The sequence below is a fragment of the Selenomonas sp. FOBRC9 genome (assembly GCF_000287655.1).
Classification (GTDB): domain Bacteria; phylum Bacillota; class Negativicutes; order Selenomonadales; family Selenomonadaceae; genus Centipeda; species Centipeda artemidis.
The window spans coordinates 1-57,108 of the sequence record NZ_ALJR01000005.1 but is presented as its reverse complement, the minus strand read 5'-3'; the positions used below and the strand labels follow the sequence as shown (position 1 = coordinate 57,108).

Here is a 57,108-nt window from a genome sequence, read left to right as displayed (position 1 = left end):
GAATACGCCCGCGGAAGGCGTACACGAACGTGGGTGATAGGATGCGCATAAAGCCGGCGAGCACAACGAGCGTCACGCGATGCGCATACAGCTCGTTGAGAAGCGCGCCCTCAAACGCCTCCATATCAAAATGTTCTTTGCGGACGACAGCGACGGCGGGAATCCCCTTTTCCCGCGCGCGCTCGAGCGCATAGGCATCCGCCCGATCCGCGATGACGACGGCGATCTCGGCGCGAATGTCCCCGCGTTCAATCGCCTCCATGATGGCGGCGAGGTTTGAGCCGCGCCCCGAGCAAAGCACGCCGATTCGCTCGTTAGGCATCGAATACACCGCCCTTGATCACAACCTCGTGTGCGCCCTCGGTGATACGCCCGATGCGATAGACAGTCTCACCCTCCGCCGTGAGATGTGCAATGATGCGCGCCGCCTCGTCCTCCGACGCAATCAGTACCATGCCGATGCCCATATTGAACGTGCGGTACATCTCCGCCCAATCCACGTTGCCCCACTCCTGCAGCAGGCGGAAAACGGCAGGCATCTCCCACGCCGTGCCGTCGATCTCTGCGCCCATCGTCTCCGGCAGGGCACGCGGGATGTTCTCGTAGAACCCACCGCCCGTGATATGCACCATGCCGTGGATGTCGAACGCACGAATCAACGGCAGGCAGACACACGGGTAAAGACGCGTCGGCGTCAGCAGCTCCTCACCGATGGTTTTGCCAAGCTCCTCAATGTATTCGTCGCCCTTGAAGCCCTTGCGCTCAAAACAGATTTTCCGCACAAGCGAGTATCCGTTCGAATGCACGCCCGAAGAGGGCAGTCCGAGCAGGACGTCCCCCGCCCGGACGCGCGCACTCGTGATGAGCTGCGACCGTTCGACGACACCGACGGAGAATCCTGCGATGTCATATTCTCCCGCAGGATAAAAGCCCGCCATCTCCGCCGTCTCTCCGCCGATCAGCGCACAGCCGGATTCCTTGCAGGCGCGCGCAACGCCCGCAACCACGTCCGCCACCTGCCGCGGAAGGAGCTTGCCGACAGCGAGATAGTCGAGGAAAAAGAGCGGCTCCGCGCCCTGCACGAGGATGTCGTTGACGCACATCGCCACGGCGTCATGTCCGATCGTATCGTGCCGGTCGAGCATGAACGCAAGGCGCAGCTTCGTCCCAACGCCGTCCGTCCCCGAGACAAGCACCGGCTCGCGGTAGTTCTTCGTATTCAGCGCAAACAGACCGCCGAATCCACCGAGATCACCGAGCACCTCGGGACGATAGGTCGCGCGCACGCTCTCCTTGATGAGCGAAACGGACTCGTTGCCCGCATCGATGTCGACGCCCGCGTCGCGGTAGGTCATTTTCTCCATCGGCTCTTAGAGCCCCCTTTCACGCTGTGCAATCCGCCGCCGTTCGAGGATGATCTTATCGTCCTCGTCGAGTTCGGCGTCTTCTTCCGGGACGGGGTAATCGTTGTTAAAGCAGGCATAGCACATATGATCCGGATTCAGTGCCGGAACACACTGACGCAGCCCCTCCAGGGAGATAAAATGCAGCGAATCCGCCCCGATAAAGTCGCGAATCTCCTCCACCGTCTTAGTCGCGGAGATCAGCTCCTTGCGCACGGAGGTATCGATGCCGTAGTAGCAGGGATCTGTGATCGGCGGGCTGCTGATGCAGACGTGAATCTCGCGCGCCCCCGCGTTCCGAAGGAGACGCACGATCTTCCCGCTCGTCGTGCCGCGCACGATGGAGTCATCCACCATGATGACGGATTTACCCGCGACAACGGAGCGCACGGGGCTCAGCTTCAGCTTGACCGCAGCGTCGCGCTGCTGCTGCGTCGGCTGAATGAACGTGCGCGCAATGTAGCGGTTCTTAATCAGTCCTTCGGCGAACGGAATCCCTGCCTCATAGGCAAAGCCCGTCGCCGCCGTCGTGCCGGAATCCGGCACGGAGATCACAACGTCCCCGCGGAACCCGGACTCACGCGCGAGCATTCGTCCCATGGCAAAGCGCGCCGTATGGACACTCTGCCCATCGATGATGGAGTCCGGGCGCGCAAAATAGATGTATTCAAAGATGCAGGTTGCGATATCCTCGCCGTTCGAAAAGCGGAACGAGCGCACGCCCTCGCCGTCGATGACAACCATCTCTCCGGGCGCAATATCGCGCACAAATTCCGCGCCGCTGACCTCGAGCGCACACGTCTCCGAGGCGAGCACCCAGCTCCCCTCGGGCGAGCGGCCGAGACAGAGCGGGCGGAACCCCTGCGGATCGCGCACACCGATGAGCTTATTCTCCGTCATGATCGTGAGACAGAACGCGCCGCGCACGACCTTTACCGCCTCGAGGATGCGCTCCTCGATCGTCCGGCACTGTGAGCGCGCAATGAGATGGACGAATACCTCGGAGTCGATCGTTGTCTGGAAGACCGTTCCCTGATCCTCAAGCTCGCGGCGAATGATCGCGGCATTCGTCAGATCCCCGTTGTGGGCGAGCGCCAACGCCCCACCCGCATAGTTGACGCGCAGCGGCTGCGCATTCGCGGCGAGACTGAACCCCGTCGTCGCATAGCGGACGTGACCGATCGCGATCTTTGCGTTGTCAAGCTGCGGAAGATGCGCGCCGAACACCTCGCTGACGAGCCCCATGCCCTTTTTGACGTCGATCCAATACCCGTCCGTCAGCGCGATGCCCGCACTTTCCTGTCCTCTGTGCTGGAGCGCAAAAAGACCGAGATACGTCATCTCGGCGACCGGTTCCGTCCCGGAATAGACGCCGTAGATGCCGCACTCTTCCTTCCACTTTGGCTCTTTTAGATACATTGTTCTTATGCTTCTCCCGTCAGTCTGTGAAGCATTTCTTTGTAGGCGTCCTCCACGTTCCCAAGGTCACGGCGGAACCGGTCTTTGTCCAATTTTTCCTTCGTGTCGCTGTCCCAGAACCGGCAGTTATCCGGGGAGATCTCGTCCGCGAGAATGATATGCCCCGCCGCATCCTTGCCAAACTCGAGTTTGAAGTCGATGAGGTCGACGCGCTTTGTCTTGAGGAATTTTGTGAGCACATCATTGACCTTCAGTGAGATGCGCTCGATTTCGTCCAGCTCCGCGTCCGTCGCGATCTTCATCGCACGGATGTGATAGCGGTTGAGCATCGGATCGCCGAGATCGTCGTTCTTGTAGCAGTACTCGATGACCGGAAACGGCATCGGTACGCCCTCCTCGAGCCCGAGCCGCTGTGCGAGAGAGCCCGCGGCGACATTCCGGATAATAACCTCAAGGGGGATGATCGTCAGCTTTTTAACCAGCATCTCGCGCTCGCTCGGCATGGAGATATAATGATGCGCAACGCCCTCTTTGGCGAGAAGGTCAAAAAAGAACGCCGTCATCTTATTGTTCATGATGCCCTTATGCGCGATCGTGCCCTTCTTGGCGCCGTTGCCGGCGGTCGCATCGTCCTTATAATAAACGAGGATTTCGTCGGGACGATCCGTCGCATACATAATCTTTGCCTTGCCCTCATAAAGAGCTTCTTTACGCTCCATTATATCCTGCCTTTCATCATTCCCATATACCACACTGAGCCGCTTCCCGCAGACTCCGTATCAGAGCTGTGCCGCCACGCGTGCCGCCTTTGCCTCAATGTCCAGAACCATCTTCTCACGATAGTCCATCAATGCCTCTGCGATGGAGGCATCATGTATGGCCAGAATCTCCGCCGCAAATATCGCGGCGTTCTTTGCCCCGTTCACCGCCATCGACGCAACGGGCACGCCCGAAGGCATCTGAACTGTGCTGAGCAGTGCGTCCATACCGTTCAGCGGCGTTGCATTTACAGGCACGCCGATCACGGGTTTAATCGTATAGCTCGCCACCACCCCCGCAAGATGCGCGGCAGCTCCCGCCGCGATGATAAATGCGGCAAACTCCTTATTGTGATCCGCTTCCATGACGAAATCACGAACCATCGACGGCGTCCGATGTGCCGAAGCGACCTTGACCACCGGTTCAACGCCGAACTGTTTCAGAAGTTCTACCGCAGGCTTTAGGATCGGCCAGTCGGAATCGCTTCCCATAAGGACTGCTACCTTCATTTTATCAACTCCTTCATGCCCTATGATAGCGAGATTTTTCCGGCATGTCAATAACGCAAAAAAAGGCTTCCATACAACAGTGTCTTTTAACCTAAATACATGATTCATGCGCCCAATCGAAAACAAAAAGGACTGCCGCTTTCGCAGCAGTCCTCGAAAATAGACATTCAAGGTTCCGCAACAACATCATGGAGCGGCTCACCGAAGATCAGCGTATCAATGAGGTCGATGAGCTGATTGATTTCCGGTTTTGAGACCTGACCCGATGCGCCTAGGCTCTCGCCCTTGCGCTTCATCTCTTCGCTGATGAGCGAGGAGAAGAGCACGAGCGGTACCTCCCCGAGGCGGTTGTCTTCGCGTACGAGTTTGAGGAGGCGGTGACCGTCCATCTTTGGCATCTCAATATCAGAGATGATAATGCGCACATGGTTCTCAATGGGACCGTTCTTGCGGGAAAGATCCTGCAGGTAATCCCAGGCGTCCTGACCGTTGCCAAAGTCACGGATGAACTTGTAGCCTGCCTCATGGAGCGTTGTGACAAGCAGGTCACGCAGCAGCTTGGAGTCTTCTGCCACAACAACATGTGCTGTGCCGCGCCGGCTCTTTGCATCTTGATTTGCTTCCGTAACAGTTGTGAGCTTCTGATTAATCTCGGGATTGATCTCCGCGATGATCGTCTCGAAGTCAAGCAGGAGAACGATACGATCCTCCATCTTGATGATGCCGACGACACGCGATCCTTCGCCGACATTCGGCGCGGGCTCCATATTCTTCCACGAGATACGGTGAATGCGATAGACACTCCCGACGAGGAAGCCGATGTCATAGTTGTTGATCTCCGTGACGATGATATTCTGCAGTTCATCAGCCGTTTGGAGATTGAGACAGCGTGCCATGTTGACGAGCGGAATTGCCTTGCCGCGCAGTGTAAACAATCCGTCTACATAGGGGTGTGCCTCGGGCATTGCAGTGACCGGAGCGCGGGTGATAACTTCGCGCACTTTGGCGACGTTGATGCCGTAGTTCACCTTCCCTATGCTGAACTCGACGATCTCAAACTCATTCGTCCCTGTCTCAAGCAGGATACCTTTTTTCTCTTCAGTAACCGTATCTGCCATTTATCTCTCTCCCCCATGCTAAACATTGTTTGCTAAGCTCTGTATTCGCCCTTTGGGAAAAAATTCCTGCCTATCCGACGAAAATTTTCTAGGAGTTTTTATTTTCTTCACATAAACACGTCCATCCGCTGCTCTGAAAGATGCGGCCTTCCTTCAAAAGATGCCCCAGTGCACGCTTAAACGCCGCCTTGCTGATGTGGAAGCGATCACGGATCACCTCGGGCGAGGTCGCATCGGTATAAGGCATCTTTCCGTCGTGTGCCGTCAGCAGCGCGAGGATCGCCGCGGCATCCGCCGTCTGCGCCTGCTCCTTCGGCGGACGCAGGGATGCATTCAGTCTGCCGTCCTCGCGCAGGTAGGTCACGCGCACCGTAATGCGCTCGCCGACACGCGGGCGTACGGGAATCTCCTTGTGGTCAATAAAGACGATATAGCGCTCGTCGGTAAAGAGAAATGCGCCCCGCTCTGTGATGTTGTAGACGGATCCCGTCAGCATATCCCCGACGTGCACCCCCTCGGCGGGACGCGATGCGCGCCGCAGCTCGTCCTCTACTTCCATCGTCACAGCGAGACGACCTGATTTATCCGTGTAGAGCTTCGCCCAGACCGTTTCACCGACCTTCGGGCGTCCGCGCATCCCTGCATAGGGCAGGAAGATGCCGCGCTCCGCACCGACATCAAGAAACGCGCCCTCCTTTGTCACATTAATGACGCGCAGCCGTGCAACCTGCCCCTCCGCCATGCGCGGGATCCGCATACTCGCCGTGAGGCGGCGCTTTGGATCAAGGTATAGAAAGACGCGGATACGGTCGCCGATCTTGACGGGAGTCGTCTGCTGCAAGTTATGCAGAAGAATATCGTCGTTCGTGTTCCCGGTCTCAGCATCAAGAAAGAGCCCCTGCTCGCTTTCGCGCACGGCAAGGAGCTCGGCGACCTGACTCGGTCCGTATTTGCCGCGGCGTGGAGGGCGCACGGTGCGCGTTCCCGTTTCGTCCTGCATGAACGTCTATTCCTCGTACGGCGTCAGCTTCGCGTCGCCCCACAAGCGTTCGAGTGCATAGTACTCGCGCGCTTCCTGCTGAAAGACATGCGCCACCGTATCGCCGTAGTCGAGCAGGACCCACTCGCCCTCGCGATAGCCTTCTTTATGGAGGAAGGAGACGCCTGCTTCTTCGAGCTTTTCCTCAATATTGTCCACAATAGCGCGTACCTGCGTCGCCGTATTTGCAGAGCAAATGACGAAATAATCGTTTGTCGACATCAGCCCACGCATATCCATCGTAACGATGTCACGCGCCTTTTTCTCATCCGCCGCCTTGCAGACGGCAATGCATTTTTCCTGCTCGGTCAAATTCTTTCCTCCTACTGCTGTGTTCCCGCCGTCTCTTCCGGAGGGAACAGCTCCTGAATCACTTCGTCCGTCGCGGCACGATCCATGATCCATACCGTATCGTCGTCACGGGATACCGCCCCCGGAAGCATAATCGTGCGCGGGGGATCGGTACTTAGTTTCCGAATGACGTTTCCTATATGTATGGAGTCGAACAACTCCGCGCTCGTCGTCACGTCGCGCTTTAGAATATCGGCAATCTCCGGCACCTTGGGCAGGGTATCCATACGCAGGAGCTTGGCATAGAACGCCTTGATAAAGCGCTGCTGCCGCTGCGTACGCCCCACATCACCGAGTTCATCGCTGCGGTAGCGCAGATAGTTCTCCGCCGCCCGGCCGTCAAGGTTTTGATACCCCGTCCGCATATGGATGGAAAGCCCCGACTCGGGATCGTCATAGTCCATATCATGCGCAATGTAGACGTCAACACCACCGAGCGCATCCACGATCCGCGCAAAAGTGTCGAGGTCGATCACGACATACTGATGAATGGAGATATCAAACATTTGATTGATTGTCCGCACCATGAGCGGTGCACCGCCGACGGCATAGACGTTCGACAGGCGTGTCTCGCCCCGATCCTGTGCCATCGTCACCCACGTATCGCGCGGGATATTGAGCATCCGTACCTTGCCGGTCGCGTTCTCCATACTGACGAGCAGAATCGCGTCCGCGCGCTTTTCCGGCACATAATCCGCATTTACCGCGTCGTCGAGACCAAGTACAAGCACATTCGTATAGCCGTCGAAGCGCACATCCACCGCGCCGCGGTTCTCTTCCTGACGCACGAGATATGCCTCATACATATCGCGCATATCGCGGTATGCCTGCACGCCCCAGCTGATCAGATAGTAGCCCGCAACCGTGATGCCAACGAGCAGTGCAAGCGTAAAAATCAAACGGAAGAACCCGCGTACAAACGCTATGCGGCGGCGGCGTCTCCGCCGGCGGCGGCGTTTCTCTATGTTCTCGCGTGAATTTTCGCTCGCGAGCTGCGCAGCAAGTTCCTCCGCATCATACCCTTGCATTGCTTCCTCCTCTTCCCCTCTGCCGTCAAGCAAACCGAGCCGCTTTCCCCAAAATCAGCTCATTTCGCGCAGTCACCGTATCCGGATGAATCAGCCCCCCTTTTTGTGCGACAAAGAGAATGGAATCCGTCAGTCCGACAAGCATCATCTCGTCAAGCGGTGCTGTCCGCGCAAGTTCGCGCAGTTTTTCCACCTCGGGATAGGCACGCGACGGTTCGATCATATCGGCAAAGTAGACGATTTTATCAAGTGCCGTCATATTTTCCCCACCGACCGTATGACGCCATATTGCCTGTGCAACGGCAGCATCGTCGACGCCGTAGATCTCATAAACGAGATATGCACCGACATAAGCATGGAGCAGAAGAGGCATCGCCGCCTCGATCTTTCCGATGGGGATCCCGCGCCGCCGTGCCTCGGCGGGGAGCTGCGCCGTCTCATACATGCGCCCGCAGTCATGGAGGAGGCCTGCGATGCGTGCCCGCTCCTCGTTCATGCCGAAGCGGCGCGCGAGCGCAGCGGCAGTATCCGCAACGCCGAGCGAATGCAGGTAGCGGCTTGGACTAAGATGCTGCTCGAGCAGTATGCGCATCTCCTCATAGCTTTTTGTCATGGGCACGGTAAAGCCCCCTTTCCTCAATATAGTGCTCAACTGCGCGCGGCACGAGATAGCGGATCGACATCCCCGCCCGAACGCGCATACGAATCATCGTCGAGGAGATCTCCAAATGCGGCGTCGGCACAACCCGGATACGGCTGCGCTGCTCCGGCGAGAACTGCTCTGCAAGGCGGGATTCATCCAGTTCGACCCCCTGACGCGCCGCTGCGATAAACACACAGGAGCGCAGGAGACGTGCCGGCTCATGCCAGTGATAGAGATCGTTCATGGCATCCGCCCCCGTAATGAAGAACAGCTCCGCATCCCCGAGCTGCTCGCTCAGTGCCGCAATGGTATCGACTGTATAGGAAGGTCCTTCTCTTCTCAGCTCAATATCCGACACAGAGAACGCGGGATTCCCCTCAACCGCACACTGCACCATGAGCAGCCGATCCTCAGCGGGGGCTTCTCCCTTATTCTCCTTGTGCGGAGGGCGTGCCGCAGGGATAAAAATGATCTCGTCCAATGCCGCAGACACACGCACAATCTCTGCGGTAATGAGATGCCCCATGTGAATCGGGTCAAATGTTCCGCCCAAGATACCGATTCGTCTGCTCATATCGTCTCACCTCACAGCGGAGAGGGCTATCAGGACAATCAATGTAAGGAGGAAAAAGGTCGCGGCGGCTTCGATATAATCAAAGGTATCGCGGCGTCCCTTCACACTGTGGACATATTGCCGCAGGGTGCGCAAATATCCGATCATGCGGCACATAATCAAGGGATATCGGCGGGACTGCGCACCTGCCCGTCCCCGTAGACAAGATACTTCGTGCTCGTCAGTGCATCAAGCCCCATCGGACCGCGCACATGAAGCTTTTGCGTGCTGATGCCGATCTCCGCTCCAAAGCCAAACTCAAATCCGTCCGTGAACCGCGTCGAAGCGTTGACATAGACCGTCGACGCATCGACCTCGTGCTGAAACCGATGCGCCGCATGTATATCGTTCGTCACAATCGACTCCGAATGCCCCGTATTATAACGGTTGATGTGCGCGATTGCCGCGGCAATATCCGGAACAACGCGCACCGAGAGGATGAGTTCGCCGTATTCCGTCCGCCAGTCCTCTTCGACAGCGGGGACGGCATCGGGCAAAATCGCAAGCGTGCGCGCGCATCCGCGCAGCTCCACGCCGTCTGCACGGAGGACTTCGGCAAGACGCGGCAAAAATGCCGGTGCCGCATCCTCATGCACGAGCAGGGTCTCCGCCGCATTGCAGACGGACGGGCGGGATACCTTTGCATCGCGGACAATACGCAGCGCAGTCGTAAGATCCGCCGCACGATCCACATAAACGTGACAGACGCCCGCCCCCGTCTCAATAACGGGCACTGTGCTGGACTCCACAATGCGGCGAATCAGCCCCGCACCGCCACGCGGGATAATCACATCGAGCAGCCCTGTCAGATGTGTCATCACGTCAACGGCAGCGCGATCCTTCATCGCCAGCAGCTGAACGGCGCCATGCGGAACCCCGGCCGCATATGCGGCACGCGCGAGTACATCCACTACGGCACGGTTCGAACGCAGCGCATCGGAGCCGCCGCGCAGGAGAACCGCATTGCCGGACTTTATGCACAGCCCGACAGCGTCGGACGTCACGTTTGGGCGGGCTTCGTAGATGATGCCGATCACACCGAGCGGGACACGCAGACGCCGAATCTCCAGCCCGTTCGGGCGGCGCACGGAGAAGTCCTCGCGTCCTAATGGATCGGGCAGACCGGCAGTCAGCCGCAGCCCCTCCGCCATCCCCTCAATACGCGCGTCATCGAGGTGCAGACGATCCAAATAGGAGGACTTCATGCCTGCCGCCGCAGCCTCCTCCATATCCGCCGCATTGGCCTGCAAAATCACCGCACGGCAATCCGTCAGCGCCTGTGCCATCGCGCAGAGCGCATCATTGCGAATGCCCGGCGGCAGCGCGGCAAGCGGATAGGACGCCGCCTTTGCCGCTTCCGCCTGTGTGTGAATCTCCTGCTCGATCGTCATAGCCCGCTCCTTACACCATCAGCACCATATTATCCCGATGAATGATCTCCTCATGCACCGCATCCGGTACAAGCGCAGGAAAATCCGATGCCCGGTGCCCCATCAGCCGCGCAATATCCGCCGCACCATAGGCGGCGATGCCGCGCGCAACCTCCTGTCCCTCGGGTGAAAGTACACGCACCGTATCGCCGGCAGAAAACGTGCCGCAGACATCCGTCACACCGACTGCGAGGAGACTAGCGCCGCCGCGCATCGCCCGGAGACATCCGGCATCAACGCGCAGTTCCCCCGCGAGATGCCTGCCAAAAGCGAGCCAGCTCTTGCGCGTGCGCAGATGCGCCTCACGCGCCGGGAACACCGTGCCGATCCGGGCTCCGCTCAGAATCCCGCGGATCATTCCGTCGTCGTCCCCGCGCGCAATGATCATCGTCACGCCCGCATTCTGCGCGATCTTTGCCGCCTCGATTTTCGTCTGCATACCGCCCGTCCCCTGCGCCGATCCGGCACCGCCTGCCAGCCGCTCAATCGCGGGCGTGATCTCCGGAATCTCATCCATCAGCTCTGCCGACGCGTCTGTACGTGGATTCGCCGTATAAACGCCGTCAATGTCCGACAGGATGATCAGGGCATCCGCGTCGACGAGCGCCGCGACCACTGCAGAGAGCGTATCGTTGTCGCCGATCTTGATCTCATCCACGGCAACCGCATCGTTCTCATTGATCACCGGAACAACCCCCATCGCGAGCAGTTCCAAGAGTGCGCGGCGCGCGTGCATATACTGATGATGCCGCGCGGCATTCTCCTTCGTGAGCAGCACCTGCGCCATGGTGCGCCCATACTCATGGAAAAACTTCTCATAAATATGGAGGAGCGCCCCCTGTCCGATCGCGGCGAGCGCCTGACGCGCAGGAACACTCTGCGGACGCTCTTTCATGCCGATGGAGGACATGCCCGCCGCAATCGCGCCCGACGTGACGAGCAGAATATCCTTCCCTTGATTTGCCTCGTCGATCAGCTCTCGGACAAGATGCTCGATGCGGCACAGATTCATCCCGCCCGCAGGATGCGTGAGCGTGCTCGTCCCCACTTTGACGACGATGCGTTTCGCTTCACGCAGACGCACGCGCGTATTCACAGCTCAATCCTCGGTTGATCAAAATTTCGACGGAACAGCAGCCCATTCCTGCCGATGACCTGCACAAGATTTGCATCGGCGCGCTCCGCGAGCATCGTGATCGCATCGACGGGCTCGTCGGGCGCATTTTGCAGGACGCGCACCTTGATGAGCTCGCGCTTCTTGATCGCCTCGCGCGCCGAGGTGACGACCGCAGGGCTCACGCCCTCCTTGCCGATCATCACAACGGCGTCCTCCGTCATGCCGAGGGAGCGCAGTTTACGAGTCTGCTTACTCGTCAGCGAATTGCGCAGCAAATGATTTCCTCCCTTAGTCCTGATAGTCGAACGCCATATCGCCGATATGAACGGTCATGCCCTCTTTGATGCCGCGTGCGCGCAGTTTTTCATCCAGTCCCTTGAGACGCCAGATGTACTGGAACCGCCGCACAGCCTCGTCGTTGTTGAAATTCGTCATCGCGACGAGCTTTTCGAGCGCCTTCCCGGAAACGATGAAATCCCCCGCGTCGTTGCGCGAGATCGTCACCTTCTCATCGTCCTCGGCGTTTTGATCGTAGACAACAACGTCCTCTTCCTCCGTTTCCGGCTCCGGGATATAGGCGTCAAGCCACGCCGCAACGCGATCGATGAGCTCCTGCACGCCCGCGCGCGTCGCCGCGGAGATCTCAAAGAACTCCAGCCCTTCGCGCTCCGCCAGTTCCCGCAGACGCGGCAGATGGTCTGCCGCGGAGGGCAGGTCGATTTTGTTCGCGACGAGGATCTGCGTGCGCCGCGCGATCTTTTCGCTGTAGCGCGCCAGCTCCGCATTGATCTTATGATAGTCCTCGACAGGATCGCGCCCCTCGATGCCCGAGGCATCGACGATGTGCAGGATGAGACGCGTCCGCTCCACATGGCGCAGGAAGTCATGTCCGAGCCCCACGCCGTCTGCCGCGCCCTCGATGAGCCCCGGAATGTCAGCCATGACGAAGCTCTTCTCATAGTCCGTCTGCACGACGCCGAGCACGGGCGTGAGTGTCGTAAAGTGGTAGTCGGCGATCTCCGGGCGCGCCGCCGAACAGGACGCGACGAGACTGGATTTCCCGACGCTCGGATAGCCGACAAGCCCCACGTCCGCGAGCAGCTTCAGCTCGAGGACGAGTTTGCGGCTCTCCCCCGGCTCGCCGAACTCCGCGAACGTCGGCGCACGGTTCGCTGCGTTTGCGAATTTCGCATTCCCGCGTCCGCCGCGCCCGCCGCGGACAATGACCGCCTCCGTATCGATCTCGGCGAGATCGGCGAGCACTTCGCCCGTCGTCTCGTCCGTCACGATCGTACCGGGCGGGACGTTCACATAGAGCGGCGCGGCATTCCTGCCGTACTGATTCTTGTACTCGCCGTTCTCGCCGTTCTTCGCCGTGAATTTCCGATGAAAGCGGAACGAGAGGAGCGTATTCAGATTGCGGTCGGCGCGAAAGACAACATCGCCGCCGCGCCCGCCGTCACCGCCCGAAGGGCCGCCCTTGGGCATGAATTTCTCATGGCGGAACGCGGACTTTCCATGTCCGCCGTCCCCCGCCTTTACCGTGATATGCGCGCGGTCTATAAACTGCATACGTCCCCCTATAGAAAAGAGCCTGCACCCCTCGGTACAGGCATCCGCATATTTAGTGCAAATTAAACAGCGGCCTCCGCAAGCGGATACACACTGATCTGACGCTGATGGCGCCCCTTGCGCTCAAAAGCGACCTTGCCGTCAATCTTCGCAAAGATCGTATCGTCCTTGCCAATGCCGACATTATGTCCCGGATGGAAATGCGTGCCGCGCTGACGAACGAGAATGCTGCCCGCCGTCACATGCGTGCCCGCCTGTTCCTTCACGCCGAGACGCTTCGAATGGCTGTCACGACCGTTGCGCGTCGAGCTTACGCCCTTCTTATGTGCAAAAAGCTGTAAATCAAACGAGAACAATATGTTCACCCCCTAATTTCATGAATTTTTATACCCTTTGGGCTGATCTTCTCAATCTCCGCAAGCCCCATATACATGGTACGCAGGATCGCCTCTGTGCATTCGTCCGGCGGCGCATCGAGCCGCATATCGAGATTCCCGCTCGCTATGTCATAAGTGACGGCGCGATGCAGATGCTCCATTATGCCGAGAAGCGCGGACTGCGTGAGCGCCGATACGCCGGCACAGACAATATCCTGTCCATGCTCCGCCGTTCCGCTGTGTCCTTTGACACGACAGCCCGTGATTTGCCCTCTGTGATTGGTGAAAATATCGACCGCGATCACAAAGATTATGCCTCGATCTTCTCGATGACCACCTTCGTAAACGGCTGACGATGCCCCTGACGCTTGCGGTAGTTCGACTTTGCCTTGTACTTAAAGATCAAAATCTTCTTGCCTTTGCCGTGCGCCGCAACCTTGCCCGTGACCTTTGCCCCGGCAACCGTCGGACGACCGACCTTGACGTCGCTGCCGCTCACAACCGTCAGAACCTCATCAAAAACGACGGCTTCGCCCTCGCCCGCCTCAAGCTTCTCCACGAAAATGGTATCGCCCTCCGCGACCTTGTACTGCTTGCCGCCTGTCTTTACGATTGCATACATGAAAACACCTCCCTATATCGTTACTCGCCGGCTGCGGTTCGAAATTTCCGGTTTGGACATTCCGATTTGAGACCTCGCCGTGCGGTTGGGAACGGGCACATGCCCGAACACGCAGGAATACCTACGTCAAAGCATATTACCATACTCTCTATGCGCTGTCAATAGCGATGCCGCGCGATGCGAAAATATTAACACGCGGTGGTGCTGCACAAAGGCATATAGCGCTTTTTACTTTTCCTCAAGGAGTTGTACCAACTCGTCATAGTCGTGTTTGAGCTGGTCATATTCGTCCATCATCTGCAGGACGGTCAGGGCGGCGATCCGCTTCACATCAAAGCTCCGCACGCGGCGGGACATCTCCTTGATGCGGCGGTCGCCCTCCGCCGCGAGACGCTTGAGACGCGCAGGGTCGTCTGTCTTAAGCTGATAGGACAGCCCGAACATACTGATGTTGACGCGCTGCATCTCTTTTTTTTCCTCTGCCATGGCTCTCACCGCCTTTTATCCGCGCAGCTGCGCATGAAGCTCCTTCTCCGCCGCCTGCAGGATACTCGAAAATGCGGCGTCCACTTCCTCGTCGGTCAGGGTCTTTTCGTCTGATTGAAAATGCAGGCGGAACGCCATACTCTTCTTGCCGGCATCTACTTGCTTCCCCATATAGACGTCGAAGAGTGTGGCGCTGCGGAAATATTTTCCGCCTTTTTTCGCAATGACACGCTCGATCTCCGCCGCTGAGAGCTCCGCATCGACAAGGACGGCAAGATCACGCGTCGCGGCGGGGTATTTGGGCAGCGGCTCTATCGCGCTCTTCTTTTTGCGGTAACGCATGAGCACGGCGGCATCCATCTCAAAGACGCAGACATTCTGCGAGATGCCAAAGTTCTCCGCGACCGTCGGATGGATCTCGCCGAGTACGGCGACAACCTCGCGCCCCTTCTTAAAGAACGCGGTCTTGCCGGGATGCATGGCAAAATGCGTGCCGGGCTCGACGGTGTATTTCTGCACGCCGACCGCCGCGAGGAACCGCTCGGCAACGCCCTTAATGTCATAGAAGTCGACCATCTCGCCGTTCGTGTCCCACGCGAGGGGGCTGCGCCGTCCCGTGAGGAGTCCCGCAACCATGATGCGCTCCTCTGCGAGCTCTGTGACGGGCAGTTCCTTCGGGAAAAAGACGGGCGCGATATCAAAGAGGCGCAGATCCATGTTCTTGCGCGCGATGTTGCGGGCGGCGTTTTCGAGAATGCTCGTGAGCAGCGTCGTGCGAATGAGCGGATACTCGTCCGTCAGCGGGTTCAAAATCGATATCGCCCGGCGCAGCGGACTGTCCGCAGGAACACAGAGGTGATCGAGCGTCTTTTCACTCGTAAAGCTGAACGAGAGTTCTTCGGTCATGCCGAGCGCGGCAAGCGCATTGCGCATTGTATCAACAAAATCCTGCATCTCGCTCTGATGCCCCTGCAGAACTGCGCCCGCCGGCATCCGCGCCGAGATGTTGTCGTAGCCATAGAGGCGCGCTACCTCCTCGGCAATATCCTCCATGAGGGTCACGTCGCCGCGCCACGAAGGGACGGCGACGCGATAGGTCTCGAGTTCCTGTTCCTCCACGCCAAAGCCGAGAGAGCGGAGCGCCGACGCCATCCAGTCGCCGGGGATATTCGCCCCGATGCGCTCAGCGACAGCGCGTGCGCTGAACGTGAACGCGGCCGGTTCTTTCGGTGCGGGATAAACGTCAACGACACCCTCCGCCACTTTGCAGGCACCCATCTCAGCGAGGAGCTGCGCCGCGCGCGTGACGGCGCGCACCGTCCCCGTCTCGTCCACGCCGCGCTCAAAGCGCCCCGAGGACTCGGAGTGCAGCCCGAGCCGGCGCGCCGTACGGCGAATCGAGGCGCTGCGGAACGATGCCGCCTCGAGTATGACCGAGGTCGTCCCCTCGGTGATCTCTGACTCGAGTCCTCCCATGATGCCCGCAAGTCCCGCGGGCTTTTCGCTGTCGGCGATCACGAGCTCGTCTCCCACAGCGACGCGGGAGGAATCGTCGAGCGTGTGCAGCAGCTCGCCCGCCCGCGCGCGGCGCGCCGTCAGTGTATGCCCCGCAACCGCATCATAGTCGTAGGCGTGGAGCGGCTGACCGAGTTCGAGCATGACGAAATTCGTCACGTCCACGACGTTATTGATGGCGCGAATCCCCGCGCCGCGCAGACGCTCCGTCATCCATGCAGGTGAGGGTGCGACCCTAACATCACACAGGACACGCGCGGAAAAGCGGCGGCAAAGTTCCTCCTCCGCAATATTGATGCTTACGAGATCTGCCGCACGCTCGGCAGACGACTCGACCACCGCGATCTGCGGAAGACGAAGCGTTTTTCCCGTCAGCGCCGCCACCTCGCGCGCGATGCCGACGACACTGAAGCAGTCCGCGCGGTTTGCCGTCAGCTCGAATTCAAGCACCACGTCGTCCAGCCCGAGAGCCTGTGCTGCGGGAATTCCGACGGGCGTGTCCGCGGGCAGGATGTAGATGCCGTTGACCTGCTCCTCGGGCAGCCCCGTCGTGTCGATCGCAAGCTCGCCCGCCGAACACATCATACCGTTCGATGGGACGCCGCGCAGCTTGCCCTTGGAGATCTTTTTCCCGCCCGGCAAGACGGCGCCGACAAGCGCAGCTGGAACAATATCCCCCGCCTGTACGTTCTGTGCGCCCGTTACGATTTGCAGAAGCTCTTCTTTACCGATATTCAGCCGGCAGATACGCAGATGATCCGAGTCCGGATGCGGCGTGACCTCTTCGATGTGCGCCGTGATGACCTTCTCGAGCCCCTCGTCGGCGCGTACGATGCGCTCCACGGGGATGCCTGCCATCGTGAGGCGATCCGCGATTTCCTCCGCCGTCTCGTCAATATCCACATAGTCTTTCAGCCATTTGATGGAAACCTGCATTCTTACGCCTCCTTAGAATTGATGCAAAAACCGCACGTCGTTGTCGTAGAACAGGCGCAGGTCGTCCACACCGTACGCGAGCATCGCGATGCGCTCGATGCCCATACCGAACGCAAAGCCGGAGACGACCGCAGGGTCGTAGCCGCTCATGGAGAGGACGTTCGGATGCACCATGCCCGCGCCGAGGATCTCGAGCCAGCCCGTTCCCTTGCACACGCGGCAGCCCGCGCCCCGGCAGGAGGAACAGGAAATATCAACCTCAGTCGACGGCTCTGTGAACGGAAAGAAACTCGGGCGGAAGCGCACCTTTACATCTTTATCAAAGAGCTGATGCAGGCAGAGTTCAAGCATCCCTTTGAGATCGGCAAAGGAGATGCCCTTGTCGATGACGAGTCCCTCAACCTGCGTGAACATCGGCGAATGTGTCGCGTCGTAGGAGTCGCGCCGGTAGACGCGCCCGGGCGCAATCATGCGGATCGGCGCGTTCGGCTCGCTCTTTTGCATCGTGCGCGCCTGCACAGGTGACGTCTGCGAACGGAGCAGGATGTCCTCGGTGATATAGAAAGAATCCTGCATGTCGCGTGCAGGATGATCCTTCGGCAGGTTGAGCGCCTCAAAGTTGAAATAGTCGGTCTCGATCTCGGGGCCTTCCTCGATGGTAAACCCCATGTTGAGGAAAATTTTCTTGATGCGGTTCAGCGTGATCGTCAGCGGATGGAGATGCCCGACCTCGCCCGTACGCCCCGGCAGCGTCACGTCGATGCGCTCGCGTGCCATGCGCTCCTCGAGTTCCCGATACGAGAGTTCCTCGGACTTTGCCGCGAGCAGTTCCTCGAGCTCTTCGCGTGCCTCGTTAACGATCTTGCCGATGCGCGGACGCTCCTCGGCGACGAGGGCGCTCATGCTGCGCAGGAGGGACGTCAGCTCGCCCTTCTTCCCGAGGAATTTTACGCGGATATCGCCCAGTTCTCCGAGCGACGTTGCCTTCTCCGTAATCGCCGTGCGGGCGCGCTCTCTCAGCTCTTTGATCTTTTCGTCCATATCGTCCTCCTGTATCGCACGGAACCGTGGGTATCTCGCATATATGCTCCGTTTTCTATCGCAAAATTATCAAAAAACAGTTTATCATATTCACACGAAAAAATCTACTTTCTTTAGCTCTCTTCATAGGGGCGCACGCGTAGTGTCAAGCCCCTCTCATCGCAGATTTTACGACAGAGCGCGATCTCTTCCGCATCCTCGACCTTTTCGACAACGGTGAGGATGACGTTCGGCACATAGGGCTTGCAGTGCTCGGCGAAGGTGAGCATAGCTTCGAAGGACTGTATGCCAAATTGCGAGCGCGTAAGAGCGAGATAGCGTTCGGCATTCGATGCGTTGAGACTGATGGAGATGGTATCGAGAATCCCCTTGAACCGCTCTGCAAATTCGCATCCGTGCTCCAGTTCCCCGAGCCCGTTGGAGTTGACACGCGTCGACACATCGGGATGCCGATCCTTCACATAGTGCAGGACGTCAAGCACGGTCTCAAGACGCATCAGAGGCTCGCCGAATCCGCAGCAAACGATCTCACCGACATATTCCCACGGCAGCCGCTCCAGTTCGGAAAGGATTTCCCCCGTACTCGGATCATGCTCCACCCAGAGGGAGGATTCTTTCGCCATCTCCTTCATGCTGCGCAGGCAAAATACGCAGTCACAATTACAGTCGTTTGTGATGTTGACATAGATACTGCGCTTCCCTGTCGGCTGCTCACGCAGGCTCTCCTCTATAGGAAGATAACGCCCTCCCCGATGCGTTGCATAGACGATCATAATATACTCCTAAAACGATACACAGAAATGAGAAAGGAATCGGACGCGCCGCGCGGCGTATCCGATCCCACGATATTTATTAAGTTTGAAAGGCATTACTTGCCGGGTTCGCCCACGATACGAGGGCTTCCTCCATGACAACGGTAGGCGCGAAAATCCCGCGTCACATTGTAAGTTCCGCGAGGTACTCCTCAAAAGGAAGCCCCCAATTCCACGGCAAATTTAACTCCTCCGCATACGTCAGACAATGCCCGATGAAGTCTGCCGCGCGGCGTGCGCCCGTCTCGAGGGGGATGCCGCGCACGAGTGATGCCGCGATGATTGCGGCGAACGCGTCGCCTGATCCCGAGCGGTCGCGGCCGATCTTCTCGTTGTCAAAGGAACGCCCTTTACCAGATTCATAGAGATATGTTTTGATCCGCTCCCCCGCGTGCAGTCCCGTGATAACGACGTCGCGCGGTCCCATCGCTGCAATGTCCGCCGCCATGCGATAGAGTGTCTCGTCATCCGTCCGCCCCTCTGCGGGATATGGGATCCCGAGCAGTTGACATGCCTCCGTAAGGTTCGGCGTCACGACGTCCGCATACGGGATGAGCCGCCGCATTTTCACGCAAAGCGCGGGCGTATAGGAGGAATAGAGCTTGCCGTTGTCCCCCATGACGGGATCGACGACGAGAATCGTCTCCCGCCCCTTGAACCGTGCGATACACTCAAGCACGACGTCAATCTGCGCCTCCGATCCGAGGAACCCCGTCAAAATGGCATCAAAGGTCAGCCCGTTCTCCTGCCAATTCTCCATATAGGGGCGCATACGCTCGGTATAGTCGTCGAGATAGTGATGCGGGAATCCCGTGTGCACGGAGAGAATCGCCGTCGGCAGAGGACATGCCTGCACGCGCATCGCGGAAATAACGGGGAGCTGCACTGTGACCGAGCAGCGTCCAAATCCCGTGACGTCGTTGATGAGGGCGATTCGCTTCTGCCCTGCCATCAGCGGTTGTCCACGCGTTCCGGGACGCGGTCATGCTGCGATAGACGCTCCCATGCGAGCGCTTCGTATTTCGTCCCTGGGATGCCATAGTTCGCATACGGATCAATGGAGATACCGCCGCGCGGGAGGAATTTGCCCTGCACTTCGATGTACTTCGGTGCCATGATCGCGATGAGATCGCGCATGATAACGTTCACAACATCCTCGTGAAAATCCCCGTGATTGCGGAAGCTGACAAGGTAAAGCTTCAGCGATTTGCTTTCCACCATGCGCTCGGCGGGCATGTAAGAGATGTAAATCGTCCCGTAGTCCGGCTGCCCGGTGATGGGACAGAGCGTCGTGAACTCGGGGCAGTTGAACCGCACCCAGTAATCATGATCCGTATGTTTATTCGCAAAGGTTTCCAGCACCTCGGGCGTATAGTCGTAGCCGTAGTCGGTACGCTGCTCACCAAGCAGTGTCAAACCTTCCTGTGTCTTTTCTCTTGCCATTACAACCCCAAGAACTTTTTCTCAAACGCCTCCTGCGGCTCCGGACGTCCGAAGAGATACCCTTGTATCGTATCCGTCTTGCAGATCTTTACGAGACAGTCGTACTCCTCGGGACGCTCCACGCCCTCGATGCAGGTCGTCATGCCGATGCTGTGACAGAGATCCACCGTATACTCGACGAGTTTCTGATCAAAGTGGTTTTCCAGAATCCGAATGACGAATGCACGGTCGATCTTTACGATGTCGCAGTTGAGATTTTTCAGTGAAGCGAGCGAGGAATACCCTGTTCCGAAATCGTCCATCGCCACCTTGATACCGTGACTGCGAAACGCGTCAAACCGCGCGTTGACAAATTTCATATCGCCGACAATCTTGCTCTCAGTCAACTCGAGAACAACGGAATCGGGCGGCATATCGTGCCGCTTCAGACAGTCGTCAATGAATTCGAGGAAGGATAGATCCTTAATCTGCTCATAGCTCATATTGACGCTCATGCTGAAATTTGGAATGCTCCGCCGCCATTCCTTGCACGTACGCAGCGCCTGTTCAAAGATCCAACGGCCTACAGGTACGATGGTCTTTGTTTCCTCAAGAATCTTGATGAACTCCATCGGCGCAACCATGCGGCCCTTGCTGTTCTTCCAGCGGAGCAGCGTCTCCGCACCGACGATATGCCGGTCGTCTCCCGCCACCTGCGGCTGGAAGTAAAGCTCAAAGTTCCGGCAGCCCGCCTTGACATCCTGAAGGATCTGCTCCTGTATCGTCAGGGAGCGCAGCCAGCGGTTATAGACTTCCTTTGAGAACGCACTGAGCCGGTTCTTCCCGCCCGACTTTGCAGCGTCGAGCGCCGCCTGCGCGTATTTGTGCAGGATGAGCGGATCGCGCGCGGACTGCGGATAGAACACCATGCCCGCAGAGACAGTCACGATGTACTGCCGCCCGTCGTAGACCTGTGGATGTGCAAACTCGCGCTGCACACGGATAAAGAACTCCGTCAGCATCTCCTCGTCCGCATCGGGGTAAATGAGTCCGAACTCATCACCGTCGAGGCGATAAAGGGAGAGTCCGCGCGGAATATTTTGCAGAATACGCTCCGAGATCTGACGCAGGATAATATCGCCGACCTCGTGGTTGAACGCTTCGTTGACCGTGCGGAAATTATCAACGCCCATAACGAGGAGACCCCCGCCCCCGCCGGTCTCGCGTGCCGTACGAAGTGCCGCCGTCAGATCCTCGACGAACTGATAGCGGTTGAGAAGCCCCGTTACGGAGTCTGCAGAGTTGCGCCGTGCGAGCTGACTGATCGTTCCGGCAAAGAGATTCGGCGTGCCGTCTTTCGCAAGACCAATCTTTCCTTTGAGACGCAGCCACGAGAGATTCCCCTTTGCGTCGCGCATACGGAAATCAAGCTGCCGCTCCCTGCCTTCGGTCAGGCTGTTCACCGAGGCAAAGAGCGAAGCGAGAGGCTTACGATCCTGCATATAAACAAAGGGCCCAAGAACTCCGCTGATATTCTCGAGCGTCTCCGCGGGGAGATCGTATGCCCGCACAAAACTAGGTGAGGCAAGGAAAATGCCCTCCACCGGATCCATCATAAATGCGTAGTCAGAGGTCGTATTTTTCATCAAATCGTAGATGAATTTATGCTCTTTAAGCACGGGGCTCAACGTGATCCTCTTCTTCCCGCTCATAAATCCTGCCTCGCTTTTCTATCCCGAACCGATACCCATAGTTATTTCTCATTATTATATTACGGATCGCCGCTTCATGCAACCGTTCAACAGTATATCCCCTTGCCGGATATTAATAAAAGTATATAATTAAGCCTTTTTTCCTAAAAAGTTTTACAAAAACCTTGAAAAAAATGTATTCTCTGATATGATGGAAACAACGGAACATAAAATCGTATTCTAAGGGAGGCTCACTTATGGGTATTATTGAATTGACGGAGGAGACATTTGATGCCGAGGTTTTGCAGGACAAGAAATTTGTGATCGTCGATTTTTGGGCGTCGTGGTGTACGCCCTGCCGGATGCTGGCGCCGATCTTGGAGGAAATTGCAGATGAGTACCCGAATATTAAGGTCTGCAAGCTGAATGTGGACGACGCTCCGAATATCGCCGAAAGATACGGTATCATGAGTCTCCCTGCCCTCCTATTTTTTGATTCCGGAGAGATTATAAACGAATCCATCGGTCTTGTCTCGAGAGAAAGGGTGCTTTCCTTCCTGCCCAAATAATCCCCATACGATACGCCCCCCAATTGACGCATACAACAAAAAGGGGCTGTAACGAAATAGTGTTTTTACACAATTTCGTTGTAGCTCCTTTTTCTATATGAAGTAAGAAACACAATATGTAGTGTATTTACCAAATACTAAACGCAACAAAACAGGTATCTGAATGTGATACCTGTTTTGTTGTGGGCATTTCGTTACAGCCCCTATATCTTTATTCAACAAATATGCGCTGGCGAACACACTCATAAAGAATCACCGCAGCCGCAGCAGAGACGTTCAGCGATTCCACCGGTCCAAACATGGGGACATAGACACGCCGCGCACGTGCAAGAATCGCAGACGACACACCGTTCGCTTCATTCCCAAATACAACGGCGGTCGTTTTGGTGAAATCCGTATGAATATGTTCCTGCGCCATGTCATCACATGCGGCAGCGTAAAGGTTCAGCGACCGCTCTTGCGCCCACTGCAAAAAATCTTTTTCTTCGACGCCCTGAGCAACATTCAAATAAAAAAGGCCGCCCATCGCCGCGCGCACAACTTTATTATTGTAAATATCCGCGCAGCCGCGCAGGAGGACAATTCCACTTGCCCCGGCAGCAACGGCCGTGCGCAGAATCGTTCCGACATTTCCCGGATCCTGCACGCGATCAAGAACGACATAAAGAGGATGAGGCTCATTAGAACACGGCCGCATAAACCTCTTCAACGGTGTTCCCGGATCACGTTCTGCAATGAGAAGAACCCCCTGCGGCGTATCGGTATCCGAGAGCGCGGCACATAGTTCATCTGAAATAAGATAGACAGGCGTCCTCCGCTCACACAATTTCTCGACGAGCTGTGCGGCAGCCAGGCTTTCACCGCCGCGATCGGTAAAGAACGCAAAGCGTATGCGCCACTCGGACTGCATTATTGATTCGGCAAGGCGCAGCCCCTCCACCGCGAAGAGCCCTTCTTTTTTCGCTCGCTTCGGCATATGCACAACAGCGTGGGCAAGGCGTACAAGCCTGTTGGATTTGCTTGTGATGCGTTCAAGTTTTTTCATGTTAAAAAAGCGTCCGATGAATCTATCGACTCATCGAACGCACTCCCGTCTTATTGATTTTCCTTCGCCACGGCGACGAGCTGCGTAAATGCAGCCGCATCTGCAACGGCAAGATCGGCGAGCATCTTGCGGTTGACCTCGACGCCTGCCTTCGTCAGGCCTGCGATCAGACGGCTGTACGATATGCCGTTCGCACGTGCAGCGGCATTGATACGCGCGATCCAGAGACGTCGGAACGTTCCCTTCTTCGCACGGCGGTCGCGGCGGGCGTAATAGAGCGCCTTCATGACTGTCTCATTGGCCTTCTTAAACTGCTTGCTGCGTGCGCCGCGGTAGCCCTTGGCGAGCTTTAGGATCTTTTTATGACGACGATGCGCTGTGACACCGCTCTTTACTCTTGGCATTGCGATTCCTCCTGTTTCCTACCCATCAGACTTGGGTTTTCATATATGCCCCAATTATGCGTAGGGGAGCATCTTGCGGATACGCTTGTAATCCGACGTATCGGCGAGCGCAGCTTTGCGCAGATTGCGCTTGCGCTTCGGGGACTTCTTCTCGAGAATGTGCCTCTTGTATGCCTTGTTGCGGCGGAACTCGCCGCTCCCCGTGGCGGTAAAGCGCTTTGCAGCTGCGCGGCGCGTCTTAATTTTTGGCATCGTCGTTTCCTCCTTTATCTTCCTGCTTCGCGGGCTTTGACACCTTGGCGGGCTTCTGCGCCTTCGGGGAGAGAATCATGGTCATGTTCTTCCCCTCCAGCTTTGCCCCGCGCTCGATGCTCACGAGGTCTCCCATCCGCTCGGAGACGCGATCCAGAACCACGCGCCCGAGTTCCGGATGGGAGAGCTCTCTTCCGCGAAACATGATCGTCACTTTGACCTTGTTGCCCTCTTCGACGAAGCGAAGCGCATTTTTCAGCTTCACATTGAAATCATGCTCGTCGATGTTCGGACGGAGCTTGACCTCTTTGATGCTGATGGTCTTTTGCTTCTTTTTCGCTTCTTTCTCGCGTTTCTGCTGCTCATAGCGGAATTTCCCAAAGTCCATGATGCGGCAGACGGGCGGTCTTGCGTTGGGCGCAACCTCGACCAAATCAAGATGTTGTTCCTCCGCCATGCGAAGTGCCTCGATCGTCGGCATAATGCCGAGCTGTTCCCCCGCCGCACCGGTGACACGCACCTCGCGGATTCGGATTTCCTCATTGATTCGCAAAGATTCCCTGCTTATGGCAAGAACACCTCCTGTTTTGGATGCACCGCAGTGCCATCCGGCAATAGAAAAGGGCGGCATAAAGCCACCCTAAAAAGTTCCATATCGACCCGCCGGACATCTTTGCCCGCAGGTGAGAAGCGGTGGCTTCTGCTTTCAACAAAAGGCATGTTATCACAATTTACCGTTGTTGTCAATACTCGGGCGAGCGCTCGGCGATCTTTTTCTCTACAAACGCGATGAAGTCGTCCGCGGACATGACCGTGCTGTCCTTCTCGCCGTACTTGCGCAGGGCGACGGTACCGGATTCCTGCTCCTGATCGCCGACGACGAGCGTGTAGGGCGTCTTTTTGACCTGACTCTCGCGAATCTTATACCCCGTCTTTTCGTTGCGGTTATCCACTTCTACGCGGATGCCGCGGTCGAACATGCGCTTGCGCAGCTCTTCTGCGTACTCTGCATGGCGCTCGGTGATGGGCAGGATGCGTACCTGCACGGGCGTCATCCACACGGGGAACGCCCCCGCGAAGTTCTCGATGAGGATACCGATGAACCGCTCAATCGAGCCGTAGACGACGCGATGCAGCATGACGGGGCGGTGTTTCTCCCCGTCCTCACCGACATAGGTCAGGTCAAATTTCTCCGGCAGGCTCATGTCGAGCTGGATCGTGCCGCACTGCCATGTACGACCGATCGAGTCGCGCAGGTGGAAGTCGATCTTCGGCCCGTAGAACGCGCCGTCGCCCTCGTTGACGATGTAATCGAGACCGCGGTTCTCGAGCGCTTTTTGCAGACCACTTGTCGCCAGCTCCCACATCTCGTCCGAACCCATCGAGTCGTCGGGGCGCGTGGAGAGCTCCGCCTTGTACGAAAGCCCGAACGTGCGGTAGACCTCGTCAAAGAGGTCGATCGTGTGCTGAATCTCGCCCTCGATCTGCTCCGGCGTGACGAAGAGATGCGCGTCGTCCTGCGTGAAGTTCCGCACGCGGAAGAGTCCGTGCAGTGCACCGGAGAGCTCATGCCGATGGACGAGACCGAGTTCGGCGAGCCGCAGCGGCAAGTCGCGGTAGCTGTGGAGCTGCGAGCGATAGACGAGCATACAGCCGGGGCAGTTCATCGGCTTGATCGCATAGTCCTCTTCGTCGATTTGCGTCGTATACATATTTTCGCGATAGTGGAACCAGTGACCGGACGTCTCCCACAGTTTACGGCTGAGAATGACCGGCGTGCTGATTTCACTGTACCCGTAGCGGCGATGCACTTCGCGCCAGTAGTTCAGGAGTTCATTGCGCAGGATCATGCCGTTCGGATGAAAGAACGGGAATCCGGGTCCCTCTTCATGCAGGCTAAAGAGATCGAGCTCGCGCCCAAGTTTCCGATGGTCGCGCTTTTCCGCTTCCTCAAGCATATGGAGGTACGCGTCGAGTTCTTCCTGCTTTTCGAACGCCGTTCCGTAGATGCGCTGGAGCATCTTATTCTTCTCGCTGCCGCGCCAGTACGCGCCCGCGATGCTCTGGAGCCTCAACGCCTTGACCTTGCCCGTTGAGAGGACGTGAGGCCCTGCGCACAGATCGGTGAACTCCCCCTGCGTATAGGTCGAGATCGTCACGTCCTCGGGCAGATCCTCGATCAGCTCGACCTTATAGTTCTCGCCCTTCTCCCTGAAGTAGGCGATCGCTTCGCTGCGCGGAATCTCGCGACGTTCGAGCTTGAGATTCTCCTTGACGATCTTCTTCATTTCCTTTTCGATGTCGCGCAGATCGGCATCCGTAAGCCGATGCTCCATGTCAAAGTCATAGTAGAAGCCGTTCTCGATCGCAGGACCGATCGCGAGCTGCACATGCGCATCTTTATAGAGACGCTTCACCGCCTGCGCCATGATGTGCGAGCAGGTATGGCGCAGGGCAAGTCGGCCGCCCGCATCCTCAAAGGTGAGTACCTGAAACGCCGCGTCCTTCGTCGCGGGCGTCATGAGATCGACCGTTTTGCCGTCGAGGCTTGCCGCCAGTGCTTTTTTCGCGAGCGAATTGCTCATCTGTTTCACGACGTCCAGTAATGTCGTTCCGTGCTCCACCTCGCGAACAGATCCATCCGGCAGTGTCAGCTTTACCATAGAACGCTCTCCTCCCAATATGCATACAAGAAAAGCCCTGCCCCGTGGGATAGGAAATCCTATCCCGCTAGGGACAAGGCCGTTATAATTCCACCCTATTTGGTAACGCCATTATAAGACGCATACGCGGGTGTGTCAAGGGATTTATGCTCCGCCATTGCCTGCAGCTGCTCGGGCGGATCAATCATCGGAATGCGCAGACGGCGTCCTGCATAGAGCGCGGCATCGGGCGGCAGCCCATTGATCTCGATGATGGCTTCCTCGAGCTCCCGCGCCATGCTCTCCTTTGTCGTGTACTTGCGTGCAATCGTCCAGACGCTGTCGCCTCTCTCCACCGAGATCTCCATGAACTCTGACGAGCGCAGATAGGGATTCGTCAGATGAAGCGACGATACGACCATCCATATGAGTGTAAAAAGGCTGAGTGTAAGACCGATGCGTTTCATAGATATCCCTCCGTCCGGATTATTTTCGCATATATATTCCCAAAACTTTTGTTCGGATATAATATATCACAGAAAACCTGTTCGGTCAATAGTTTTAGGAACATATTTTTCGCGTTTTTTTGTTCGTGAAACATGTTTTTGAAAAATAAAAAGAGCGGCTGCAAAAACGCCTTTCACGTCAATGCTGTCGCTCTATGATATTTCAGTACGTGTACTCTGCCGCAGCTTTATGCTCTTTTACAGGTGCAGCATTCTCGGGACGCCGCTCTTTCGCCGTTGCAAGCATGAGCTTGATGCGGTTGAGCTGGTTGACCTCGCTCGAGCCTGCGTCGCAGTCGATCGCGGTGATGTTCGCGCCGTGATAGGCTTTGCGCAGGTCGTGCATGACGCCCTTGCCCGTGATGTGGTTCGGCAGGCAGCCGAACGGCTGGAGGCAGATGACGTTCGGGACGCCCTCTTCGATGAGCTTGACCATCTCGCCCGTGAGGAACCATCCCTCACCCGCCATGTTGCCGAGACTGACATGGCGCGCGGCAAGCTCGGCGGTGTGGTCGATGGACTGCGGCGGGCGGAAGTGGCGGCTCGATTCGAGTGCTTTGCGCATGGGGGCACGGAAGAACTCGATGACCTTGATGAACATGCGTCCGAAGAGCCTATCCTTGTACGAGCCCGCGAGCAGTTTGTGCTGCGCGATGGGGTCGTACGCGGAGTAGAGGAAGAAGTCGATGAAATCGGGCATGATGACCTCCGCGCCCTCGTTCATGAGTACGGTCTCGATGTCGTTGTTCGCAACGGGGTGGTACTTGACGAGGATTTCGCCGACGATGCCGACCTTTGGCTTCCAAAGATTTTCGTCGATGGGGATATGGTCGAAGTCGCGCACGATGTCCTTCACCGTGCGGCGGAACTTAAAGATATTGCCGTGCTCGAGTTCGTCCTTAGCGCGCGCCATCCATTTGTCAAATGCCGCCTGCGTCGCGCCTTTGACGCGCTCGTACGGCATCATGCGGTTGCGAACATTCATCAGGAGATCGCCGTAGACGGCTGCCTTCACCGCGTCGACCATCATCTCGCGGCTGAACGAGAACGAATCGGTCTCCTCCGGGAGTCCGCGCACGGCAAAGACGGCGACGTTCGGGAATCCCGCGTCGCGCAGCGCCTTGCGCAGGACGCCGAGGTAGTTCGTCGCGCGGCATGCACCGCAGGTCTGAAAGAGCGCGATGCTCGTGTGGTCGGCATCGCACATCCCCGCCTTGAGCGCGGAGATGAGCTGTCCGATGACGACGATCGCGGGATAGCACATGTCGTTGTGGACGTAGCGCAGTCCCATGTCGATCGCCGCTTTGTCCGGCATCGGCGGGATGACGACGTTGTAGCCGTGCTTGCGCATGGTCGTTTGGAACAGGTTGAAATGGATCGGCGCCATCTGCGGGGCGAGGATGGTGTGCGTCTTTTTGCAGTCCTCGGTAAAGCGCGGACGCTCGATGACGGGCGCCTCGTGGTAAACGGGCGTCTCGCGGCGTGCGAGCGCGGCGATGAGCGAGCGCAGACGAATCCGCGCCGCGCCGAGGTTCGACACCTCGTCGAGCTTGATCATCGTGTAGATGCGCTCGTGCGACTCGAGAATTTCGCGCACCTCGCTCGTGGTGAGGGCGTCGAGTCCGCAGCCGAACGAACTGAGCTGGATGAGCGTGACGTTCGGATGCTCCGCGACGAACTGCGCCGCATGGTAGAGACGCGCGTGGTAGCTCCACTGGTTGACGACCTGCAGACGGCGTTTTTGCACGGGGATATGGTAGACCGCGTCCTCGGAGAGGATGGGAAGTTTGTACGACTGTATCATCTCGGGGATGCCGTGGTTGATCTCGGGATCGACATGATAGGGACGCCCCGCAAGGAGAATCGCATGCTCGCCCGTCTTCTCGATGCGGTCGAGGATCTGCTGTCCGTAATCGCGCACATCCTGCCGGTACTGCGCGATCTCGGCGTAGCCCGCGTCCACGGCGGCGGCGATCTCCTTCTTGCCGATGCCCTCGATCTTGCCGAACTCCTCCGTCAGACGCTCGATCATGCGCTTGCGGTCGTTGATCGGGAGGAACGGCTGGAGGAAGCGAATATTCTTCTCGCGCAGGATGTCCATGTTACCGCGGATGTTCTCGGCGTAGGACGCGACGATCGGACAGTTGAAATTGTTCGCTCCGCTGCCGGGCTTGTCGTCCATATTGTGCGGCTCGCAGGGGTAGAATATCGTCGTGACGCCCTTTTCGACGAGGTCGACGATGTGCCCATGCGCGAGCTTCGCGGGATAGCAGAGCGAGTCCGACGGGATCGTCGCCATGCCCTTATAAAAGAGCTGGGGTGAGGATTTCCCGGAGAGAACGACGCCGTAGCCGAGCGTGTCAAAGAACGTGAACCAAAACGGATAGTCCTCGTACATGTTGAGCGTGCGAGGAATGCCGATCTTGCCGCGGCGCGGGTCTGCAGGCGATTTGTAATGCTTGAACACGCGGCGGTACTTGAACTTGTAGATGTTCGGCGCGTCCTCCTCGTGTTTTTCGCCGCCGATGCCGCGCTCGCAGCGGTTGCCCGTGAAGTAGCGCTCGCCGTTCGGGAACTGCTGCATGGTGATGAGGCATTTATTCCCGCATTTGCCGCAGCGGTAAGAGCTCGTCTTGGTCTCGAAATTCCCGAGCTGCTCCGCGCCGAGCAGCGTCGACGTCTCTGTCCCCGTCTCGAGCGCGAGAATCGCCGCGCCGTATGCGCCCATCAGTCCCGCGATGTCGGGGCGGATGACGTCCTTGCCGAGGATGTTTTCTAGGGAGCGCAGAACGGCGTCGTTGTAGAACGTGCCGCCCTGCACGACGATCTTGTCGCCGAGGGTCGATACGTCCTTGAGCTGCATGACCTTAAAGAGCGCATTCTTAACGACCGAAAGAGCAATGCCCGCCGAGATGTCGGCGACCTCCGCGCCCTCCTTCTGCGCCTGTTTGACCTTTGAGTTCATAAAGACGGTGCAGCGCGTGCCGAGATCCACGGGAGCTTTAGCATCAATCGCCTTTGCCGCGAACTCGCCGGGCGTCAGATGCAGTCCCTCGGCGAAATTTTGAATAAAGGAGCCGCACCCCGCCGAGCACGCTTCGTTCAGCGTGATGTTGCCGACGCTGCCGTCCTGCACGAAGAAGCACTTCATATCCTGACCGCCGATGTCGAGCACGAAGCTGACATCGGGGCAGAACTCCTGCGCCGCGCGCAGATGGGCAAAGGTCTCGACCTCGCCGCCGTCCGCGTGGAGCGCCGCCTTGACGATCGCCTCGCCGTAGCCCGTCGTCATTGCCCCCGCAATATGCGCACCCTCGGGCATAACGGCGTAAAACTCGCGCAGGGCGCTGATGACCGATTGGAGCGGCGAGCCGTGATTGCTGCCGTAGGACGTGTAGAGGAGCTGCTTGTCGCTGCCGATCGCGACGAGCTTCGTCGTCGTCGAGCCTGCATCGATGCCGATGCAGATCGCGCCGCGGTAGTCCGCAAGCTCCGCGCGTTTTACCTTGTCGCGGTCATGTCGCGCCTTGAACGCGGCGTAGTCCGCCGCATCGCGGAACAGTGTAAAGTCCGCTGTCCGCGTCTCGGCTGCCGCCGCCTCTTCCGCACGCGCAATACACTCCTGCATCTCCCGCATATCAATCGCCCGGGCATCATCCGAGAGCGCCGCGCCGACCGCGACGAAATAATTGCCGTAATCCACATCGACGACGTGATCCGCGTCGAGTTTCAATGTCTCGATAAAGCGTCTTTTCAGTTCGGGGAGAAAGTGCAGAGGTCCGCCGAGGAATGCGACATTGCCGTCGATGGGGCGTCCCTGCGCGAGGTTGCCGATGGTCTGGTTGACGACCGCTTGGAAGATGGAGAGTGCAATGTCCGCTTTCTCCGCGCCGTCATTCATGAGCGCCTGTATGTCAGTCTTGGCGAATACGCCGCAGCGCGAAGCGATGGCGTAGACGCGCTTGCCCTTCTCGGCGAGTGCGTTCAGCCCGATGGGATCGGTCGAGAGGAGCGACGCCATGTGATCGATGAACGATCCCGTGCCGCCCGCGCAGACACCGTTCATGCGCTGCTCCGGCGCGTCGCCGAAATAGGTAATCTTCGCATCTTCGCCGCCGAGCTCCACTGCGGTCGTCGTCTCGGGGATGAGACGGCGCACTGCCGAGGCACACGCGACGACTTCCTGCACGAACGGCAGTCCGATACGCTGTGCGATGCCCATGCCCGCCGAGCCGGTCAGCGCGAACGAGAATTTCGACGTGCCGACGATCTCCTTGAGCTGCGTGAGGTTTTCCTGTAGGGCTCTGCCGATCTCCGAGAAGTGGCGCGCGTAGTTCTTGTAGAGGATCTCATGCTCCTCGCCCAGCACGACCAGCTTGATCGTCGTCGATCCGACGTCCACCCCAACACGAAATGGGGATTCCAATGTAACACCACCTGTCATATCCATACTAAGTACAGTGTATTACTATCACTTAATATATATTAAATAGGAAAGCCCTTTTTAGGCTTCCCTATTTTAACGTATTTGTCAGAACTATGCAAGTGTATGAGACACATCCTCACATACAAGATATTGATATTTTTATGCAATTAATACATATATGGAGGGTATACAAGAACATTAGCATGAAAAAAGCCCGCAGTGCATCGGTGCGGCGGGCGTCTCCGTTTGTCTGGATGTAGTTATGCGGTCGGCAGCGGTACGATTGAGAGGGTTTTCCCGAGCGGCACGAGCACTTTTAACAGCGTGTCGATCTGCGGGCTGGTATATCCCCGTTCCATGCGCGCGATGACGGCTGCCGGACGCCGCTGAGCTCTTTGAGTTTCTTTTGACTGATTCCTTTCTCTTCTCTTGCTTTGATCAGTTCGCCGATGAGCGCAACACGCAGATTGCTTTCCGCTATTTCTTGCGGCGTCAAAATGGAATCCATATACGCCAATACATCTCCGCCGTTGGCAGCTTCGCCGCGTTCTAACGCGTCTTGATAGTTCGCTTTTGCCTGTGCTATCGCTTCGGCGTACTCTTTACTCATTTTCATTATTTTTCCTTAGATGCTGTACGATGAACCGACTTCTTTTTCCTTGCGCGCATGTATCAATTCGAGTATCCGAGCAACGCGCAAATCAGAGACGGCTCGTTCTTCCGGCGAAAAAAGCTGCTCTCTCACATCTTCCCACGATGCGCCGATCGCCTCATCGCCACGCTCTTTGATGTCTCTTAATGCTTCTTTTGCTTTTTCGATCTCGGCACGATATTGTTCAGTCATTTTCATGGTTTTATCCCTTTAGATTTGATACGGTGCGGCGAGTTTTTTGAAGTAGGTGCGCGCCTTTTGCATGGTGCGGATGATGGGTTCCATGAGCTGCGGGTGGCGAACGACGGTGCGGATGATCGCCTTGCGCAGCTGCCGGTACTCGGCGTCGAAGTCGCGCATGACGTCCTCCATCTCCGCTTCGACGGAGACGGCGGCGCTCTGCGAGGGGATGAGGATGGCGCTGCGCCCTGAGATCGTTACGGCATCGCCGAGGAAGGGCGCATAGACCTCGAGCCCTAGTTCCTCGTTGATGCGTTCGCGCAGCGCTTCCTGCGCGTGTCCCTCGCCGTGCACGAGGAACACCTTCGCCGGGCGCGGCGCGGTGAGCGCGCGCATCCAGTCGACGATCTGCTCCGCATCCGCGTGCGCAGAGAATCCGTCGAGCATCTTGATCTGCGCCTTGACCGCGATCTCCTCGCCGAGGACGCGCACGCGCTTGATGCCGTCGACGAGCCGCCGCCCGAGGCTCCCCTCCGCCTGATAGCCGACGAAGAGCACGGTCGATTCGGGACGCCATAGATTGTGTTTCAAATGATGCAGGACGCGCCCCGCATCCGCCATCCCGGAGGCCGAGAGGATAATCGCCGAGCCTTCGGCGGAGTTCAGCGCGCGCGAGTCCGCGGCGGACTCGGCGATGCGCACCTGAGGGAACGCGGGAATCTTGCCGTTTTTCCCAAAAAACGCGATTGACTCCTCGTCAAAGTCCTCGTAGTTGCTTAGAAATACGCGCGTCGCCTGTATCGCGAGCGGGCTGTCGATGATGATGGGGATGTCGCCGTCGAGCCGTCCCGCCTTCCAGAGACGGTAAAAATAATAGAGCAGTGTCTGCGTTCTGCCGACGGCAAAGGACGGGATGATGACGTTGCCGCCGCGATCCATCGTGTCGCGGATGACCTCGAGGAGCGCCGTTTCCTTATCGTAGTCGCGGTGTACGCGGTCGCCGTAGGTGGACTCGACGAGCAGGAAATCTGCGCCCGCGATCGGCTCGGGATCGCGCAGGATGGGTTGATTGGGCTGACCGAGATCGCCCGAAAATACGATTTTCGTCTGCTGTTCGTTCTCCGTCACGGTCATCTCGAGAATCGCAGAGCCGAGGATATGCCCCGCATCGTAATATTTCAGATGCAGGTCGTCTACGTTCAACATGCCGTGATACGGCACGGGTTCGAAGTGCTCGAGCGCGGCAAAGGCATCCGCCTGCGTGTAGAGCGGCATGACCGGCGCCTCGCTGCGGCGTGCGTTCTTGCGGTTCATGATCTCCGTGTCGCTCTCTTGGATGTGCGCCGAATCCGGGAGCATGATGCGCACGAGGTCGCAGGTCGCCTTGGTCGCGTAGATTTTCCCGCGAAATCCCTCGCGTACGAGCTGTGGGATGCGCCCGCAGTGGTCGATGTGCGCGTGCGTCAAAAAGACCGCCTCGATCTCCGCAGGGTTGAACGGGAACGGCTCATAGTTCATCTCGCGCAGACGGCGCGTCCCCTGATACATGCCGCAGTCCACAAGATATTTGCGATCGCCCGTATGGAGCAGATAGCACGATCCCGTGACAACGTGCGCCGCCCCTAGAAATTCCAGCCGCATATGGATGCTCCCTTCGCTTTGATTCCGCCTTCGTCTTGTCTTATAACATTCGAAATCAAATGAAAAAATCCTGCCGTTCCGCAGGATTTTGTAGACAGTTCCCCGCCCGCCTGTTACACTGAATGCAGGACGAACCGGAGACGAAAAGGAGGATACCTGATGAAAAAGATCGGATTTATCGGCCTCGGGCTGATGGGCGCGCCCATGGCGGGGCATCTCATGGATGCGGGCTACGAGCTGAGCGTCTACAACCGTACGAAATCAAAGGCGGACGCGCTCGTCGCGCGCGGCGCGCGTTACTGCGATACGCCGGGCGCGTGCGCGAAGGGACAGGACGTGGTCATCACGATTGTCGGCTACCCCGCCGATGTCGAGGAACTATACCTCGGTGCGGACGGTATTCTCGACAATCTCGCGCCGGGGGCGTACACCGCGGACATGACGACCTCCTCCCCCACGCTCGCCGCGCGCATCTACGAGGAGGCGAAAAACCGCGGCATCTATGCGCTCGACGCCCCCGTCACGGGCGGCGATATGGGCGCGCGCGCCGGCACGCTGAACATCCTCGTCGGCGGAGACGAAGACGCGTTCAACGCGATGCGCCCCGTCTTTGCCGCGATGGGGTCGAACATCATCTACGAGGGCGCGGCGGGTGCGGGACAAAAGACCAAGGCGGCGAACCAGATCGCCATTGCGGGTGCGCTGGCGGGCGCATGCGAAGCGTTTGCCTATGCGAAAACAATGGGACTGGACGTCGAAAAGGTCTTTGCCTCCATCTCGGGCGGCGCGGCGGCGAGTTTTCAGATGTCCCATATGGTGCGCATGGCGCTCGACGGCAATTTTGACCCCGGCTTTATGCTCAAACACTTCATCAAAGATATGAATATCGGCGTGGAGACGGGGAGCGCCCGCGGTCTCACGCTTCCCGTTCTAAGGCAAGTACTCGAAGAGGCCCGCACCCTCGAGGACAAAGGGCTCGGCGCGGAAGGAACGCAGAGTCTCCTGAAATACTACGAGAAATAAACTGCCGTACCTATGATCTTGCTGCGCGCCACGTGCGTACAAGTTCATCCGCGGCGGCGAAGGGATGCGCGACGGATGCCACGGCGCTGACGACGAAGAATCCCTCGACGCCCGCAGCGCGCAGAGCGGGCAGATCGCCTGCCTTGACCCCGCCGCCCACGACGACGGGCAGGGGGCTCACGCGGTGCAGCTCGGAGAGTTCCGTGAGGCTGCGCGTCACGATATGCCCCGCCGCATCCCGCCCCGCATCGGGTTTCGTCGCCGTCGGGTGCAGCGGCCCCGCGCCGAAGTAGTCGATGCAGGAGGTATCGCACGCGCGCACGTAGTCAATGAGCGCAGACATCCGCGCGGAGAGGCCGACGACGGCATCCTCGCCCAAATATTTCCGGCATATCTCGGGCGGAATGTCGCTCTGTCCGACATGGACGCCGTCCACCTTTATCCCCGCGTCCCGCGCGGCAAGCGCAACGTCGAGACGGTCGTTGACGACGAGCGCGACCCGCTCGGACTTTTCCTGTGCCGCGATAATCTCAGCCGCCGCACGCGTAAGGTCAATGAGCTCCCGCGCCTCGGCCGTTTTGGACCGAATCTGAACGAAGGTAAAGTCCGCCCGCACGGCCTCCGCGATCACGCGCGCAACGGGGCACCCGTTCGTATTCTCCGGGCCGATCACGAGGTACGCGGACAGATCGAATTTTTTTCGCATGGACATATACGTTCTCCTCAAAAACAAGGAGCTGTTGCACGAACGTGTGTAACAGCTCCTTTTCATATGGTTGGAAATCACGGTAGAGCGCAAAAATCCATCTCACGCCTCAGTAGTTCTGCACAACCTGCTGAAAGAACGACTGCGGATGTTCGCAGACCGGACACTTCATCGGCGCCTGCGGGCTCTCGCAGACATAGCCGCAGTTCAGGCACTGCCAGATGATCTTTTCATCGCGCTTGAACACGCGTCCCTCCTCGACATTTTCGAGAAGGATCCGATAGCGCGTATCGTGCCTCTGCTCAATCTTGCCGACCGCGTCGAAGAGACGGGCGATCTTGTCGAACCCCTCTTCACGCGCCACGCGTGCGAACTCTGGATACATACTCGTCCACTCTTCGTTCTCTCCCGCGGCCGCGGCGGCAAGGTTCGCCTTCGTATCGCCGATACCGGCGACAAGCTTGAACCAAATCTTGGCGTGCGCCTTCTCGTTGACCGCCGTCTCGTTGAAGATGTCCGAAATCTGAACGTAACCGTCCTTCTTCGCCTGCGACGCGTAGTACAGGTACTTCGTATGCGCCTGCGACTCGCCGGCAAACGCCGCCCAAAGATTTTTCTCCGTCTGTGACCCCTTCAGCTCCATGATGAACTCTCCTTTACTAAAATATATACACAAAAAACATATGGATACCGGCAAATATCTACCGACAGTCGCCTTGCTCAGGGGCGCGTAAAATGCGGTATTATTTTGCCAGGATATCGGCGATCTCGTCGATGTTCTTCTTGCCGAAGTGCAGCTCCTCCCCCACGATCATGCAGGGAACGCTCATAACGCTGTACTGCTCCTTGAGTTCCGGGAAATACCGGATATCGTAGATGTCCGCACGGACGTTACCGCGCAGAGAGGCGATGCGCTGCACTGCCGCGACCACATCGGGACACATCGTGCAGGACAGCGACATCAGAACCTTCACATCGATAGATTTCGTGATGCGCGCGATCTTTTCCTGCGTCTCGGGGCGCAGTTCCTGTCCCGGTCCCGCGACATTGTAGAGCGCGAGGATGAACGAGTTGAACTCGTGCCCGCCCGGCACCGCGTGGAACGTGATGCCGCTCGACGTGCCGTCCGCGCGCAGGAACTCAACGCCCGGTTCGCCTATGGCATCCTGCTTCGCCTCATAGGTCACTTTGTCCGTCAGCCCCGCGAACTCCTCCATAAAGCCGCGCAGCTCCGCCGAGAGATCGCCGCCGTCGTAGTGACCGACGACCTTCACGGGGGCGGCGAATTTCTCGAACACCGCAGCGAGCTGCTCACGGATCTCCGCGGAGATGAAATTCGTCTCGTTCCCCTCCGCCGCATCTTTTTCGATCGAGTTCTTGCGCTGTTCAAGGCGCGCCGTATCGACCTCGGGACGCGAGAACGCGGGCAGATGCAGGCGGTCATGCAGCGCCGCCGCATGACGCTCCGCCGCGACCGCGCTGACCGCACCGTCGGAGACCGCCGTCACGACTTGGCGCAGCTCTTTGATGCAGACGTCGCCCGCCGCGAATACGCCTTTGACATTCGTCTCCTGCCGCTCATCCGTGATGATGTAGCCCTGTTCATTCAGTGCGACGAGATTGCGGAACAGCGCTGTGTTCGGCACATACCCCGCAAAGACAAAGACACCGAACGTCTCGCCGGCGCGCGGCGTGAAGCGCTCCGTCTCCCCCGTCACATCGTTGCGGATATCGGCATAGGAGAGCATCGTCTCGCCGCCGACGGCATCGACGACGGTGTTGAACCGCACGCTGATGTTGTCATACTTCGCGAGCGCGTCCACCGCCGTCTGCGGCGCGCGGAACTTGTCTCCGCGCACGAGGATCGTGACCGATCTGCCGTAGCGCGAGAGGAACATGCTCTCCTCCACCGCCGACATGCCGCCGCCGACAACGAAGATGTCCATCCCGGTGAAAAACTCCGCGTCGCAGGTCGCACAGTACGCGACGCCGCGCCCTTGGAACTGCTTTTCTCCCGCAAATCCGACCTTGCGCGGGTTCGCGCCCGTGGCGAGGATCACACTCAGCGCCTCGATCGTGCCCGCAGTCGTCTCGACCTCCTTGACGTCTTGGTCGAGCTTCAGCCCGATGACCTCGGCGGACAGGAACTCCGCGCCGAATCCGCGCGCCTGCTGTTCCATCTGCGCGGCGAGCTCCGCGCCGCTGATCTTCCCGAGTCCCGGATAGTTGACGACATCGGCGGTGATGGTGATCTGCCCGCCCGTTTTTTCTTTCTCGACGACGAGCACCTTGCATTTGGCACGCGCGAGGTAGATTGCGGCGGAGAGTCCCGCAGGGCCGCCGCCGACGATGACCGCATCATACATTTTGTCCATCCGTACACCCCTGTCTTTTCATAGAAAAAAAGCACTTTACGAGCGCCCTCGCAAAGTGCCCTATATAGCATCTTAGAGTTTGCCGACGAGATCGAAGCTCGGCTTCAGCGTCTTTTCGCCCGGCTTCCAGCGTGCGGGGCAAACCTCATCGCCGTGCGCGGCGACGAACTGGAGCGCCTGCACCTTGCGGAGAAGCTCTGCGGCGTTGCGTCCAACGTTGCCTGCGCTGACCTCGTAGGAAACGATCTTGCCCTCGGGGTTCACGACGAACGTGCCGCGCTCGGAACGACCGTCCTCTTCGATGTAGACGTCGAAGTCGCGTGCGAGCTTCGCCGTCGGATCCGCGAGCATCGGATAGGTGAGCTTGCCGACGAGCTCGGAGCTCTCATGCCATGCCTTGTGAACGAAGTGCGAATCGCAGGAGACGCCGAAGATCTCGCAGCCGAGCTTCTGGAACTCCGCGTACTGCTCCTGCAGATCCGCAAGCTCCGTCGGGCACACGAACGTGAAGTCCGCCGGATAGAAGAAGAACACGCTCCACTTGCCCTTGAGGTCTGCCTTCGTGTACTGCTTGAACTCGCCCTGTGCGGCGCCTTCCTTCTTCTGGAACGCGTCTACCTTAAAATCGCTGATTTCCTTATTGATCTGAGACATTGAACATCCTCCTTTTGTGCTGAACCAACCGCGCCGATGCCGACCGATTGGGTATGTCCTTTTGTTGGAATTATCATAGCACCACAGACGTATCCTGTCAACTAATATTTTCACCTTTTTAATAATTATTTTTGTTTATATCTACATATAGATAAATTGTCCCGTTCCGCGCTCACTGTTCCCAGCTCGCGTCGAGCTTCCAGCTCACGGGATGGCAGGCGCTGCATTTCTTCGCCGACTGTTTGTGATGCATACTGTGGCAGTCCATGCATTGCTGCGGGTTCTCGTTCCCGGCGAGATGGACGGGATCGTGCGGGTTCTCCTTGCCGTAGTGCGCGGTCGTGCGCTTTACCGCTTCGAAATCATGACAGGAAAGACACTGCTCGTTCTTGAAGCCGTACTTCGGCATGGGGTTCTCATAGTTGCCCGTGACGAAAAGCCAGCCCTCCTTCATCTGCTGCGCAAGCGTCGGCTTATGGCAGTCGTGGCAGGTCACGCCCATATCCGCATGCGCCTTCGCAAGATAGCCGTCGTGTGTGAAGCTGTCGTATTCGGGCTGCATGTTATGGCAGGTCGCGCAAAAGGCGGGCTTTGCGCTCACCGCCGAGAGCAGTGCGAGACTGCCGAATCCTGCCGCCGCAGCGCATATGACGAGGAGCAAGAGCACGCGCGGACGTTTGAGTTTGGATAGGAATCGCATCATACTCCCTCCTCAAAGTTTGCCGACGACGTTGCCGACGAGCCGCCCGTACACGAGGGCAAAGGCGTGACTGACACCCGCCGTCACGACGGGATAGTCCCCGACGAACCGCCCGCCCTGTGTGTTGCCGACGGCGTACAGCCCCGGAATGCCGTGATAACCCCTGTCGAGTACGTTGCCGTCCTCCGGGTTCACCGTCAGTCCGCCCATATTGACGAGGAGCGCGCCGCCGAGCATCTTTCCTGCATAGAACGGCGGCTTTTCAATCGGGAAGAGCCGCTTTGATGCTTTGCCGAAGTCCGTGTCGAGATGCGCATGTGCGAGCGCGTTGTAGCGCGCGATCTCCGAGAGGATCGTGCGCTGTACGGCGGGCCGCTCGGGCGCAAGCGCGGCGGCAAGCTCCTCGATCGTATCCGCGCGCACGAGCCCGGGCGTTTTCTCTACATCCTCCACGGAGGTATAGGATGTTCGTCCGATCGCCCATTGGCAGTCGGGCGGGAGCTTCGGATTTTCCGCGGCGGGGACGCAGTGGTTCACACTGCCGTGCGATACGCCCATCGCGCCGAGCTGCTTCGGAAAATTCGCATCGAATATCTGCCACGCATAATCGCCGCGCTGCCGATAGATGGCGCAGGAGAGCTGCTGTCCGCCGATGTCCTCGTTGACGAACCGCTTCCCGTCGTCGTTCAGCAGCAGGTAGGCGTCCACGCCAAGCGGCCCGCCGAGCGTGTGAATCATGGGCGCGTGAGGTCCGTCCTCGATTTTTCCGCCGACCCACGCCGCCATTTTGTGCCCGTCGCCCGTATTCGTGGGGCTGTCCCACGCGTCGCGGTTCGGAAACACATTGAGATAATCGACCGCCCACGGCACAAAATACGACATCATCTCCTTGTTGTTGCCGTAGTCTCCCGTCGCGAGGACGACCGCCTTGCGCGCCGTACATTTGACAAATTTTCCGTGAATGTCCTCGCCGACGACCGCCGTGACGCGCCCGTCCCCGTCCTCACGGATGAGTTTTTGCGCGCGCGTCGCAAAGATGAATTTGCACCCCTGCGCAAGGCATTTCTCATAGACGAGCGTGAGGAGCGGTTCCTGACTCGGCAGGAGCGTCATGACCGTCGGATAGGTCGGGCTGTTCTCCTCGGCGCGGTTATATCCCTCGGGCAGCGGATAGTGCATCATCATGAGGTTGATCTTCGTGCGGTCTAGCTCCGTGTCGGTCCCCTTCATCAGATGAACGGCGGGCGCGAGGTCAAGCATCCAGTCAAAATCCGCGCCGCTGTGATCCGCCCAGTATTTCCACATGCGCTGATCCGAGCGATAGCCCATCTGCTTCATATTCTCGAGAATCGCTTCGTTCTTGTCGAACGTGATGCCGAGTTCCCGCTGATAGCGGTTGCCGATCGTGCCGTACTGCCCGCTGCGGCACTGCCATGTGCTCGCCCGTTCCATGACGAGAACCGACGCGCCGTGTTCCGATGCCGCACGCGCGGCGGTCAGGCCGGCAAGTCCCGCGCCGACGATTACCACATCGGCGACGCGTTCCTCGGCGATCTTTCCATCCGGAATCTCGGGAGCCGTGCCGAGCCATGCGGGCGGAGGAGGCGGCGCCGCCGGAGGCGAAGGCGGGATCAATCGATCGTTCGGATTTTCCCCACATCCCGCGAGCAGGGCGGGCGCAGCGACAAAACCACCAAAGGCAAGCGCGCTCCCCTTGAGAAAATTCCTGCGGCTGAGCGTGCCGTTCTTTTCACTGCCCATCGTATCCGCTCCTTTCAGGTTCTGTTATTCTCTATTATAGGATTGCGGGCGCATAAACTCAACCGTATTCTTCCATATTTTTTATTTATCGACCAGTTCTTTTTTGTTGTAACGTGCGCAAAAAAGAGCTGTAACGAACGTGTCAAAAACACAATTTCGTTACAGCCCCTGCAAAAGTCTTATACTTAGAGGTTCCGCGAAAGCTCCTCAATGCTGTTTGACATCGCCTTCGCCTCTTCGACGGATGCGCTGATCTCCTTCATATTCGATGCTTGATTGTCGATCAGGCGGCTGATCGAGTTGATCTTATCGACGATGTTGTTCGTCGCCGTCTGCATCGACCCGAGGGCTTCCACGATCTTCGTCGTCGCGTCGCGGCTGCTGTCCGCGAGCTTGCGTACCTCCTCGGCGACGACGGCAAAGCCGCGCCCCGCCTCGCCTGCGCGCGCCGCCTCGATGGACGCGTTGAGCGCTAGGAGATTCGTCTGCTTGGAGATGTTCATGATGAGTTCCGTCATCTTGAGCGTGTTCTCCGTCTGCCCGCAGGCATCCTCGGCTGCCTGTGTGATCTCCTCTTGGACGCCCGAGAGCTCGACGGTCTGCTCCGTCGTCTCGCTCACACTGCCCGTAATACCGTCGATGGATGCGTAGAGACTGCTCAGCATCGTGCCCAGTTCTTTATAGAACTGCTCTTTCTTCTGCGTGCTCTGTTCCAGCGATTCCTTATTCTTTTTGTCCGCGTCGATATCGACAAAGACGCCGATGATCTCCTCGGGGTGCCCGTTCTTATCGCGCACGACGTTGCCGGACGCATGGTACCAGCGATAGCTGCCGTCATGCACTTTGAGCCGATAGTCCACGTCGTACGGTGTTTGCCCGCTCAGATCCTTGATGCATTTCGTAAACGAGCTGATCGTGTGATCCACATCCTCCGGATGCAGACGCGAGCTCCATGACTCCACCTTGTTCGGAAAATCTGATTCTCCTTTGAACCCGACCATGCGGCGGAACTCGTCCGACCATATGGCATACGCGATGCTGAAGTCCGCATTGATCTTCATGTACCACATGCCCGAGTGCACCGCTTCGTTCACCGTACGCAGCCGAAACCGCTGATACTCCAGCTCCTCGTTGACACACCCGATCAATTCGTTCAGCTCCGCCGCATAAGGCGTACCGCCGGATATCTTCTCGAACAGCTCATTCTTCTCATGTCCCGCAACAAGGCGATCAATCGCTGCAGAGAGCCCGTCGCCGCCGATCTCCGGCGCCGTCTCCGCATTCTTTCCTACCATTCTTATCCCTCCATACGACAAAAGTCTCATCCCATTCTCTCAGAGATTGTACCATAGAACACCATATATGAAAAGGCTCTTTATAATACAATTAATATTTTATCACACAGTCATCACCGGATCGCCGCCGTCTGCGCCGCGAGTTTTTCCTCCCAGTCCGTCGTATCCGTGGGGATAAACTCATGGACAAGCCAGTGCGGGCGCACGCGGTCGATAATCTCTCGCGCACGCGGTGTATGGAGCGGCGCGTGCCGGTCGATGCGCAGCACATAGTCGATGGACTCCTGCGGCGTCGGGTGCTCCGGCATCTCGCCGCGCCGCGCCGCCTCTTGCACAGTGCGCGCATACGCCCCCGAGAGCGATTGATGCAGGTGCAGCCCACGGATGCGTTCGGCTAGCTCCTTGTCATATCGTGCAAGCCCCTCGATCGTATCGAGCACATAGTCGACGCCCTCCTCCTCCGTGCGCAGATCCCAGTTCGTATTCATGAGATGCCCCGTGTCGAGCATAAAGCCCGTGTGCTCATGCGGCGTCTCCTCGATGAGACGCGCGGCAAGCACGGGATCGCGAAAGGTCAGCCCCGGCCACCAGAGATTTTCATAGAGCAGCATACAGTCCTGCGGCAGCGCCGAGACGAGCTCGCGCACAACCTCGATCGTCCCCTCGACGACATCCCTGTCGTCGTAGAAAAAATTGCGCGAAAAGATCTCGCCCTGCCCCGTGTGCGCAACGTGAAAGACGGCGTACTCCGCCCCGCACGCTCCCGCGACGCGGAAGTTATCACGAAAGCGCGTCAGCCACTCCTCGCGCGAGTCACCGAAGATGCAGCGCACCTGCTCGGGTGAATAGTCGCGTGCAAGGAGCTCTGCATTGCCGTGCCAAAAATGCATCCAAGAGGGGTAAAACCACAGATGAACGCCGCGCACGATGCGTCGGGGAAAAAGCCCTGTGTCCTTTGGATCGCAGACCATGAACTCAATGCCGTCAAGCCCGTAGCACTGCAAAAGAGACTCCACGCCCTGCGGCGTTCCGCCCGGCAGATTGCAGATGTCGCAGTCCGCACTTGAAACATTGATGAGCTGCACCATTTCGATTCTCCCTTAAATCGTTTCGCAGCGTCTATCCCTTTAGAACCTGTAGCTGTAACTCAGCAGATAATTGATAGACGCCGTATAATAAACTGTTCCGCTGTGCATCGTCGTATCCTTGCGGTCGAGCACATTGTCAATCCGCAGACTGATCTCACTGTGATCGTCCGGAGCATAGCTTGTGTTCCACGTCGTGAGCAGATAAGGCTTTGCCGCATAGGAACGCTGTGCCGACGGTGACTGCACGCGCGAGGCGAGATAGGACGCCGTGATTGCGGAGTTCCATTTCCCTTTTTGATAGTGTATGCCGCCCGTAAGCTGAATCTTGCCAAACGCGCGATCCCACCCGCCCGCAACAGCCGTGCTGTTCGTCTCCGGGTTCTGCCACGTCAGTCCCCAGTTGTAGGAAAATCCGTGCGTCCCCCTAATATCCGCGGAGAGCTCCACACCCGTATTGCGGAAATCCTCATTCGTGTATTGATATTCGGTTCTTCCCGTATTCACCTTTGCCGTGATATTATCCTTGACGTTCATATGGAAGAATGCGGCTTTCCATATGTGTCCGCCGTGCGATTTCTTCCAGCCGATTTCGTAATTAACCCCCGTCTGCGGACGCAGATTGGATGCAGGCAGCTGCCGCCCATTCTCCCCGTACATCTGCGCGAAGGTTGGCATGACGAACGATTGACTGATGTTCAAATAGAGACTGCTCTCGGCGTTCAGTTTATGCAGCCACTGTCCCGACGCGCTGAGATTGTGGAAATTCTGCCGCTTCGCCGCGCCCGTTGTCCACGTCTCGCGCAGACCGAAGATCCCCGTATTGCGCTCGTCAAAGCGCTGCTCCCACTGACCGAAAATCCCCCAATTGTTGCGGGAATATCGGTCGTCCTTATTACTCGCGACCGTCGGGAGCGCGGCATAATATTCATGCTCGAAGTCGACACCGAGGATCGCCGTCGCCTTAGCATTGACCTTCCATGTCCGCTGAAGATCCAGCCCGTAGGTCATATTTTTCTCGCGCGAATCGTAGAACCCGTCCGGCGTGCGCGCGCCGCCCCTTCCGTTAAAGTACACCGATCCCGCAAATTCCATCGTACTTGTATTAAAGTACAGACTTCCTTTCCAATCCGCATCATGGTAGTTGAGCTGGGTGACGTACTGCCTCGTCTCGTATTTGCGGTTATTATACGGCTCCCCAATCGTCAGTGGGATGCTGCCCGCATGACGCGCCGTCACATAGCGTTGGTAACGCGCGGAGGATTCATAGAGATTGAACAGGAAATCCAAATGCGGGTTGATATGATAGCCGATGCCGAGATTTTTCTTCTCTACATCATGAATGTCCGTCCGTGTTTCTCCCTTGAAGCGCGTCTGAGCAACATTCGTATAGGTCAGCCCGTTTTGATGCCCCCACTTATCGCAGTTATAATACACGCTGAAGCGGTCATCCCCGACGCTCATGCCGGCACTGCGCTGTCCATAGCTGCCGAATCCTGCATGAACCTCGTTCTGCACGTGCTGCTTCGTGATGATATTGACCACGCCGCTGACCGCTTCACTGCCGTAGAGCACGGAGCCGCCGCCCTTCACAACCTCAATGCGCTCGATAGCAGATGCCGGAATCGCATCGAGATTATATTTTCCGCGCCACGAGATCGGATTGCCGTTCACGAGTACAAGCGCGCCGCCCTTTGCACCGCGCAGATTCACCTCGTTCGTCATGGTTCCCATCGACGCGCCGTTTGGACCAAAGGATTTGTAGGTAAATCCATTGACCTGTGCAAGCGCATCGGACACATGTGCCGCTCCGCTCGCCTTGATCTCATCCGCTGTGATGACCGTCGTCGCCGCCGGAACATCCACATCGTTCTTCTCGCTTCGAGTCGCCGTCACAACGACGTCCCCCAACGTGTAGGTGTCCATGCCCTGCGCATCATCCGCTGCCGATGCAGCATAGGCGTGATGACCGGACGCGAGCAGTGCGCCGCAAACCAGGCGCGCAAGAATTTTCCCCTTTTCCATTTTCATAAAAACATCTTCTTTCCATTGAAACAAGAATACAGCGCTGCGCCGCAATCCCCGGAAGCGGCACAGTTATGAGCTTTATTGATTTTCAAGAAGATAGAGATAGTCGCCGTAGCCCTCCGCCTCCATGTCCTCCTTCGGGATAAAGCGCAGGGAAGCGCTGTTGATGCAGTAGCGCAGGCCGCCGCTCGCCTGCGGGCCGTCGTCAAAGACATGCCCGAGATGCGCGCCGCTGCCCGCCGCCGTGACCTCCGTGCGCACCATACCGAACGAGCGATCCTCATGCTCCGCGATGAGCGCATCGTCGATGGGGCGCGAGAACGCCGGCCATCCGCAGCCCGAGTCATATTTGTCCGTCGAGACAAAGAGCGGCTCGCCCGTCGTGATGTCGCAGTAGATGCCCGCGCGGAACTCGTGATCGTATTCGTTGCGGAACGGCGGCTCGGTCGCCTTTTCCTGCGTCACCGCGTACTGCATATCCGTCAGCTTTTCCTTCAGCTCCGCATCCGACGGCTTTTCATAGGTGCGGCTCGGATGCTGTGCCGTCTGCTTCTCTGCGGCGGCTTTCTCCGCGGCTGCGCGCTTTTCACGCATCTCCGCGATCTTTGCGGGCGAGATGTGGCAGTAGCCGTTCGGGTTCTTCGTGAGGTATTCCTGATGCCCCTCCTCCGCGCGGTAAAAATTCACAATCGGGCCCATCTCAACGGCGATCGGCTTGCCAATGCGTTTTTGCAGCGCGTCCAGCGATGCGCGGATCGTGCGCTCGTCCGCCGTCTCGCTCCCGTCCGCGTTCGGCACATAGTAAATCCCCGAACGGTACTGCCGCCCGACGTCGTTGCCCTGCCGATCCTGCGTCGTCGGGTCAATCGAGTCATAGAACACATTCAGCAGTTCATCGAGCGATACAATACGCGGATCGTAGACGACATGCACCGTCTCCGCATGTCCGCTGCCGCTGCATACCTCCTCATAGGTCGGGTTCGCGGTCTTGCCGTTCGCATAGCCGCTCTCGGCGGAGACGACACCGTACACGAGACTCGTATAGAGCTCCGTCCCCCAAAAGCATCCCCCCGCGAGATAGATCTCCGCCTGCCCGTCCTTCGGCTGATTTTTCTGTACGATGCCGCGCGGCATCTCCGCAGATGCCTTCGACGACGCGCCCGGCGCGCCGCAGCCGCCGAGACAAAAGACGAGTCCAAGTGCGCAGACGAGACGCATTCCCTTGATATTCATATGGATACTCCTTTCGAGACGTTCGTTCATATTTCGATTTATACTTCAATTTCCTCTGCCGGCCGCAGCGCCCACTCGATCGGCGTCTCACCCGCGCGTACGAGGAAATCGTTCACGCGCGAGAACGGGCGGCTGCCGAAGAATCCGCGGTGTGCCGAGAGCGGGCTCGGATGCGGCGACTCGACGATGAAATGCGCGGGATTCGTGATGAGCGCGCGTTTGCGCCGCGCGGGATTGCCCCACAGGATGAACGCGAGCGGACGCTCCCGCGCACCGAGCAGACGGATGATGTGATCCGTGAACTGCTCCCACCCATACCCCTGATGCGACGCCGCCGCATGGGCACGGACGGTGAGCACGGTGTTGAGGAGGAGCACGCCGCGGCGCGCCCACGGGATAAGACAGCCGTGGTTCGGCGGCGCGATGCCGAGATCATCCTGCAGTTCCTTGTAGATGTTGAGCAGAGACGGCGGCGGTGCGACGCCAACCTGCACGGAGAACGAGAGCCCGTGCGCCTGCCCGTCGCCGTGATAGGGATCCTGTCCAAGGATGACAACCTTCGTATCGGCAAAACTCGTATAGTGCATCGCATTGAAAATCGCATACATATCGGGATAAACGCGCCGCGTTCGATATTCCTGGATGAGAAACGCGCGCAGCTCGCTGTAATACGGCTGTGCCATCTCCGGTGCAAGCAGCTCCTGCCAGTCGTTTTGAAAAATTGCTTTTGCCATCGCATTCTTCCTAGATTCTGTTGTAAATTTCAAAGATACAGTCTTTTCCTGCGCACGCCGCCGTCCGTGCAAAATCCGTGAGCGGCGGCAGAAAGGTATCCGCGCCGTATCTGCCCATGAGACGCGTCACATGCGCGCGATGCACATACGGCAGGAGCACGCGGTAACATTCCTCCCCGCCAATCGCAAAGATGCGGCGCGCCGCATCGGAATCTAGCCGCCCGAGCAGATGCCAAAGCGCCGCGAGGTCGTGTACGATATGAAAGCCGTCCGCGCGGTCAAGCGTCCGCGAGAGCACGATGTTCTCCCGTCCTGCGAGCGGCTGCTTGCCCGGCAGGCTCTTCATCGTGCGCCGCCCCATGATGACGATGCCCCCGATCGTCTCCGCACGGAAATGCGCCATATCCTCGGCGCAGGACGTCAGCAATCCACCCGCGCGCCCGATGCCCATATCCTCATCCACCGCCGCAATGAGTTCGAGCGGATAGTGTGCGGCGAGCTCCGGCGCGCGCACAATGCCGGACGTATCAACTGCCGCACACCACGCCGTCACCATCTTTCCGTGCACGACAAGGTGCGGCGCGATCTCCGCAAGCGGCACGAGCACAAAGGCGCGCTCACAGAGATAGGGATGCGGCAGTATAAGCTCTTCCCCCGCCGTCTCCACGCCGTCGATATGCAGGATATCAAGGTCGATCGTACGTGCACCCCAATGCTCGCGCCGCACCCTGCCGAGTGCGTGCTCTATATTCTGCAGCGCTGCAAGCAGATCCTGCGGCGTCGTGTCAAACTCGATGCAGGCCGCAGCATTGAGAAACGGCGGCTGATCCGTCTTTCCCCACGGCGGCGTCTCGTAGAACGCCGATACCTCCGCAAGCCGCATCCGAGGATGCGCGGCGATGCGGCGCAGAGCCTCCCGCATCGTCTCGCCGCGGTCGCCGAGATTTGCCCCGAGCCCGACGTATGCCGTCCGCATCGTCATTGTCCCCTGCGGCGCACAATATCGACGCCCACATCGGCGAATACGCCGCCGATCGGTGCGTCCGGCTTGTGCACGGTCACGCGCACGGCGCGTACGCACGGGAACACATCGAGAGCGCGCACCGCGATCTCCTCGGCGACGGCTTCGATGAGGCGTTTCGGCGCGCCCTCCACAACGGCGCGCACGATCTCATAGAGCTCCGCGTAGTTCGCCGTCGCGTCAAGGTCGTCCCGCGCCCCCGCCTCGTGCAAATCGATCAGCAGCTCCGCATCCACGACAAAGCGCTGCGGGTTCTCGCGTTCATGCGGGAGCACGCCGTGACATGCCGAGAATGCCATGCCGCGCAAAAAAATTCGATCCATATTACGCCCTCAGTATCGCATCCGTCATCCGGCACATGCGCACGATCGGCTTCACATCATGCACGCGCACGATGGACGCGCCGCGCATGATGCCGAGCACGCACGCCGCGCCCGTCGCCTCCATGCGCTCCTCTACAGGCAGATCAAGCGCCGCTCCGATAAAGCTCTTGCGGCTCGCGCCGAGGAGCAGAGGATAGTCCGCCCCGTCATAGGAAATCAGCTCGTCCATACGCCGCATCACATGCATATTCGCCGCGGGCGTCTTGCCAAAGCCGATGCCGGGATCGAGGATAATGTTCTCCCTAGACAGCCCCGCCGCATCCGCAATTTCCATGGAGACTGTAAAAAATTCCCGCATCGCCGCGATGATATCCCTGTCGTATTCCGTGCCGTTTTGATTGTGCATGACGACGACGGGCGCGTTCGCCGCTGCCGCCGCGCGCGCCATTTCGCCCGGCTCTTCGGCGTATTGCAGACCCCAAATATCGTTGAGGATGTGCGCCCCTGCCGCGAGTGCCGCACGCGCCGTCTCCGCCTTGAACGTGTCGACAGAGACGGGCACGGGGCATTCCCGTAGGACGGCTTCGAGCAGCGGCATCAGTCGCTCCATCTCCTCGGCAGCACTCATCGGCACAAATCCGGGACGGCTCGATTCCGCGCCGACGTCGACGATGTCCGCGCCGTCCTGCACCATCTCCTCCATATGCCGGAGCGCGCGCTCCCGCGTGTTCCACCGCCCACCGTCCGAGAACGAGTCGGGCGTCACGTTCAAAATGCCCATGACGAGCGTGCGCGCGCCGAGGGTCAGGTTCTTTCCGTCACGAAAACGATAGATTCTCTTTGCCGTCATTCATGTACTCCCAGCATCTTCCACGCGGCGGCTGTCTCCGCCGCATCCGACCGGAACGCGCCGCGGTATTCCGCCGTGACCGTCTGCGTCCCGTGTGCGCGTTCCCCGCGCATCATCATGCAGAGCTGCTGCGCGCGAATGACGACGAGCACGCCCGACGCCCCGAGACCGCGCATAATCTCATCCGCAATCTGCGCCGTCAGCCGCTCCTGCAGCTGCGGGCGCGCCGCATAGAGCGCGGAGAGCTGCGCAAAGATGCCGAACCCCGCCACACGCCCGTCCTGCGGACGGTAGACAATATCGACCGTCCCGAAGAACGGCAGCAGATGATGCTCGCACATAGAGTAAAATGGAATATCCCGCACAGCGACGAGCCCTGCCGTATCCTCGATCATCGTCTCTTCCCATAGCGCCGCGGGATCGTTCCGCAGCCCCGCAAAGAGCTCCGCGTACAGCTCTGCTGTCCGCGCGGGCGTCTCCTCCATCCCACAGGACGCCGCAGAAACGCCCAGCGCCGCAAGGAACTCCCGCATCGCCGCCGCCGCACGCCGGAGATCGGGCGCTCCGCCCCGGGTCTTCTCTGTCATCAATTCATGCTCCTTTGATTCCCACCACACCGCTCACAGCCGCATCTTAAAGTCCTCATAGCCGAAGGAGCGCACGATCTCCCACGCGCCCGACGAATCGACGGCAACGATGTACGGGAGCGGCATCCCGTTGAACGTGTTGTTCTTCACCATCGTGTAAATCGCCATATCGCCGAACACGACGCGGTCGCCCGGCGCGAGCGGCGCGTCAAACGAATACGTCCCGATCGTGTCGCCCGCGAGACAGGTCGGCCCCGCGAGCGTATAGGTATGCGCCTTCTCCCCCGCCTCGCCCGCGCCGACGACGGGCGGGCGGTAGGGCATCTCGATCACGTCGGGCATATGGCAGGCGGCGGACGTATTGAGGATCACGTTGCCGTCCGCGCGCACATCGAGCACGGACGCCGCGAGATACCCCGCATTCAGCGCGACTGCCTCGCCCGGCTCGAGGTAAACGGCGACGTCGTAGGTCTCCTGCACATGACGAATCAACTCTTCCAGCAGTGCGACGTCGTAGTCCGCGCGCGTGATGTGATGTCCGCCGCCAAAATTCAGCCATTTCAGCCCGTGCAGATATTTCCCGAACTTCTCCTCCACCGCCGCGAGCGTCACGGCGAGCGCATCCGCCCCCTGCTCGCAGAGTGTGTGAAAGTGCAGACCGTCGATCCCCTCGGGCAGGGTCTCCGGGAACTCCGCGATCTTCACGCCGAGGCGCGAGCCGGGCGCGCACGGATCGTAGATCGCGTGCTCCTGCGTCGAGCGCTCCGGGTTGATGCGGATGCCGCAGGATGCCCCCTGCGCGCGTGCCGCCGCGCCGAACCGCTCCCACTGGGAAAAGGAGTTCAAGACGATGTGATCGCAGATCGCCGCGAGCGCGGTGATCTCCTCCGCCTCGTAGGCGGGCTTAAAGACGTGGTTTTCCTTGCCCATCTCCTCCTGCGAGAGACGCGCCTCGTAGATGCCGCTCGCCGTCGTCCCCGCAAGGTAACGCCCGATGAGCGGATAGTAGTAGTACATCGAGAAGCATTTTTGCGCGAGCAGCACCTTTGCCCCCGTGCGCTCTGCGACGCCCGAGAGGATTTCGAGATTGTGCGTCAGCAGCTCCTCATAGACGAGATAGGAGGGCGTCGGAACGGCATCCCACTCGGTGCGCCGCTCCCCGCACTGCGCTGCCATCAGTCCACGAGGACAGGATTGCGGTTCTCCTGCCACGGCAGACCCCACCGGTTCAGCGCGTCCATGAACGGATCGGGGTCGAACTCCTCGACGTTGTAGACGCCCGGCTTTCTCCATTTGCCCGTCATGACCATCATCGCGCCGATCATCGCGGGCACGCCCGTCGTGTAGGCGACCGCCTGCGAGCCAACCTCCTTGTAGCATTCCTCGTGGTCGCAGACGTTATAGAGGTAGTAATTTTTCTCTTTTCCGTCCTTCTTCCCGCGGAAGATACAGCCGATGTTCGTCTTGCCCTTTGTCCGCGGGCCGAGACTCGCGGGATCGGGGAGCACCGCCTTGAGGAATTGGAGCGGAATGATCTTGTGTCCCTCGAAGTCGATCGGCTCGATCGACGTCATGCCGACGTTCTCCAGACAGCGCAGATGCGTCAGATAGCTCTCGCCGAACGTCATAAAGAACCGGATGCGGCGAATGCCCTTGATATTTTTCCCGAGGGATTCGAGTTCCTCATGATGGAGCAGATACATGTCCTTCTTCCCGACCTCGGCGAAGTCGTAGACGCGCTTGATCTCCATCGGCTTCGTCTCGACCCATTTTCCGTTCTCCCAGTAGCTGCCGTTCGCGGAGACCTCGCGGATGTTGATCTCGGGGTTAAAATTCGTCGCAAATGGATAACCGTGGTCGCCGCCGTTGCAGTCGAGGATATCGATGTAGTTGATCTCGTCAAACTCGTGCTTCAGTGCGTACGCGCTGAATACGCCCGTTACGCCCGGGTCAAAGCCCGACCCGAGCAATGCGGTCAGCCCCGCGTCGCGGAACCGGTCACGGTACGCCCACTGCCAGCTGTATTCGAACTTCGCCGTGTCCTCCGGCTCATAGTTCGCCGTGTCCACATAATGCACGCCCGCCGCAAGGCACGCGTCCATAATGTGCAGATCTTGATAAGGAAGCGCGAGATTGAGCACGACCTCCGGCTGAAACTCGCGAATGAGCGCGGTGAGCGCCGCAACGTCGTCCGCATCGACCGCCGCCGTTTGGATTTTCGTTTTGCCGCCGTCCAGTTTCGCCTTCAGCGCATCGCATTTCGACTTCGTACGCGACGCGATGAGGATCTCCTCGAACACCTCCGGGTTTTGGCAGCATTTATGCACGGCGACGCTCGCCACACCGCCTGCGCCGATGATCATTGCTTTTCCCATGAAACCGCCTCCTTTGTATATCCCCTATCATACAACAGCAAACGGGGCACTGCAAGTGCAATGCCCCGTTTTTGAAAACTCCATGGGATTAGAGTTTGAACTTCTTTGTTTCCTCGGCAAGCTCTTCGGCGAGGTTCGAGAGACGCCGCGTCGACGCCGCGATCTCCTCCATGGAAGCCGACTGCTCCTCGGTCGCCGCAGAGACGTTCTGTGCGTTGTCCGCATTCGCCGTGCTGACCTTTTGGATCTCTTCGACCTGTGCGCGCACCGTCTGCGTCTCGCCCTCCATCTGCTGGATACCCGCCGTGATGCTCTGTACCCCGTCACCGAGATCTTGAATCGCATCATAGATGGACTGGAACACCCCGTCCGCTGTCTGTACGGACTCGAGCCCGCGCGCGACGTCTGCGCTTCCGCTCTTTCCTGCCTCCATCGCACGATCCATGTCGCCCTGGATGGACTGCATCGTCTGGGAGATCTTCTTCGAGAACTCGCCTGACTCCTCGGCAAGCTTGCGGACTTCCTCAGCAACGACCGCGAAGCCGCGTCCGTGCTCGCCCGCGCGCGCCGCTTCGATCGCGGCGTTCAGTGCGAGCAGGTTTGTCTGCTCCGCGATGCCCGCAATGACGTCGACACTGCGGCTGATCTCCTCGGAGCTGCGTCCGAGCGCCGTGATCGCGCCCTCAATGGTCTCCGATCCCGTCTTGATCTGGTGCATATAGTTGACAACTTCATCGATGGAGCGACGCCCTTCATTGACACGGTCGACGGTATCGCTCGTCACCTGAGCCACAGACTCTGCACGCTTGGACATCTCCGCCGCATGATTCGAGATCGCCGCCGCGGCCTCAGCTACGGAGCGAGATGCCTCCGACTGACGCTCGACACCTTCCGCAATTTCCGTGATAGACACAGCAACGTGGTTCGACGCCTCCGCCGACTGCTGGGATGCATCCGTCAACGCCCCGGCCGATTCGGAGAGATCGCCCGCATTCGCCTGAATGCCCTTGATGAGTTTGTTGAGTGTCCGACCCATTTGGATGAACCCGTCGGAGAGCTTCCCCATCTCGTCTTGGGACGTAATGGTCTTCGGTATCTCACGCAGATCGCCGCTGTTCAGAATCTCGCAGACGCGGACAATGCGCTTGATGCCTTCCGCAAAATTATGAGAGATGAAGAAGATGATCGCCGAAATGGCAAGAAGCATCACGATGGTCAGCCCCGCAAGGATCAGAAGAAGATGATGTGCGCTTGCGAGGATCTCGTTGTCCGACGCCTCGGACATGATGACCCAGCGACGCCCCTCGAGATGTACCGGAACGAGAATGCCCGTCATCTCCTCACCGGATTCACGCTCATAGTGTGCCGTCGCGGGCGCATCCTTATCGAGGGCTTCCTTGAACGCCGTCACAAGGCTCGGCGAAATCTTCACACTCGATACTTCCTTGCTGAAGTCAAGCTTGCCGACCTGCTGCTGCTCGTTCGGATGGATGATGACGAGTCCCGACTCATCCGCAACAACAAGCTGTCCCGTCTTGTACGTCGCCATCGATGCAAGCTTCTCGTCGAAGTTCGAAAGTCCGACCGTTCCCGCAATGATGCCCTTGAGCACACCGTTGTCCTTCACCGGAACCGCAATGACCACAACGACCTTCCCCGTAATCGACGAGATGACAGGCTCTGAAATAACGGTCTTCTGCGTCTGTACCGCCCTCTTAAAATACTCGCGATCCGCACGGTTGAGGACGTTATTGTCCACATCGAACCCGGTGCCGTCGAGATTGATGTAGCCTATGTTCGAGAATACATCCGTATCCCTCTTGAGCTCCTGCATCTTCGCGAGCTTTGTGGCGTCATCCCCATGGATCATGGAGTCATCACGCGCCATTGCCTCCAGCTGCACCTCGTTCATGCCGAAAACACGCTGCACCTCGAGCGCCGCCTGCTTGCCGATGCCTTTGCCGATCGTTGCGGCATTCTCGTCAAGCATGCCGCTCGACATCTTATAGCTCACGCCAAAGAATACGAGAAAACCGATCAATACGACCGGCAGGACGAAGGCGAGAAACTTCGTCCGAATAGACTTAAATTGCATTTTCCCTCTCTCCTCAAAAATTATCATAACACGTCCATTTATATACGACTGTTAAGATGCATCGTATCACATTTTATCAGCATTAACAAGATGCATCGTAATTAAATCATGAATATATAATGGTAATAAACATTCAAATTCTTCTTTGAACATAGAAAAAAGGCGGTATACACCGCCTCCTCTGTATCGCTGTATAAATTACAGTTTGAACACCTTTGTTTCTCCGGCAAGCTGATCCGCGAGGTTCGAGAGCGTCCGCGTCTCTGCCGAGATCTCTTCCATCGATGCCGACTGCTCCTGCGCCGCGCCCGAAACGGACTGCACGCTGCTCGCGTTTGACATACTGACCTCCTGCACGGAGACAATCTGCTCGCGTACCGTCTGCGCCTCGCTGTCCATTTGGCGAATGCCGTCGGTAATGCCCTTCACGCCCGCATCGAGCTGCTGAATCGCAGCCGAAATCGACTGGAATACTTCATCCGCCGTCTGCACCGAGGTCAGACCGTTGCTGACGTATTCGCCGCCGCGCCTGCCTGCCTCAATGGCGCGCTCCATATCGGCCTGCACGGACTGCATCGTCTGCGAGATCTTCTTGGAGAATTCGCCCGACTCTTCGGCGAGCTTGCGGACTTCCTCGGCGACGACTGCGAATCCGCGCCCGTGCTCACCCGCACGCGCCGCTTCGATGGCCGCATTGAGCGCGAGCAGGTTTGTCTGCTCCGCAATGCCCGCGATGACGTCAACGCTGTGGCTGATCTCCTCAGAGCTCTTTCCAAGCGCCGTAATTGCGGCCTCGACCGTCTCCGATCCGGTCTTAATCTGCTGCATGTAGTTGACAACTTTGTCAATCGAGTGACGCCCTTCGCGGACGCGTTCGATGGTATTGTTCGTGACCGTCGCAACTTCCTCTGCACGCTCCGACATCGTCGCCGTATGTGCTGAAATCGCTGTCGCCGCGTTCGTCACCGAGACCGCCGACTCATGCTGCTTCTCCGCACCCGCCGCAATCTCCGTGATGGTGTCCGCCACCTGCGTCGATGCATCCGCCGACTGCTGCGACGCGTACGATACTGCTTCCGCCGACTTAGAGAGCTCAAGGGCATGCGCCTGGACATTGCTGATGAGGTGATGCAGAGTTCTGCGCATCTTGATGAAGCCGTCGGAGAGCTGTCCCAACTCGTCCTCCGATGTGATTGTCTTCGGTTTGTCGCGCAGATCGCCGTCGTTCAGGAGATCGCACGCACGAACGACCTTTTTAATATTGACGGCAAAGCTGTTCGTCATCAGGAATACGATACCCGACACGAGAAGAAGCATCACGAGCGTCAGCCCTGCGAGAATGCCGAGGAGACTGTTTGCTTCCTCACGAACCTCACGCGTCGCCACCTCGCCGATCACGACCCAGCGGCGGCCGTCAAGCTGCACCGGTACGAGCATTGCCGTTAGATCCTCGCCGTTCCCATCCACATAGTGAACAACGGTCGAATCGTTCTTGTCGAGGACATTCTTAAATCCCGCGACGAGCGGAGCTCCATTCGGCTTATCGGGAATTTCCTTGCTGAGATCAAGTTTGCCGACCTGTGACTCATCTGTGGGATCCATAATAACAACGCCGGATTCGTCTACAATCATCATATGTCCTGTACGGTGAACGAAGAGAGCCTTGAGGTCGTCGTTGAAAGTCGAGAGCTTCACCGTTCCGGTCACGATCCCCACAACAGCGCCGTTCTCCTTCACAGGAACAGCAATAACCACGGCAACCTTTCCTGTGCTTCCCGATATGAGGGGCTCTGAGATTACTGTCTGCTGTGTTTGCATGACTTTTTTGAAATAATCCCGACCGGAGCGCTCAATCTGTTCGCCTTCAACACTAAAGCCTTTCCCTGTCACATCAAGATAAGAGACTACGGAGAATACCTGCGTATTCTGCTTCACTTCCTGCATCTTGGCAATTTTCGCAGCGTCATCCCCATGCAGAAACGCATCGTCGTATGACATCTCTTCCAAATGTGCTTTGTTGCTTTCAAAAACCCGCCGCACCTC

Annotated in this window: 56 protein-coding genes (1 of these 56 only partly in view); 2 read left to right on the top strand and 54 right to left on the bottom strand. The window is 58.3% G+C overall.

Annotation, left to right across the window (positions count from 1 at the left end; all coding sequences use genetic code 11):
• The 25 genes from purN to HMPREF1147_RS01905 all read right to left on the bottom strand — a co-directional run.
• A protein-coding gene (gene purN, locus HMPREF1147_RS02025) for a phosphoribosylglycinamide formyltransferase (RefSeq protein WP_009657502.1) crosses the window boundary here: on the bottom strand, positions 1-322 show its 5' portion. It extends 311 nt beyond the left edge of the window; the window shows 322 of its 633 coding nt (coding positions 1-322); the start codon lies at positions 320-322; its stop codon lies beyond the left edge, outside the window.
• Positions 315-1,364: a phosphoribosylformylglycinamidine cyclo-ligase gene (gene purM / locus HMPREF1147_RS02020; RefSeq protein WP_009657478.1), complete on the bottom strand. Its 1,050-nt coding sequence runs from the start codon at positions 1,362-1,364 to the stop codon at positions 315-317. Before purM ends, purN begins: the two co-directional genes overlap by 8 nt.
• A gap of 6 nt (positions 1,365-1,370) precedes the next feature.
• The gene (gene purF / locus HMPREF1147_RS02015; RefSeq protein WP_009657498.1) at positions 1,371-2,822 is read right to left on the bottom strand and encodes an amidophosphoribosyltransferase; all 1,452 of its coding nucleotides are present in this window, start codon (positions 2,820-2,822) and stop codon (positions 1,371-1,373) included.
• 5 nt (positions 2,823-2,827) lie between these two features.
• Positions 2,828-3,541: a phosphoribosylaminoimidazolesuccinocarboxamide synthase gene (purC, locus tag HMPREF1147_RS02010; protein WP_026762349.1), complete on the bottom strand. Its 714-nt coding sequence runs from the start codon at positions 3,539-3,541 to the stop codon at positions 2,828-2,830.
• Between the two features lie 60 nt (positions 3,542-3,601).
• The gene (purE, locus tag HMPREF1147_RS02005; RefSeq protein WP_009657497.1) at positions 3,602-4,090 is read right to left on the bottom strand and encodes a 5-(carboxyamino)imidazole ribonucleotide mutase; all 489 of its coding nucleotides are present in this window, start codon (positions 4,088-4,090) and stop codon (positions 3,602-3,604) included.
• A gap of 167 nt (positions 4,091-4,257) precedes the next feature.
• Positions 4,258-5,208 (bottom strand): chemotaxis protein, encoded by a 951-nt coding sequence (locus HMPREF1147_RS02000; protein WP_009348981.1) that lies wholly within the window; start codon positions 5,206-5,208, stop codon positions 4,258-4,260.
• An 88-nt stretch (positions 5,209-5,296) separates the two neighbouring features.
• Positions 5,297-6,208 carry a S1 RNA-binding domain-containing protein gene (locus HMPREF1147_RS01995; protein WP_009657494.1) on the bottom strand — a complete coding sequence of 304 codons (912 nt, stop codon included), beginning with the start codon at positions 6,206-6,208 and terminating at the stop codon, positions 5,297-5,299.
• A gap of 6 nt (positions 6,209-6,214) precedes the next feature.
• Positions 6,215-6,559: a ribosome silencing factor gene (gene rsfS / locus HMPREF1147_RS01990; protein WP_009657505.1), complete on the bottom strand. Its 345-nt coding sequence runs from the start codon at positions 6,557-6,559 to the stop codon at positions 6,215-6,217.
• Positions 6,560-6,570: 11 nt separating this feature from the next.
• The gene (locus tag HMPREF1147_RS01985) at positions 6,571-7,626 is read right to left on the bottom strand and encodes an LCP family protein (protein WP_009657469.1); all 1,056 of its coding nucleotides are present in this window, start codon (positions 7,624-7,626) and stop codon (positions 6,571-6,573) included.
• A gap of 25 nt (positions 7,627-7,651) precedes the next feature.
• Entirely contained in the window at positions 7,652-8,239 is a 588-nt protein-coding gene (gene yqeK, locus HMPREF1147_RS01980; protein ID WP_037351017.1) for a bis(5'-nucleosyl)-tetraphosphatase (symmetrical) YqeK, read from the bottom strand.
• On the bottom strand, positions 8,223-8,843 hold the full coding sequence (nadD, locus tag HMPREF1147_RS01975) for a nicotinate-nucleotide adenylyltransferase (protein ID WP_009657459.1): 621 nt from the start codon (positions 8,841-8,843) through the stop codon (positions 8,223-8,225). The genes yqeK and nadD overlap by 17 nt, the downstream gene beginning before the upstream one ends.
• Positions 8,844-9,001: 158 nt before the next feature.
• On the bottom strand, positions 9,002-10,273 hold the full coding sequence (locus tag HMPREF1147_RS01970; RefSeq protein WP_009657496.1) for a glutamate-5-semialdehyde dehydrogenase: 1,272 nt from the start codon (positions 10,271-10,273) through the stop codon (positions 9,002-9,004).
• 10 nt (positions 10,274-10,283) lie between these two features.
• Positions 10,284-11,408: a glutamate 5-kinase gene (gene proB / locus HMPREF1147_RS01965; protein WP_009657464.1), complete on the bottom strand. Its 1,125-nt coding sequence runs from the start codon at positions 11,406-11,408 to the stop codon at positions 10,284-10,286.
• Positions 11,405-11,704: a YhbY family RNA-binding protein gene (locus tag HMPREF1147_RS01960; protein ID WP_009657479.1), complete on the bottom strand. Its 300-nt coding sequence runs from the start codon at positions 11,702-11,704 to the stop codon at positions 11,405-11,407. The genes proB and HMPREF1147_RS01960 overlap by 4 nt, the downstream gene beginning before the upstream one ends.
• Before the next feature lie 13 nt (positions 11,705-11,717).
• Entirely contained in the window at positions 11,718-13,001 is a 1,284-nt protein-coding gene (gene obgE, locus HMPREF1147_RS01955; protein ID WP_009657453.1) for a GTPase ObgE, read from the bottom strand.
• Positions 13,002-13,063: 62 nt separating this feature from the next.
• Positions 13,064-13,366: a 50S ribosomal protein L27 gene (gene rpmA / locus HMPREF1147_RS01950; RefSeq protein WP_009348992.1), complete on the bottom strand. Its 303-nt coding sequence runs from the start codon at positions 13,364-13,366 to the stop codon at positions 13,064-13,066.
• On the bottom strand, positions 13,363-13,683 hold the full coding sequence (locus tag HMPREF1147_RS01945) for a ribosomal-processing cysteine protease Prp (RefSeq protein WP_009348993.1): 321 nt from the start codon (positions 13,681-13,683) through the stop codon (positions 13,363-13,365). Before HMPREF1147_RS01945 ends, rpmA begins: the two co-directional genes overlap by 4 nt.
• A 5-nt stretch (positions 13,684-13,688) precedes the next feature.
• A complete protein-coding gene (gene rplU / locus HMPREF1147_RS01940) occupies positions 13,689-14,000 on the bottom strand; it encodes a 50S ribosomal protein L21 (protein WP_009657485.1) in 312 nt (103 codons plus the stop codon).
• Between the two features lie 228 nt (positions 14,001-14,228).
• Positions 14,229-14,486 carry a cell division protein ZapA gene (locus tag HMPREF1147_RS01935; RefSeq protein WP_009348995.1) on the bottom strand — a complete coding sequence of 86 codons (258 nt, stop codon included), beginning with the start codon at positions 14,484-14,486 and terminating at the stop codon, positions 14,229-14,231.
• 15 nt (positions 14,487-14,501) lie between these two features.
• The gene (pheT, locus tag HMPREF1147_RS01930) at positions 14,502-16,937 is read right to left on the bottom strand and encodes a phenylalanine--tRNA ligase subunit beta (RefSeq protein ID WP_009657456.1); all 2,436 of its coding nucleotides are present in this window, start codon (positions 16,935-16,937) and stop codon (positions 14,502-14,504) included.
• Between the two features lie 12 nt (positions 16,938-16,949).
• Positions 16,950-17,978 (bottom strand): phenylalanine--tRNA ligase subunit alpha, encoded by a 1,029-nt coding sequence (gene pheS, locus HMPREF1147_RS01925; protein ID WP_009657490.1) that lies wholly within the window; start codon positions 17,976-17,978, stop codon positions 16,950-16,952.
• 113 nt (positions 17,979-18,091) lie between these two features.
• Positions 18,092-18,751, bottom strand: a complete 660-nt coding sequence (locus tag HMPREF1147_RS01920) for a TatD family nuclease-associated radical SAM protein (protein WP_009348998.1) — start codon at positions 18,749-18,751, stop codon at positions 18,092-18,094.
• Positions 18,752-18,914: 163 nt separating this feature from the next.
• Positions 18,915-19,742, bottom strand: coding sequence for a pyridoxamine kinase (locus HMPREF1147_RS01915; protein WP_009657499.1), 828 nt, complete (start codon positions 19,740-19,742; stop codon positions 18,915-18,917).
• Positions 19,742-20,233, bottom strand: a complete 492-nt coding sequence (gene queF / locus HMPREF1147_RS01910; RefSeq protein WP_009657491.1) for a preQ(1) synthase — start codon at positions 20,231-20,233, stop codon at positions 19,742-19,744. The genes HMPREF1147_RS01915 and queF overlap by 1 nt, the downstream gene beginning before the upstream one ends.
• Positions 20,233-21,924 carry a bifunctional diguanylate cyclase/phosphodiesterase gene (locus tag HMPREF1147_RS01905; protein WP_009657472.1) on the bottom strand — a complete coding sequence of 564 codons (1,692 nt, stop codon included), beginning with the start codon at positions 21,922-21,924 and terminating at the stop codon, positions 20,233-20,235. The genes queF and HMPREF1147_RS01905 overlap by 1 nt, the downstream gene beginning before the upstream one ends.
• Positions 21,925-22,160: 236 nt before the next feature.
• Here HMPREF1147_RS01905 and trxA point away from each other — a divergent pair, with 236 nt between their 5' ends.
• Positions 22,161-22,472: a thioredoxin gene (trxA, locus tag HMPREF1147_RS01900; protein WP_009349002.1), complete on the top strand. Its 312-nt coding sequence runs from the start codon at positions 22,161-22,163 to the stop codon at positions 22,470-22,472.
• A gap of 211 nt (positions 22,473-22,683) precedes the next feature.
• On the opposite strand, the gene HMPREF1147_RS01895 is transcribed toward trxA, so the two are convergent.
• The 10 genes from HMPREF1147_RS01895 to HMPREF1147_RS01850 form a co-directional block, all read right to left on the bottom strand.
• Entirely contained in the window at positions 22,684-23,517 is an 834-nt protein-coding gene (locus tag HMPREF1147_RS01895; RefSeq protein ID WP_009657457.1) for an RNA methyltransferase, read from the bottom strand.
• Positions 23,518-23,567: 50 nt separating this feature from the next.
• The gene (rplT, locus tag HMPREF1147_RS01890; protein WP_009349004.1) at positions 23,568-23,921 is read right to left on the bottom strand and encodes a 50S ribosomal protein L20; all 354 of its coding nucleotides are present in this window, start codon (positions 23,919-23,921) and stop codon (positions 23,568-23,570) included.
• Positions 23,922-23,975: 54 nt separating this feature from the next.
• A complete protein-coding gene (gene rpmI, locus HMPREF1147_RS01885; RefSeq protein WP_009349006.1) occupies positions 23,976-24,173 on the bottom strand; it encodes a 50S ribosomal protein L35 in 198 nt (65 codons plus the stop codon).
• Positions 24,160-24,726: a translation initiation factor IF-3 gene (infC, locus tag HMPREF1147_RS01880; RefSeq protein ID WP_026762334.1), complete on the bottom strand. Its 567-nt coding sequence runs from the start codon at positions 24,724-24,726 to the stop codon at positions 24,160-24,162. Before infC ends, rpmI begins: the two co-directional genes overlap by 14 nt.
• Before the next feature lie 190 nt (positions 24,727-24,916).
• On the bottom strand, positions 24,917-26,836 hold the full coding sequence (gene thrS, locus HMPREF1147_RS01875) for a threonine--tRNA ligase (RefSeq protein ID WP_009657454.1): 1,920 nt from the start codon (positions 26,834-26,836) through the stop codon (positions 24,917-24,919).
• A gap of 95 nt (positions 26,837-26,931) precedes the next feature.
• Positions 26,932-27,282 (bottom strand): LysM peptidoglycan-binding domain-containing protein, encoded by a 351-nt coding sequence (locus HMPREF1147_RS01870; RefSeq protein ID WP_009657449.1) that lies wholly within the window; start codon positions 27,280-27,282, stop codon positions 26,932-26,934.
• Between the two features lie 202 nt (positions 27,283-27,484).
• Complete coding sequence (locus HMPREF1147_RS01865; protein ID WP_050992860.1) at positions 27,485-31,771, bottom strand: 2-hydroxyacyl-CoA dehydratase; 4,287 nt, start codon at positions 31,769-31,771, stop codon at positions 27,485-27,487.
• Between the two features lie 292 nt (positions 31,772-32,063).
• A complete protein-coding gene (locus HMPREF1147_RS12215; protein WP_009657504.1) occupies positions 32,064-32,363 on the bottom strand; it encodes an XRE family transcriptional regulator in 300 nt (99 codons plus the stop codon).
• Between the two features lie 9 nt (positions 32,364-32,372).
• Entirely contained in the window at positions 32,373-32,597 is a 225-nt protein-coding gene (locus HMPREF1147_RS01855) for a hypothetical protein (protein ID WP_009657481.1), read from the bottom strand.
• A gap of 12 nt (positions 32,598-32,609) precedes the next feature.
• Positions 32,610-34,220 carry an MBL fold metallo-hydrolase RNA specificity domain-containing protein gene (locus tag HMPREF1147_RS01850; RefSeq protein ID WP_009657475.1) on the bottom strand — a complete coding sequence of 537 codons (1,611 nt, stop codon included), beginning with the start codon at positions 34,218-34,220 and terminating at the stop codon, positions 32,610-32,612.
• Positions 34,221-34,379: 159 nt separating this feature from the next.
• On the opposite strand from HMPREF1147_RS01850, the gene HMPREF1147_RS01845 reads away from it, so the two are divergent.
• Complete coding sequence (locus tag HMPREF1147_RS01845; RefSeq protein ID WP_009657468.1) at positions 34,380-35,243, top strand: NAD(P)-dependent oxidoreductase; 864 nt, start codon at positions 34,380-34,382, stop codon at positions 35,241-35,243.
• A 10-nt stretch (positions 35,244-35,253) separates the two neighbouring features.
• Here HMPREF1147_RS01845 and HMPREF1147_RS01840 read toward each other — a convergent pair whose 3' ends face one another.
• The 19 genes from HMPREF1147_RS01840 to HMPREF1147_RS01750 form a co-directional block, all read right to left on the bottom strand.
• Entirely contained in the window at positions 35,254-35,955 is a 702-nt protein-coding gene (locus HMPREF1147_RS01840) for a thiamine phosphate synthase (RefSeq protein ID WP_009657465.1), read from the bottom strand.
• A gap of 103 nt (positions 35,956-36,058) precedes the next feature.
• Positions 36,059-36,592 (bottom strand): rubrerythrin, encoded by a 534-nt coding sequence (gene rbr, locus HMPREF1147_RS01835; protein WP_009657476.1) that lies wholly within the window; start codon positions 36,590-36,592, stop codon positions 36,059-36,061.
• A gap of 100 nt (positions 36,593-36,692) precedes the next feature.
• A complete protein-coding gene (locus HMPREF1147_RS01830) occupies positions 36,693-38,324 on the bottom strand; it encodes an FAD-dependent oxidoreductase (RefSeq protein WP_009657489.1) in 1,632 nt (543 codons plus the stop codon).
• Positions 38,325-38,396: 72 nt separating this feature from the next.
• Positions 38,397-38,978, bottom strand: a complete 582-nt coding sequence (gene ahpC / locus HMPREF1147_RS01825) for an alkyl hydroperoxide reductase subunit C (protein ID WP_009349019.1) — start codon at positions 38,976-38,978, stop codon at positions 38,397-38,399.
• A 172-nt stretch (positions 38,979-39,150) separates the two neighbouring features.
• Complete coding sequence (locus tag HMPREF1147_RS01820; protein WP_009657467.1) at positions 39,151-39,681, bottom strand: cytochrome c3 family protein; 531 nt, start codon at positions 39,679-39,681, stop codon at positions 39,151-39,153.
• 9 nt (positions 39,682-39,690) lie between these two features.
• On the bottom strand, positions 39,691-41,439 hold the full coding sequence (locus HMPREF1147_RS01815; RefSeq protein WP_009657480.1) for an FAD-dependent oxidoreductase: 1,749 nt from the start codon (positions 41,437-41,439) through the stop codon (positions 39,691-39,693).
• Between the two features lie 185 nt (positions 41,440-41,624).
• On the bottom strand, positions 41,625-42,734 hold the full coding sequence (locus HMPREF1147_RS01810; protein ID WP_009657471.1) for a PAS domain-containing methyl-accepting chemotaxis protein: 1,110 nt from the start codon (positions 42,732-42,734) through the stop codon (positions 41,625-41,627).
• Positions 42,735-42,847: 113 nt separating this feature from the next.
• Positions 42,848-43,822, bottom strand: coding sequence for a sugar phosphate isomerase/epimerase (locus tag HMPREF1147_RS01805; RefSeq protein WP_009657486.1), 975 nt, complete (start codon positions 43,820-43,822; stop codon positions 42,848-42,850).
• A 39-nt stretch (positions 43,823-43,861) separates the two neighbouring features.
• Positions 43,862-45,850: a TonB-dependent siderophore receptor gene (locus tag HMPREF1147_RS01800; RefSeq protein ID WP_009657483.1), complete on the bottom strand. Its 1,989-nt coding sequence runs from the start codon at positions 45,848-45,850 to the stop codon at positions 43,862-43,864.
• 75 nt (positions 45,851-45,925) lie between these two features.
• Positions 45,926-47,080: a peptide-methionine (R)-S-oxide reductase MsrB gene (msrB, locus tag HMPREF1147_RS01795; RefSeq protein ID WP_009657492.1), complete on the bottom strand. Its 1,155-nt coding sequence runs from the start codon at positions 47,078-47,080 to the stop codon at positions 45,926-45,928.
• A 38-nt stretch (positions 47,081-47,118) separates the two neighbouring features.
• Entirely contained in the window at positions 47,119-47,814 is a 696-nt protein-coding gene (locus HMPREF1147_RS01790) for a uracil-DNA glycosylase (protein ID WP_009657495.1), read from the bottom strand.
• 10 nt (positions 47,815-47,824) lie between these two features.
• Positions 47,825-48,790, bottom strand: a complete 966-nt coding sequence (gene folK, locus HMPREF1147_RS01785) for a 2-amino-4-hydroxy-6-hydroxymethyldihydropteridine diphosphokinase (RefSeq protein WP_009657452.1) — start codon at positions 48,788-48,790, stop codon at positions 47,825-47,827.
• A 2-nt stretch (positions 48,791-48,792) separates the two neighbouring features.
• On the bottom strand, positions 48,793-49,158 hold the full coding sequence (folB, locus tag HMPREF1147_RS01780; RefSeq protein WP_009657488.1) for a dihydroneopterin aldolase: 366 nt from the start codon (positions 49,156-49,158) through the stop codon (positions 48,793-48,795).
• Between the two features lies 1 nt (position 49,159).
• Positions 49,160-50,008: a dihydropteroate synthase gene (folP, locus tag HMPREF1147_RS01775; RefSeq protein ID WP_009657501.1), complete on the bottom strand. Its 849-nt coding sequence runs from the start codon at positions 50,006-50,008 to the stop codon at positions 49,160-49,162.
• Complete coding sequence (folE, locus tag HMPREF1147_RS01770) at positions 50,005-50,595, bottom strand: GTP cyclohydrolase I (protein ID WP_009657487.1); 591 nt, start codon at positions 50,593-50,595, stop codon at positions 50,005-50,007. The genes folP and folE overlap by 4 nt, the downstream gene beginning before the upstream one ends.
• A gap of 33 nt (positions 50,596-50,628) precedes the next feature.
• On the bottom strand, positions 50,629-51,771 hold the full coding sequence (gene nspC / locus HMPREF1147_RS01765) for a carboxynorspermidine decarboxylase (RefSeq protein WP_009657458.1): 1,143 nt from the start codon (positions 51,769-51,771) through the stop codon (positions 50,629-50,631).
• A complete protein-coding gene (locus tag HMPREF1147_RS01760; RefSeq protein WP_009657493.1) occupies positions 51,771-52,970 on the bottom strand; it encodes a saccharopine dehydrogenase family protein in 1,200 nt (399 codons plus the stop codon). The genes nspC and HMPREF1147_RS01760 overlap by 1 nt, the downstream gene beginning before the upstream one ends.
• 88 nt (positions 52,971-53,058) lie before the next feature.
• Positions 53,059-55,065: a methyl-accepting chemotaxis protein gene (locus HMPREF1147_RS01755; RefSeq protein WP_009657448.1), complete on the bottom strand. Its 2,007-nt coding sequence runs from the start codon at positions 55,063-55,065 to the stop codon at positions 53,059-53,061.
• 198 nt (positions 55,066-55,263) lie between these two features.
• On the bottom strand, positions 55,264-57,108 hold a 1,845-nt coding region (locus HMPREF1147_RS01750), incomplete at its 5' end, for a methyl-accepting chemotaxis protein (RefSeq protein ID WP_037351014.1).

What these genes read in the sequence shown, in the direction of transcription:
- pheS (WP_009657490.1), bottom strand. Translation starts at nt 17,978, where the DNA reads ATGGACGAAAAGATCAAAGAGCTGAGAGAGCGCGCCCGCACGGCGATT.
- HMPREF1147_RS01920 (WP_009348998.1), bottom strand. Translation starts at nt 18,751, where the DNA reads ATGATCGTCTATGCAACGCATCGGGGAGGGCGTTATCTTCCTATAGAG.
- nspC (WP_009657458.1), bottom strand. Translation starts at nt 51,771, where the DNA reads ATGGCAGCGCAGTGCGGGGAGCGGCGCACCGAGTGGGATGCCGTTCCG.
- HMPREF1147_RS01905 (WP_009657472.1), bottom strand. Translation starts at nt 21,924, where the DNA reads ATGAGCGGGAAGAAGAGGATCACGTTGAGCCCCGTGCTTAAAGAGCAT.
- HMPREF1147_RS01865 (WP_050992860.1), bottom strand. Translation starts at nt 31,771, where the DNA reads ATGGATATGACAGGTGGTGTTACATTGGAATCCCCATTTCGTGTTGGG.
- HMPREF1147_RS01915 (WP_009657499.1), bottom strand. Translation starts at nt 19,742, where the DNA reads ATGGCAGGGCAGAAGCGAATCGCCCTCATCAACGACGTCACGGGATTT.
- HMPREF1147_RS01800 (WP_009657483.1), bottom strand. Translation starts at nt 45,850, where the DNA reads ATGAAAATGGAAAAGGGGAAAATTCTTGCGCGCCTGGTTTGCGGCGCA.
- rbr (WP_009657476.1), bottom strand. Translation starts at nt 36,592, where the DNA reads ATGGAGCTGAAGGGGTCACAGACGGAGAAAAATCTTTGGGCGGCGTTT.
- HMPREF1147_RS01815 (WP_009657480.1), bottom strand. Translation starts at nt 41,439, where the DNA reads ATGGGCAGTGAAAAGAACGGCACGCTCAGCCGCAGGAATTTTCTCAAG.
- HMPREF1147_RS01970 (WP_009657496.1), bottom strand. Translation starts at nt 10,273, where the DNA reads ATGACGATCGAGCAGGAGATTCACACACAGGCGGAAGCGGCAAAGGCG.
- purM (WP_009657478.1), bottom strand. Translation starts at nt 1,364, where the DNA reads ATGGAGAAAATGACCTACCGCGACGCGGGCGTCGACATCGATGCGGGC.
- thrS (WP_009657454.1), bottom strand. Translation starts at nt 26,836, where the DNA reads ATGGTAAAGCTGACACTGCCGGATGGATCTGTTCGCGAGGTGGAGCAC.
- HMPREF1147_RS01855 (WP_009657481.1), bottom strand. Translation starts at nt 32,597, where the DNA reads ATGAAAATGACTGAACAATATCGTGCCGAGATCGAAAAAGCAAAAGAA.
- purE (WP_009657497.1), bottom strand. Translation starts at nt 4,090, where the DNA reads ATGAAGGTAGCAGTCCTTATGGGAAGCGATTCCGACTGGCCGATCCTA.
- folK (WP_009657452.1), bottom strand. Translation starts at nt 48,790, where the DNA reads ATGCGGACGGCATACGTCGGGCTCGGGGCAAATCTCGGCGACCGCGGC.
- rplU (WP_009657485.1), bottom strand. Translation starts at nt 14,000, where the DNA reads ATGTATGCAATCGTAAAGACAGGCGGCAAGCAGTACAAGGTCGCGGAG.
- HMPREF1147_RS01830 (WP_009657489.1), bottom strand. Translation starts at nt 38,324, where the DNA reads ATGGACAAAATGTATGATGCGGTCATCGTCGGCGGCGGCCCTGCGGGA.
- purC (WP_026762349.1), bottom strand. Translation starts at nt 3,541, where the DNA reads ATGGAGCGTAAAGAAGCTCTTTATGAGGGCAAGGCAAAGATTATGTAT.
- pheT (WP_009657456.1), bottom strand. Translation starts at nt 16,937, where the DNA reads ATGCAGGTTTCCATCAAATGGCTGAAAGACTATGTGGATATTGACGAG.
- HMPREF1147_RS01760 (WP_009657493.1), bottom strand. Translation starts at nt 52,970, where the DNA reads ATGGGAAAAGCAATGATCATCGGCGCAGGCGGTGTGGCGAGCGTCGCC.
- HMPREF1147_RS02000 (WP_009348981.1), bottom strand. Translation starts at nt 5,208, where the DNA reads ATGGCAGATACGGTTACTGAAGAGAAAAAAGGTATCCTGCTTGAGACA.
- ahpC (WP_009349019.1), bottom strand. Translation starts at nt 38,978, where the DNA reads ATGTCTCAGATCAATAAGGAAATCAGCGATTTTAAGGTAGACGCGTTC.
- HMPREF1147_RS01985 (WP_009657469.1), bottom strand. Translation starts at nt 7,626, where the DNA reads ATGCAAGGGTATGATGCGGAGGAACTTGCTGCGCAGCTCGCGAGCGAA.
- HMPREF1147_RS01995 (WP_009657494.1), bottom strand. Translation starts at nt 6,208, where the DNA reads ATGCAGGACGAAACGGGAACGCGCACCGTGCGCCCTCCACGCCGCGGC.
- HMPREF1147_RS01895 (WP_009657457.1), bottom strand. Translation starts at nt 23,517, where the DNA reads ATGAAAAAACTTGAACGCATCACAAGCAAATCCAACAGGCTTGTACGC.
- HMPREF1147_RS01840 (WP_009657465.1), bottom strand. Translation starts at nt 35,955, where the DNA reads ATGTCCATGCGAAAAAAATTCGATCTGTCCGCGTACCTCGTGATCGGC.
- folP (WP_009657501.1), bottom strand. Translation starts at nt 50,008, where the DNA reads ATGACGGCAAAGAGAATCTATCGTTTTCGTGACGGAAAGAACCTGACC.
- rplT (WP_009349004.1), bottom strand. Translation starts at nt 23,921, where the DNA reads ATGCCAAGAGTAAAGAGCGGTGTCACAGCGCATCGTCGTCATAAAAAG.
- HMPREF1147_RS01805 (WP_009657486.1), bottom strand. Translation starts at nt 43,822, where the DNA reads ATGGTGCAGCTCATCAATGTTTCAAGTGCGGACTGCGACATCTGCAAT.
- nadD (WP_009657459.1), bottom strand. Translation starts at nt 8,843, where the DNA reads ATGAGCAGACGAATCGGTATCTTGGGCGGAACATTTGACCCGATTCAC.
- folE (WP_009657487.1), bottom strand. Translation starts at nt 50,595, where the DNA reads ATGACAGAGAAGACCCGGGGCGGAGCGCCCGATCTCCGGCGTGCGGCG.
- rpmI (WP_009349006.1), bottom strand. Translation starts at nt 24,173, where the DNA reads ATGCCAAAAATTAAGACGCGCCGCGCAGCTGCAAAGCGCTTTACCGCC.
- yqeK (WP_037351017.1), bottom strand. Translation starts at nt 8,239, where the DNA reads ATGACAAAAAGCTATGAGGAGATGCGCATACTGCTCGAGCAGCATCTT.
- purF (WP_009657498.1), bottom strand. Translation starts at nt 2,822, where the DNA reads ATGTATCTAAAAGAGCCAAAGTGGAAGGAAGAGTGCGGCATCTACGGC.
- HMPREF1147_RS01935 (WP_009348995.1), bottom strand. Translation starts at nt 14,486, where the DNA reads ATGGCAGAGGAAAAAAAAGAGATGCAGCGCGTCAACATCAGTATGTTC.
- HMPREF1147_RS01755 (WP_009657448.1), bottom strand. Translation starts at nt 55,065, where the DNA reads ATGCAATTTAAGTCTATTCGGACGAAGTTTCTCGCCTTCGTCCTGCCG.
- msrB (WP_009657492.1), bottom strand. Translation starts at nt 47,080, where the DNA reads ATGAATATCAAGGGAATGCGTCTCGTCTGCGCACTTGGACTCGTCTTT.
- obgE (WP_009657453.1), bottom strand. Translation starts at nt 13,001, where the DNA reads ATGCAGTTTATAGACCGCGCGCATATCACGGTAAAGGCGGGGGACGGC.
- HMPREF1147_RS01810 (WP_009657471.1), bottom strand. Translation starts at nt 42,734, where the DNA reads ATGGTAGGAAAGAATGCGGAGACGGCGCCGGAGATCGGCGGCGACGGG.
- HMPREF1147_RS12215 (WP_009657504.1), bottom strand. Translation starts at nt 32,363, where the DNA reads ATGAAAATGAGTAAAGAGTACGCCGAAGCGATAGCACAGGCAAAAGCG.
- HMPREF1147_RS01790 (WP_009657495.1), bottom strand. Translation starts at nt 47,814, where the DNA reads ATGGCAAAAGCAATTTTTCAAAACGACTGGCAGGAGCTGCTTGCACCG.
- HMPREF1147_RS01870 (WP_009657449.1), bottom strand. Translation starts at nt 27,282, where the DNA reads ATGAAACGCATCGGTCTTACACTCAGCCTTTTTACACTCATATGGATG.
- trxA (WP_009349002.1), top strand. Translation starts at nt 22,161, where the DNA reads ATGGGTATTATTGAATTGACGGAGGAGACATTTGATGCCGAGGTTTTG.
- folB (WP_009657488.1), bottom strand. Translation starts at nt 49,158, where the DNA reads ATGGATCGAATTTTTTTGCGCGGCATGGCATTCTCGGCATGTCACGGC.
- HMPREF1147_RS01850 (WP_009657475.1), bottom strand. Translation starts at nt 34,220, where the DNA reads ATGCGGCTGGAATTTCTAGGGGCGGCGCACGTTGTCACGGGATCGTGC.
- queF (WP_009657491.1), bottom strand. Translation starts at nt 20,233, where the DNA reads ATGGCAAGAGAAAAGACACAGGAAGGTTTGACACTGCTTGGTGAGCAG.
- HMPREF1147_RS01820 (WP_009657467.1), bottom strand. Translation starts at nt 39,681, where the DNA reads ATGATGCGATTCCTATCCAAACTCAAACGTCCGCGCGTGCTCTTGCTC.
- HMPREF1147_RS01845 (WP_009657468.1), top strand. Translation starts at nt 34,380, where the DNA reads ATGAAAAAGATCGGATTTATCGGCCTCGGGCTGATGGGCGCGCCCATG.